The 57,671-nt window shown below is 42.1% G+C and carries 52 protein-coding genes and 1 pseudogene (2 of these 53 cut by a window edge); 27 read left to right on the forward strand and 26 right to left on the reverse strand.

Annotated features, from left to right (window positions below; genetic code table 11):
* The 9 genes from RH40_RS05975 to RH40_RS06015 all read left to right on the forward strand — a co-directional run.
* Window positions 1-278: the final stretch of a DUF4198 domain-containing protein gene (locus RH40_RS05975; RefSeq protein ID WP_009600516.1), read on the forward strand. 553 nt of this gene lie to the left of the window's left edge; only the last 278 of its 831 coding nucleotides appear in the window; its start codon lies beyond the left edge, outside the window; it ends in the stop codon at window positions 276-278.
* A gap of 69 nt (window positions 279-347) precedes the next feature.
* Entirely contained in the window at window positions 348-665 is a 318-nt protein-coding gene (locus RH40_RS05980; RefSeq protein WP_009600517.1) for a hypothetical protein, read from the forward strand.
* Entirely contained in the window at window positions 662-1,237 is a 576-nt protein-coding gene (locus RH40_RS05985; RefSeq protein ID WP_009600518.1) for a DUF6162 family protein, read from the forward strand. The genes RH40_RS05980 and RH40_RS05985 overlap by 4 nt, the downstream gene beginning before the upstream one ends.
* An 82-nt stretch (window positions 1,238-1,319) precedes the next feature.
* The gene (locus tag RH40_RS05990) at window positions 1,320-2,198 is read left to right on the forward strand and encodes a metal ABC transporter solute-binding protein, Zn/Mn family (RefSeq protein WP_139056864.1); all 879 of its coding nucleotides are present in this window, start codon (window positions 1,320-1,322) and stop codon (window positions 2,196-2,198) included.
* Window positions 2,195-2,929, forward strand: a complete 735-nt coding sequence (locus RH40_RS05995) for a metal ABC transporter ATP-binding protein (protein WP_009600520.1) — start codon at window positions 2,195-2,197, stop codon at window positions 2,927-2,929. Before RH40_RS05990 ends, RH40_RS05995 begins: the two co-directional genes overlap by 4 nt.
* Window positions 2,929-3,810, forward strand: coding sequence for a metal ABC transporter permease (locus RH40_RS06000; RefSeq protein ID WP_039954365.1), 882 nt, complete (start codon window positions 2,929-2,931; stop codon window positions 3,808-3,810). Before RH40_RS05995 ends, RH40_RS06000 begins: the two co-directional genes overlap by 1 nt.
* Complete coding sequence (locus RH40_RS06005; protein ID WP_009600522.1) at window positions 3,807-4,685, forward strand: metal ABC transporter solute-binding protein, Zn/Mn family; 879 nt, start codon at window positions 3,807-3,809, stop codon at window positions 4,683-4,685. The genes RH40_RS06000 and RH40_RS06005 overlap by 4 nt, the downstream gene beginning before the upstream one ends.
* A gap of 167 nt (window positions 4,686-4,852) precedes the next feature.
* Window positions 4,853-6,865, forward strand: a complete 2,013-nt coding sequence (locus RH40_RS06010; RefSeq protein ID WP_009600523.1) for a TonB-dependent receptor plug domain-containing protein — start codon at window positions 4,853-4,855, stop codon at window positions 6,863-6,865.
* A gap of 267 nt (window positions 6,866-7,132) precedes the next feature.
* Window positions 7,133-8,065: a YeiH family protein gene (locus tag RH40_RS06015; protein WP_009600524.1), complete on the forward strand. Its 933-nt coding sequence runs from the start codon at window positions 7,133-7,135 to the stop codon at window positions 8,063-8,065.
* Here the strand turns inward: RH40_RS06015 and RH40_RS06020 are convergent.
* The 3 genes from RH40_RS06020 to RH40_RS06030 form a co-directional block, all read right to left on the reverse strand.
* Window positions 8,034-8,225: a hypothetical protein gene (locus RH40_RS06020; protein ID WP_139056860.1), complete on the reverse strand. Its 192-nt coding sequence runs from the start codon at window positions 8,223-8,225 to the stop codon at window positions 8,034-8,036. The genes RH40_RS06015 and RH40_RS06020 overlap by 32 nt on opposite strands.
* Before the next feature lie 90 nt (window positions 8,226-8,315).
* A complete protein-coding gene (gene menC / locus RH40_RS06025; RefSeq protein ID WP_009600527.1) occupies window positions 8,316-9,305 on the reverse strand; it encodes an o-succinylbenzoate synthase in 990 nt (329 codons plus the stop codon).
* A gap of 590 nt (window positions 9,306-9,895) precedes the next feature.
* The gene (locus RH40_RS06030) at window positions 9,896-10,351 is read right to left on the reverse strand and encodes an Lrp/AsnC family transcriptional regulator (RefSeq protein WP_039954335.1); all 456 of its coding nucleotides are present in this window, start codon (window positions 10,349-10,351) and stop codon (window positions 9,896-9,898) included.
* Between the two features lie 134 nt (window positions 10,352-10,485).
* On the opposite strand from RH40_RS06030, the gene RH40_RS06035 reads away from it, so the two are divergent.
* The 3 genes from RH40_RS06035 (at window position 10,486) to yfbR (ending at window position 14,371) form a co-directional block, all read left to right on the forward strand.
* The gene (locus RH40_RS06035; RefSeq protein WP_009600530.1) at window positions 10,486-12,297 is read left to right on the forward strand and encodes a trans-sulfuration enzyme family protein; all 1,812 of its coding nucleotides are present in this window, start codon (window positions 10,486-10,488) and stop codon (window positions 12,295-12,297) included.
* Window positions 12,298-12,466: 169 nt separating this feature from the next.
* Window positions 12,467-13,681, forward strand: coding sequence for a pyridoxal phosphate-dependent aminotransferase (locus RH40_RS06040; protein ID WP_009600532.1), 1,215 nt, complete (start codon window positions 12,467-12,469; stop codon window positions 13,679-13,681).
* Between the two features lie 102 nt (window positions 13,682-13,783).
* Window positions 13,784-14,371 (forward strand): 5'-deoxynucleotidase, encoded by a 588-nt coding sequence (yfbR, locus tag RH40_RS06045; protein WP_009600534.1) that lies wholly within the window; start codon window positions 13,784-13,786, stop codon window positions 14,369-14,371.
* Between the two features lie 6 nt (window positions 14,372-14,377).
* On the opposite strand, the gene RH40_RS06050 is transcribed toward yfbR, so the two are convergent.
* A complete protein-coding gene (locus tag RH40_RS06050) occupies window positions 14,378-15,274 on the reverse strand; it encodes a LysR family transcriptional regulator (RefSeq protein ID WP_009600535.1) in 897 nt (298 codons plus the stop codon).
* Between the two features lie 181 nt (window positions 15,275-15,455).
* On the opposite strand from RH40_RS06050, the gene RH40_RS06055 reads away from it, so the two are divergent.
* The 3 genes from RH40_RS06055 to RH40_RS06065 all read left to right on the forward strand — a co-directional run bounded on the left by RH40_RS06055 (window position 15,456) and on the right by RH40_RS06065 (window position 19,428).
* Window positions 15,456-16,463 carry an HlyD family secretion protein gene (locus tag RH40_RS06055; RefSeq protein WP_422636340.1) on the forward strand — a complete coding sequence of 336 codons (1,008 nt, stop codon included), beginning with the start codon at window positions 15,456-15,458 and terminating at the stop codon, window positions 16,461-16,463.
* A gap of 2 nt (window positions 16,464-16,465) precedes the next feature.
* Window positions 16,466-18,016 (forward strand): MDR family MFS transporter, encoded by a 1,551-nt coding sequence (locus RH40_RS06060; protein ID WP_009600537.1) that lies wholly within the window; start codon window positions 16,466-16,468, stop codon window positions 18,014-18,016.
* Window positions 18,017-18,111: 95 nt separating this feature from the next.
* On the forward strand, window positions 18,112-19,428 hold the full coding sequence (locus tag RH40_RS06065; protein ID WP_009600538.1) for an anti-phage deoxyguanosine triphosphatase: 1,317 nt from the start codon (window positions 18,112-18,114) through the stop codon (window positions 19,426-19,428).
* Between the two features lie 6 nt (window positions 19,429-19,434).
* Here the strand turns inward: RH40_RS06065 and RH40_RS06070 are convergent, their stop codons facing one another.
* Complete coding sequence (locus RH40_RS06070) at window positions 19,435-20,040, reverse strand: tRNA-uridine aminocarboxypropyltransferase (RefSeq protein ID WP_039954337.1); 606 nt, start codon at window positions 20,038-20,040, stop codon at window positions 19,435-19,437.
* Between the two features lie 3 nt (window positions 20,041-20,043).
* Between RH40_RS06070 and rrtA the strand changes: the two genes are divergently transcribed.
* Both rrtA and RH40_RS06080 read left to right on the forward strand, forming a co-directional pair.
* Window positions 20,044-20,610 (forward strand): rhombosortase, encoded by a 567-nt coding sequence (gene rrtA / locus RH40_RS06075; protein WP_009600540.1) that lies wholly within the window; start codon window positions 20,044-20,046, stop codon window positions 20,608-20,610.
* Between the two features lie 96 nt (window positions 20,611-20,706).
* The gene (locus RH40_RS06080) at window positions 20,707-22,065 is read left to right on the forward strand and encodes a DEAD/DEAH box helicase (RefSeq protein ID WP_009600541.1); all 1,359 of its coding nucleotides are present in this window, start codon (window positions 20,707-20,709) and stop codon (window positions 22,063-22,065) included.
* 90 nt (window positions 22,066-22,155) lie between these two features.
* Here the strand turns inward: RH40_RS06080 and sohB are convergent, their stop codons facing one another.
* On the reverse strand, window positions 22,156-23,217 hold the full coding sequence (gene sohB, locus RH40_RS06085) for a protease SohB (RefSeq protein ID WP_009600542.1): 1,062 nt from the start codon (window positions 23,215-23,217) through the stop codon (window positions 22,156-22,158).
* A gap of 242 nt (window positions 23,218-23,459) precedes the next feature.
* Here sohB and RH40_RS06090 point away from each other — a divergent pair, with 242 nt between their 5' ends.
* From RH40_RS06090 to RH40_RS06105, 4 genes are all read left to right on the forward strand, one after another.
* Complete coding sequence (locus RH40_RS06090; protein ID WP_009600543.1) at window positions 23,460-24,200, forward strand: YciK family oxidoreductase; 741 nt, start codon at window positions 23,460-23,462, stop codon at window positions 24,198-24,200.
* A 130-nt stretch (window positions 24,201-24,330) separates the two neighbouring features.
* The gene (imuA, locus tag RH40_RS06095) at window positions 24,331-25,011 is read left to right on the forward strand and encodes a translesion DNA synthesis-associated protein ImuA (protein ID WP_009600544.1); all 681 of its coding nucleotides are present in this window, start codon (window positions 24,331-24,333) and stop codon (window positions 25,009-25,011) included.
* A gap of 2 nt (window positions 25,012-25,013) precedes the next feature.
* A complete protein-coding gene (locus RH40_RS06100; protein ID WP_009600545.1) occupies window positions 25,014-26,414 on the forward strand; it encodes a Y-family DNA polymerase in 1,401 nt (466 codons plus the stop codon).
* Between the two features lie 8 nt (window positions 26,415-26,422).
* Entirely contained in the window at window positions 26,423-29,494 is a 3,072-nt protein-coding gene (locus tag RH40_RS06105) for an error-prone DNA polymerase (RefSeq protein ID WP_009600546.1), read from the forward strand.
* A 36-nt stretch (window positions 29,495-29,530) separates the two neighbouring features.
* Here the strand turns inward: RH40_RS06105 and RH40_RS06110 are convergent, their stop codons facing one another.
* Entirely contained in the window at window positions 29,531-30,469 is a 939-nt protein-coding gene (locus tag RH40_RS06110) for a chemotaxis protein CheV (RefSeq protein ID WP_009600547.1), read from the reverse strand.
* A 119-nt stretch (window positions 30,470-30,588) separates the two neighbouring features.
* Window positions 30,589-31,806, reverse strand: coding sequence for a sugar metabolism global transcriptional regulator Mlc (gene mlc, locus RH40_RS06115; protein ID WP_009600548.1), 1,218 nt, complete (start codon window positions 31,804-31,806; stop codon window positions 30,589-30,591).
* Between the two features lie 333 nt (window positions 31,807-32,139).
* Here mlc and pyk point away from each other — a divergent pair, with 333 nt between their 5' ends.
* A complete protein-coding gene (pyk, locus tag RH40_RS06120) occupies window positions 32,140-33,582 on the forward strand; it encodes a pyruvate kinase (RefSeq protein ID WP_009600549.1) in 1,443 nt (480 codons plus the stop codon).
* 18 nt (window positions 33,583-33,600) lie between these two features.
* Here the strand turns inward: pyk and RH40_RS06125 are convergent, their stop codons facing one another.
* From RH40_RS06125 to yceD, 17 genes are all read right to left on the reverse strand, one after another.
* Window positions 33,601-34,752 carry a patatin-like phospholipase family protein gene (locus RH40_RS06125; protein ID WP_039954340.1) on the reverse strand — a complete coding sequence of 384 codons (1,152 nt, stop codon included), beginning with the start codon at window positions 34,750-34,752 and terminating at the stop codon, window positions 33,601-33,603.
* Window positions 34,753-34,760: 8 nt separating this feature from the next.
* Window positions 34,761-34,853, reverse strand: coding sequence for a cytochrome bd-I oxidase subunit CydH (gene cydH, locus RH40_RS20645; RefSeq protein WP_009600551.1), 93 nt, complete (start codon window positions 34,851-34,853; stop codon window positions 34,761-34,763).
* Between the two features lie 211 nt (window positions 34,854-35,064).
* Entirely contained in the window at window positions 35,065-35,490 is a 426-nt protein-coding gene (locus RH40_RS06130) for a hypothetical protein (RefSeq protein WP_009600552.1), read from the reverse strand.
* A gap of 3 nt (window positions 35,491-35,493) precedes the next feature.
* The gene (locus RH40_RS06135) at window positions 35,494-37,110 is read right to left on the reverse strand and encodes a PTS transporter subunit EIIC (RefSeq protein WP_009600553.1); all 1,617 of its coding nucleotides are present in this window, start codon (window positions 37,108-37,110) and stop codon (window positions 35,494-35,496) included.
* Window positions 37,111-37,553: 443 nt separating this feature from the next.
* Complete coding sequence (locus RH40_RS06140) at window positions 37,554-38,321, reverse strand: TatD family hydrolase (RefSeq protein WP_009600554.1); 768 nt, start codon at window positions 38,319-38,321, stop codon at window positions 37,554-37,556.
* Entirely contained in the window at window positions 38,312-39,274 is a 963-nt protein-coding gene (holB, locus tag RH40_RS06145; protein ID WP_009600555.1) for a DNA polymerase III subunit delta', read from the reverse strand. Before holB ends, RH40_RS06140 begins: the two co-directional genes overlap by 10 nt.
* On the reverse strand, window positions 39,271-39,906 hold the full coding sequence (gene tmk, locus RH40_RS06150; protein ID WP_009600556.1) for a dTMP kinase: 636 nt from the start codon (window positions 39,904-39,906) through the stop codon (window positions 39,271-39,273). Before tmk ends, holB begins: the two co-directional genes overlap by 4 nt.
* The gene (mltG, locus tag RH40_RS06155; RefSeq protein WP_009600557.1) at window positions 39,906-40,922 is read right to left on the reverse strand and encodes an endolytic transglycosylase MltG; all 1,017 of its coding nucleotides are present in this window, start codon (window positions 40,920-40,922) and stop codon (window positions 39,906-39,908) included. Before mltG ends, tmk begins: the two co-directional genes overlap by 1 nt.
* Window positions 40,919-41,722 carry an aminodeoxychorismate lyase gene (gene pabC / locus RH40_RS06160; RefSeq protein ID WP_009600558.1) on the reverse strand — a complete coding sequence of 268 codons (804 nt, stop codon included), beginning with the start codon at window positions 41,720-41,722 and terminating at the stop codon, window positions 40,919-40,921. The genes mltG and pabC overlap by 4 nt, the downstream gene beginning before the upstream one ends.
* Window positions 41,723-41,842: 120 nt before the next feature.
* A complete protein-coding gene (gene fabF / locus RH40_RS06165) occupies window positions 41,843-43,084 on the reverse strand; it encodes a beta-ketoacyl-ACP synthase II (RefSeq protein WP_009600559.1) in 1,242 nt (413 codons plus the stop codon).
* Window positions 43,085-43,171: 87 nt separating this feature from the next.
* Window positions 43,172-43,405, reverse strand: coding sequence for an acyl carrier protein (acpP, locus tag RH40_RS06170; protein ID WP_009600560.1), 234 nt, complete (start codon window positions 43,403-43,405; stop codon window positions 43,172-43,174).
* Between the two features lie 303 nt (window positions 43,406-43,708).
* Window positions 43,709-44,443, reverse strand: coding sequence for a 3-oxoacyl-ACP reductase FabG (gene fabG, locus RH40_RS06175; protein WP_039954369.1), 735 nt, complete (start codon window positions 44,441-44,443; stop codon window positions 43,709-43,711).
* Window positions 44,444-44,467: 24 nt separating this feature from the next.
* Entirely contained in the window at window positions 44,468-45,394 is a 927-nt protein-coding gene (gene fabD, locus RH40_RS06180; protein ID WP_009600562.1) for an ACP S-malonyltransferase, read from the reverse strand.
* A gap of 66 nt (window positions 45,395-45,460) precedes the next feature.
* Window positions 45,461-46,411, reverse strand: coding sequence for a beta-ketoacyl-ACP synthase III (locus RH40_RS06185; protein WP_009600563.1), 951 nt, complete (start codon window positions 46,409-46,411; stop codon window positions 45,461-45,463).
* 5 nt (window positions 46,412-46,416) lie between these two features.
* Window positions 46,417-47,442, reverse strand: coding sequence for a phosphate acyltransferase PlsX (gene plsX, locus RH40_RS06190; protein ID WP_086009798.1), 1,026 nt, complete (start codon window positions 47,440-47,442; stop codon window positions 46,417-46,419).
* A gap of 9 nt (window positions 47,443-47,451) precedes the next feature.
* Window positions 47,452-47,622 (reverse strand): 50S ribosomal protein L32, encoded by a 171-nt coding sequence (gene rpmF, locus RH40_RS06195; protein ID WP_004414666.1) that lies wholly within the window; start codon window positions 47,620-47,622, stop codon window positions 47,452-47,454.
* Window positions 47,623-47,653: 31 nt separating this feature from the next.
* Window positions 47,654-48,178 carry a 23S rRNA accumulation protein YceD gene (yceD, locus tag RH40_RS06200; RefSeq protein ID WP_009600565.1) on the reverse strand — a complete coding sequence of 175 codons (525 nt, stop codon included), beginning with the start codon at window positions 48,176-48,178 and terminating at the stop codon, window positions 47,654-47,656.
* A gap of 147 nt (window positions 48,179-48,325) precedes the next feature.
* On the opposite strand from yceD, the gene RH40_RS06205 reads away from it, so the two are divergent.
* The 5 genes and pseudogenes from RH40_RS06205 (at window position 48,326) to RH40_RS06225 (ending at window position 57,320) form a co-directional block, all read left to right on the forward strand.
* On the forward strand, window positions 48,326-48,907 hold the full coding sequence (locus RH40_RS06205; protein ID WP_009600566.1) for a Maf family protein: 582 nt from the start codon (window positions 48,326-48,328) through the stop codon (window positions 48,905-48,907).
* 447 nt (window positions 48,908-49,354) lie between these two features.
* On the forward strand, window positions 49,355-50,269 hold the full coding sequence (locus tag RH40_RS06210) for a GlxA family transcriptional regulator (protein WP_009600567.1): 915 nt from the start codon (window positions 49,355-49,357) through the stop codon (window positions 50,267-50,269).
* 242 nt (window positions 50,270-50,511) lie between these two features.
* Window positions 50,512-52,678, forward strand: a pseudogene (locus tag RH40_RS06215) (S9 family peptidase).
* An 887-nt stretch (window positions 52,679-53,565) separates the two neighbouring features.
* The gene (locus RH40_RS06220; RefSeq protein ID WP_039954370.1) at window positions 53,566-54,804 is read left to right on the forward strand and encodes an alpha-xenorhabdolysin family binary toxin subunit A; all 1,239 of its coding nucleotides are present in this window, start codon (window positions 53,566-53,568) and stop codon (window positions 54,802-54,804) included.
* Between the two features lie 116 nt (window positions 54,805-54,920).
* A complete protein-coding gene (locus RH40_RS06225) occupies window positions 54,921-57,320 on the forward strand; it encodes a hypothetical protein (RefSeq protein ID WP_009600569.1) in 2,400 nt (799 codons plus the stop codon).
* A gap of 200 nt (window positions 57,321-57,520) precedes the next feature.
* Here RH40_RS06225 and RH40_RS06230 read toward each other — a convergent pair whose 3' ends face one another.
* Window positions 57,521-57,671, reverse strand: the end of a protein-coding gene (locus tag RH40_RS06230; RefSeq protein ID WP_009600570.1) for an Integrin alpha beta-propellor repeat protein. It continues 1,559 nt past the right edge of the window; the window shows 151 of its 1,710 coding nt (coding positions 1,560-1,710); its start codon lies beyond the right edge, outside the window; its stop codon occupies window positions 57,521-57,523.

Raw genomic sequence — 57,671 nt, forward strand, 5'->3', positions numbered from 1 at the left:
ACATTGTTGAAGGTGAGCCTGTGATATTCCAATTCTTTTACAACGGTACACCACAAAAAGACGTAACTGCGGAGATCACACGAGAAGGCACCCTTTATCGTAATCATCAACAACAAATCGATGTCACAAGTGATAAAGATGGCAAAATAAGCTTTACGCCAGATGTTGCTGGACGCTACTTGATGAAGGCCAACTACAAAGGCGAACTCAACAATCATTTACTGGCAGATAAGGCCAGTGTCAATGTTCACCTGACTTTTGAAGCGCAACTCAATTAACGCCTTCATATTCACTTTACCGAATCACATTAGATAAGGTTCGAAAATTCGAACCTTAGGACTTTTATCATGCATAAACTATTTTTGCTCAAAAGTATTGCTATTCTTTTGGTCTTTTCTCCGCAGAGCTATGCCCACTTCCCACTGATGAATTGCTATTACGAGGAGGCGAACGTCACCTGTCAGGCCGGCTACTCTGATGGTAGTAGTGCCATTGATTATGTCGTTAAAATGTATGACTACGAAGACAATTTGATCGCGAAAGCGACCACAGATAAAGCGTCTAAAGCAACCTTCAGCCATCCTAATCAAGACTTTTACTTAATCTTTGATGCTGGCCATGAAAGCCCCGTTGAGGTTGATATTGTCGAGATCAAGAAACGATGAAGCAGCAGGTTAAGCCCAATACGGGAGCCAGAGAAAGCTTATGGATCTGCCTAACCGTAGTCGTGATCTTACTTTTTGCCACTCTAGCCCTGCCTCACCACCAAGTAATTGAGACTACTCAAGCGCTTGGAATACATCAACGCTCGGTGAAAGAGTTGCAACAGCAAGACCTATCTTTGGTCCATGATCTCAAGATCGCTCATGAGGAAATCCGAGCAATTTATTCCGAAATAGAGGCGTGGCCCGATATAGAAACGCTTAAACAAGAATGGATCTTTCCTTTTGTTGAAGATAAAAGTTGGCAATACCGCGGAGCGCACACTTGGACATTCATCGGTAATGCCCTTTATTTGGGTACATCAAGCGACCAAAACGGCGCAGCCTCTATGCTATTGGACACTCAATATGATCAGCCCGTGATCTGGCTTAGCCATCAAAAAGATAATCATCAAGTGTTGAATGAAGCTCTGGTCCGTTTTTCTGCACAACACGATAAGGTCATCGATGTTCTCAAACAATATGGCTGGCAAGAAGTCATTTTTAATCATCCAAGCTCTCATCATGGCCACTAGAGCAACCTTTGAAAAATCGGCTGGAAAATTCATGCTAAACACAACTTCAACTCGACGCTACTTACTCTATTTTGCCCTTGTCATGCTGACCCAAGCCAACCAAGCATTAGCGAAAAAGCTCACCGTCGGCATCACACTACAACCTTATTACAGCTATGTAAAAGTGGTTGTCGGTGACAAAGCCGACATCATTCCATTAGTTGACGCGGGATTTAATCCGCATAACTATCTGCCACAACCCAATGACATGAAACGGCTCAATCAAATGGACGTTATTGTCGTAAATGGCATCGGTCACGATGATTTTGCATTAAAAGTAATTCAAGCCTCTCAACGCAAGGATTTAGTGGTGATTGAGGCCAACAAAGATGTTCCACTCTTACCCGCTATGGGTCAGTCAGTGGGTCAAGGCGCTGTAAATCCTCATACCTTCATTGGACTTTCAACAACGATTCAAAAGGTTTACACCATTGCTAATGAACTCAGTAAAATCGACCCCAATAATAGCCAGTTCTACCGTAACAATGCACGAAAATATGCCAAACAATTTCGCTTGTTAAAACGCGATGCTATGCACTCGATTCATGCATTGGATACCGCTGGAATGAAAGTCGCCACGACACACAATGCTTACGGCTATTTATTGCAAGAGTTTGGAGTAGATGTTGCTGCTGTTATTGAGCCTGCTCATGGTGTTGAGCCAAGTGCGAGTCAGCTTCAAGAGACCATTAAGAAAATTCAACAATCTGATATTGATGTGTTGTTTTATGAACTTGATATGCCGAATCGATTTGTCGACACCATTGAAAAGGCGACCGGTGTCAGACTCTATCGTTTTTCTCATATGACTCATGGCGACTACCGAACTAATAAGGTGACGGTAGAAATGACAGAAAATGTTCAGACGCTCATCGAAGCGATGAAGTTTGTCGCCTCAGATCGTGGGAGAAAAACCTCATGATAGGTCCACAGGTTAACTTGACTGACGTCGGCTTACGATACGAAAACAATTCAATCCTTGAACAAATTAATGTCACACTTGGTGCAGGACAGTGTCACGTAATTATGGGGCCCAATGGTGGCGGAAAAACCTCTCTAATGCGTTCAATCCTTGGCCTGACACATTTTACAGGCCACATTGAGATTGATTGGCCAAATCAGTTAGATACCCTTGGTTACGTACCACAAAAAGCCACTTTTGAACCCAGCCTTCCTCTCACGGTGATGGATTTCGTGCTCCTCAATCAGACTCGCTTGCCCTTGTTTTGGCGACGTAAAACTAAACAAACTATGCGAGCACAAGAGCAACTCGATAAGGTTGGCATGGCAAACCGATGTGATCGGCGTATGGGGCAACTTTCAGGGGGTGAACAACAAAGAGTTTTGTTTGCCCAGGCCCTACTCGATAATCCATCACTGTTAGTTCTTGATGAGCCAACCACCGGAATGGACGAACAAGGTGTTCGCTACCTTGAGAGCCTAATTAAAGAGTGTGTCCAAGAAGGAAAAACCGTGTTGGTTGTTCACCATGATGTTGCTGCAGTTCGGCGCTTAGATGCTCAAGTACACCTTGTTAATCGTTACCTCATTGAGTCTGGGCATCATAGCCAAGTGTTACATGCCGATAAAATAGAAACTCTTTTTCAACACTTTACTGCCAAAACGCAAGAAAATAAGGAGACCATAAGATGATGGAATGGTTACGGCAACTTGCCTTGGACGCAGTAGAGGCTGGTATTTTAAGCGACAGTTTTAGCTACGCCTTTATGGTTAATGCTATTGTCTCCGCTCTTTTACTTGGTCCACTTTTGGGGGGATTAGGTACCTTAGTCATCGCAAAACGTTTGGCTTTTTTCTCTGAGGCGGTAGGACACGCTGCTCTAACAGGGATTGCCATTGGGGTGTTGCTTGGTGAGCCTCATGAGAACCCCATCATTGGCCTGTTCAGTTTTTGTATGATTTTTGCTCTACTACTGCACTATGTACGCAACCGAACCAGCGTCCCCTATGACACTCTAGTCGGTGTATTTTTAGCATTGGCTTTAGCGGTTGGCGCTGCGCTGTTGATGTACGTTGCAAGGAAGGTTAACATTCATTTACTCGAAAATATCCTTTTTGGCTCGATTCTAACCGTCACAGATCAAGACATTACCATTTTGGCCATTAGCTGTACGCTGATCTTATTGCTGCTAATTCCAACTTTTAACCGTATTCTGCTCACTTGTATTAGCCCTGATATCGCAAGAGTACGAGGCCACAACACACATTTCTACGACTACTTATTTATTATCATGATAACTGTGGTTACTATTGCAGCGGTTAAGATCATTGGTGCGGTTCTCGTCGGTGCATTACTTCTTATACCAGGAGCAACTGCGCGTTTACTGACAAAAAGAATGGGAAACTTCGTTCTCCTCTCGTCAGCACTCGCCACTGTGGCTTGTCTCATCGGCACAATTTTACCCATGGAGCTTGATCTCCCTGTACCCTCTGGAGCCTCGATTATCATTATCTCGGCATTATTTTTCTTAGCCGCAACAGGCTTTCAAATCATTAAAAAGGCATCCTCATGACCAAACACAGGATGAAAAAGCAATGGCTTGCTGTTATTGCTAGCATCATCTTCTTTTCTAACCTGACTCAGGCGAAAGACATTATCACCAGTTTACCCGTGACCTACATGTTGGCGACTCAGTTGACAAAAGGCTCGGAGATTCAAACCGATTACTTACCCCCGAATCGTTATGGTATTGAACGTATAGAAAACTGGTATGCAAGCAAAGGTACGCAGCATGCGAAAGCCGCAGCAAAGAATGCAACGGTTGCCATTACGTTAGGTGCCATTTGGCCACAAGACCCCACTTATATTTACGCCCGTCAAGGTAATATTCATGTCATCGAAGTCGATGCTTCTCAAGCGATATCACCTCATGCCCAAAGTGTTGCTGCACTGACACTCAATGATGGAAGCATATCGAAATATGTTTGGTTGAATCCAACCAATCTTATTCGCATGATTGGGATCACCAGTGAAGATTTACAACGTATCTTTCCGTCTGATGCCCATATTATTCGTAACAACCAGCAGCGCCTATTATTGAATATTCGCGATCTTATTGACCAACAACAAAATGAGATATTTAAGCGCAATATTGATTCCGTTGTTCTCTTTAGTCAGTCGCTTGAAGATTTTGCCTCAGGGATGCAATTATTTGTTTCCGGTCGTCAATTTAAACCTGAGTTTGAGTGGAGCAAAGAGGACAAAGCACGTTTAAAAACACTATTTTCTCAAGATAAAACCCTTTGGGTTATGACGACTCGAAAGCCAAGCAAACAATTACTTACTTTAATTCCTGAAGACAGAATTTTGGTCGTCGACCCTATTGACCGTTGGGGTAGTGAAGGAATAGATCACGACAACCCATTGAAAAGATGGACTTTTAAATAATATCTTGTTCTTTTTATGACTGACTTGATAAGCATAAGCCCGTATAAACCGGGCTTTTATTTACAGTTGTGAATGTAAATAATGTAAATGATATTAATTATCATTTAGATTGCAATTAAAGTATTCGCATCTTTAATAGCCCAGCGCTCAAAGCGTAGATTATCAAAATGAAAATTAAATCTCTTTCCGTCGCCATTTCGGTTGCACTGACTTCCTTTTCCGCCATTTCTGCTCAGGAAAAAACACAGGATACACTCGTAGTTACTGGCTCCGCGCTTGACCAGTTAGTTCAGACTGAGATCAACTCCGAATCACTCGAACAAAAACAAGCATCGGACATGAAAGATGTCCTTAACACTATTCCAAGTGTTACTGTTGATGGGAATGCGCGATATTCACGCAAAGTGTTTGTTCGTGGTTTGGAAGATAAGTTTTCTGTTGTAACGATTGATGGTTCACGACAAGAGGGCCAGCTTTTCCATCACAATGGTGACCAAACTATAGACCCTGCAATGCTTAAAGTCGCTGAAGTTGAGCTGGGTGGTAATTCTGTGCTCGCTGGTGCCGGTGCTATCAACGGAACATTTAGTTATGAAACAAAAGATCCTTCCGATCTACTTGCGTATGATGAAAGCATCGGTGCTCGCGTAAAAACAGGCTACCAGACGGCCTACGAGCGTTTCTCTACCGACGTTGCACTATACGCTAAAGTCAATGACCAACTGCAGTTTTTAGGTATTGCCAACTATTCAGACGATGGTGACCTGCATATACCTGATAAAGAAAACGTCACTTCAAAACAAGGTGAACTCAAATCAGGTTTAGCAAAAGTTGTCTTTATCCCTAACGATGAAAATGAGTTTAAACTGACGTTTAATCGCTACAGCGATGGAGGAAAGCGTCAGCTTTCTGGTGAAAAAGCGGGTGCACTCTATGCAGAGGATGAACACCATTACAGCTCAATGAACCGTGATACTGTCACTCTTCAACACAGCTACGACGCAGGCAGCGATCTCATCAGCCTAAAATCAAATCTTTACTATAACCACCAATACATGGATCGCGATGCATTGATAGACGACAATCTTTCTATACCGGATAGAAAATACAACGTCACAACTATCGGAGGTGATGTCCGCAACGTTTCTTGGATTGGTGAACACGAGCTGACCTACGGTCTAGAAGGTTATAAAGCAAAACAGTGGATTGATGCTGGAGATGGCGTTTATCTATCCGGACCAGAACAAGGTAACACTAAAAAATATGGCATGGATGGCGGCACTATCACAGCTTACGGCCTATACATCCAGGATAAATTTGAAATTAACGACTTCACGCTTACTCCAGGGGTACGTTACGACGTGCATAAACTAGGGGGAGTGTATTCGGGGGAATTTAAACAGGTCTCTCCGAAGTTCAAAGGACAATATCAAGCGAGCGACAACTTAAGTTTGCGTATTGGTTACGGGCGCTTATTTAAAGGGGCTGCGCTACCTGAAACCTTGACGATGAAACCTGCAAGCGATGTCACACAGTCTGATACTAAAGCCATGACAGGTAATAACTATGAAGCGGGCTTTGATTACGACCTCACTTCAGCTCTAAATGCGGACAGCGCGCTATTCGGGTTCACGGTATACACCTATGATCTTGACAACCAGATGCACCCAACTAAAAACAACAAGACATTATCTAACCAATACGATGTTCAAGTATGGGGTATAGAAACCGTCTTTACTTACGTTTTGAATGACCTCAGTATCTATGCAAACCACTCTTATTCAGACGGTGAGCAAACCTCCCTTACGGCAGGAAGGACTTCTCCCGCCGGGACGAAAAGTCATATGAACAAAACGGGTATTCATAATATCAAATTGGGCACAAAGTACGGTGTCACCAATGAAATTATTATGGGATGGGATGCTCGCTTCGTACCCGGAAACGAATACACCAGAGAAAATGGAGACAGAGTGAATCGCTCTGGCTTTGGTGTACATAATATCTGGGCAACATACACCCCTGATTTTGCCAAAGATCTCAGCGTCAACTTGGGTATAGACAACCTCTTCGACCAACGTTACGCCGAACATACAGGATTTGGTATCTATTGGGGCTCAGAGAAATACACTAGCTACGAAGCTGGCCGCAACTATAAAGCAACGGTTGCTTACAGTTTCTAAACATAAACTTGATAGGCCCAAGTAACCTCAAAATGCTAGGTTTAGTGAGAATGGTTTGCTTTACAGGCAAAGCAACCATCTGAAATCACATGGGGATAGTAATAGCCATCAGTAGACACTGTTGGCTATTACTTCTATAACGAGCTGAGGCGGTACTTAACTACTTTATGTTTAGATTAACTGAACATCTGTTAAGAACATTCAGCTCTACTTATCATAAAATATCTAATATTATGCCACTCATCACTATTGAATGAGTTTAGAGCTATGCCATCAACACATACGATTAAACAATATTTTCCTTTTGGAATCGTTTTAGTCATCTGCCTAACGCCGTTTATCTCCTCACCCATAGCATTAGTTTTGGGTTTTTTATTGGCGACATTAGGCCTAGTTCCAAGTGAACTCAACCTAGCAAAGCTGACTAAAAAACTGTTGGCTTATTCAATTGTAGGCTTAGGTTTTGGCATTCAATTTCAACAAGCATTGCAAGTAACGAGTGATGGTATTGGTCTCATTATTGCCACGATATTTGGTACTCTATTTTTTGGATGGTGGGCAGCGAAAGCTTTTAAACTGGATGTAAAAACTGGATACCTGATTTCTTCAGGAACAGCTATCTGCGGTGGAAGTGCCATTGCCGCTGTATCACCGGCAATCAAAGCCGATGACCAACAAATCGGTATCTCTTTAGCGACTATTTTTGTACTAAATTCTATCGCTCTATTCATCTTCCCAGTAATTGGGCATGCTCTTAATCTTGACCAACACACTTTTGGTACGTGGGCAGCTATCGCCATCCATGATACCTCTTCTGTTGTGGGTGCTGCTTCTGCCTACGGTGAGGAAGCACTTACTACAGCAACGACATTAAAACTCGCCAGAGCAATATGGATTATTCCTGTTGCTCTTTTTAGTGCCTTTTTGTTCCGTAGTGATTCAAAGAAAATAACGATTCCCTACTTTATTCTCTTCTATTGTATCGCTATTGCGGTCAGTGATCTGATACCTCAATATGACGCCATATACCAAAATATTTTTGGGATTGCCAAAAAAACATTGGTTATTTGCCTATTTTTAATCGGCTGTGGTATCTCGATTGAAAAACTCAAAGCATCAGGACCAAGGCCACTTATTTTCGGCGTGACATTATGGGTACTTATCTCAACTACCTCACTCGCTTGGTTAACTGTCTTTTGACGTTTAACAAAGGTGAAAAAATACTTGGCTTCTTAAGCAAAAGCACAAGGAACAGAACCGTGATAAACGCACCAAGCTCAGAGAGAGCTCGTACCAATCCATCGGTTTGAGAAGCAATAACGACTTGAGTAATCGTCATGATGATAAATAGTACTTTCATTCCTTGAACATCCATAAAGTTTTACACCAGTATGAATGTTCAAGTCGTGAAATCTAAATTCATATTTGGACTATGACATTGCTAAAATTACTAAGCAGATTGCCAAACCAAAGCATGCTCGCTTAGTGGCTTAATGGGTAAGGTGCAGCCAGGCCATCCTGTCTCAATTTGCTGAGTAAAAATCCCGATGGTATCGAGCGCAGGTACTTCACTTGGTAATTGCCAACGAGAAAAACGTGCCAATTGATTGAGGCCTACGCTTGACTCTAAGCTTGAACTTATTACAACTTTGATACCCAACTCTTTTGCTCTCTCAATCAGTTCTATACAGCGTTCAATGGATCCGGTGAGTGTGGGTTTTAAAATAATGGCCTTAGCACCATTGAGATCTTCAAGCTTGAATGCTTCGTGACACATAGCGTGCAAAAGAGTTTCATCCCATGCCACTGCAATGCCAGTATTGATTGCGAAAGAAAAGCTGTCACCGGGCGATTCACAGGGTTCTTCTATGAACTCAATTCGTCCACGCAATGATGGCGCAATTTTTTTTGCAAATTGGCTCGCTTTTTCAGCATTCCATGCCCTGTTCGCATCTAGCCTCAAACTCAGATCGGGTATCGCACTTAATAAAGAACTAACAATGATGCCATCGCGGTATGGATCGTTGTGGCCAACTTTGATTTTGGCAATCTTATTACCATGCATAAGCTCTAAGCGTGAAGCTAATTCGTCGGGTTCACCTGTAGTAACAGGTACAACATGATAACAGCCTTGGCTCGGTAGCGTTCCCGACAGGTCAAGCTCTGCGATCGAGAGACCAAAAGCGACGGAAGGATAAAGCGAATTAATATCGATTGGTTTGCGTTTTTGCCAAAGGATTAATTGCTCTACAAGCTGGGGATATACTTCATCAATCGTTTCGAAACTCTGATCTGCTAAAGGAGCAATTTCTCCTTTACCTACGTATTGGCCATCACGAAGCTCAACAATGAAGCCTTCTCTCTGACCAAGTTTTTTTTGCACTGATGTCGCGGATTCATCAAGCGGTAAAACATAGCGATAAAGCCTAGCTGATCTCATTAGCCATGCCCCTCTTCCTTAATCATATAAATGTAGCTGGTATGGGTTAATATACCTATATTCTTTATGGCTATTTACTCTTCATCTTTGAAGGTAAAAAACGCCTGATTTTCGAACTAAGTCATCATCGTTGAGTGACTCTCTATTGTTGCAGTCGTTGGTGGGGAAACCTAAAGTTCATTTCGGATTTTTGTTCGGTTGTTAGTTTCTATCAGGCCAGCGGGTAATTTTGTCTTGGTGACTTATCATTGTGCCTATCGAGTATGGTAGAAAACTCGAAATTTCACCTGAGAAATCAATACCAGTTTACGACAATGAGACCATAGACTCCTTTTTATGTACGCTGTCATCGATTGGAGTCTAAAAAACGAGCGAAGCAATCGTCAAGTAAGTTTCTGTAACAAACCGACGCTAGCTATGACAACTTATGTACATTCGAAGCAAAAGGGATGACCATACTCAAAGATGTACACTTATTCTAATAAAGAATAACGCCTATCACCGATAGGCACTCACGAAGCAGTGGCAAGCTCTAACGGAGCACTTCACACACATTTGAACACACAAGAACTCAAGTCACTTATATGTAATTAACGGATGGGCAGCTCGAACTTCTTCTTCACCTGGCCAAAGGCAAAGCTTGATTCTATCGACTCAATATGTGGTAAACACGTCAGCTCTTGACGAATAAAACGCTCATAAGTTTTGAGAGAATGACTCACGACTCTCAAGAGATAGTCATGGCTTCCGGTCATCAAAAAGCATTCGATCACCTCTTCCATATCTTGAACCATAGACTCAAATTGACGAATGTTTTCTTCTGTGGGCTTCTCCAGTTTAACCAGCACAAATACATTAATCGGTAGGCCACATTTTTCCTGATCAACATTGGCATGATAACCCTGAATAATCCGATTTTTTTCCAAGGCTCTAACACGACGTAAGCAAGGTGATGGTGACAAAGACACTCTGTCTGCCAATTCCTGATTAGTTAAACGCCCATCTCTTTGCAATTCATTGAGAATTTTCTTATCAATACTATCCATATATTGCTCTATATATTCAAAATTTGGAATAATCTGCCAATTACCAGTAAAGTTATAACACAAATGGCAATCATTCACTCCTTAACTCGACGTAGAATTAACAATGTGTTAACAACGTCACTTAGGGATATAAGATGAATACCAATAAACAGTTGAGTCCATTAAGAAATTCTACTCAGCATAGCGATGCAATGACGCTTGCAAATGAGCAGGCAATCCATTTTGGCATCGATCCAGAAACAGAATATGGTCGTTCTTTGGTCGATCTTGCAACTACCCTATATACAGCGAATACCAAAACCCACGATCTATGGGCCATTACCATGGAAGGGTTGGAAGGCTTAGATAAGAGCGACAGAATCGCTTGGTTCAACGCGAAGCGTTTCTTATCGTTTCAATTGGCTAAGATCCTCGATAATTTACAAAACCCAATGAGGGCAACCTACCAATCTATCGCGACCAATAACGGGCATTTTGCCGCAAAGGGCGCATATCCGATTTTCGATAATGTTGCTGCTATTTTCTCTGCAAGCCCAGTTATTACACGTACTGCCACATACCTATTTGCCTGTACTGAGTGGGTTGAAGATGCCTTTAACGGCAGAGAACCACTGCATGAAATATACTCACGCCTCCTCAACCCAACGTCCATCAGTTTGGCAAACCACATCGTTGATATAGAAGCGGGAGAATATGCTAACCAATATCTTGCATGGAACTTTAACTCAGGTATGGCTGCTATCGATGGCCTGTTGAGTCATACACTAGGCCGTGAAGATATTGTTATCGCTTCCCGCAACATTTACGGCGGTTCTTACCAACTTTTGCATGACTGGTATAGAAAATCGTCAAATCTTGACGTCGCCATTGAATGGGTAGATGGCTACGAAGCTGATATCTTTGCTCGCGCTATTGACGATGCAATGGTGAAATACAAAGATCGTATCGATTCTGGCAAACAAATTTACGTCTATTTAGAGAGTCCTTGTAACCCTCACGGCTATGTGCTCGATGTTGCTGGAATATCAAGAGCAGCTCATGAGAAAAATTGTATGGTGATGGTCGATACCACGGTTGGTACGCCTTTCCTTCACCCTGTTCTGAAACGCGAGAACGCCATCGAAAGACCCGACTTTGTCATTCACTCCTACACCAAGGACCTGGCAGGCACAGGTACGACAACTGCCGGCGTGGTTATAGGTCGTAACGAAGAGATGTTTATTCCCAAAGGTGACTCTACAAGCTACACATTACCTAATGGTAAAGAGCGCACACGCAATTGGGACGAAACCTTGTTCTGGAATGTGTATTACGTCAAAGGGGCATTTTTGGATGCCGATAAAGCGTTTGAAGTACTCAACGGCATGAAAACCTTTGAGCTGCGCGTCCTCAACAAAACCATTAATACACTGACTTTAGCACGTGTATTCGATGCTCACCCAGACATCAATGTTTCGTGCCCTGGCCTAGAAACGAGTCCAAATTACCACGTTCTAAAAGAGAACATGCACCTCTCTTTGCCCGCATCATTGTTTACCATAGATATGGAAGGAACGGCGGAGCGTGCTCCTATTACACCAAGCGTCTACAAACAGTTTTTTGATATGCTAGAACCTGCTATTGGAATGCAAGTCAGCTTGGGACAAACCAACACAGTCGCTTTGTGCCCAGCAATGACAACTCACTCTGAAATGTCATCGGAAGCACAACTCGAAGCAGGGATTAAACCAACAACAATGAGAATTGCAGTAGGACTTGAAGATCCAAGGATGTTCTTAGCCCATATTCTCAATGCTTCAAAACTCACGATAGACGTCAAACACCCTGAATTTTCATCTCTTTTCCCTTCGGCAGAGAAAATTGATGAAATCTATCGTAGCACCTACCTTGAAGTACATCATAAGTTCTTAACCAGTACGCCATCTTTCGAACAATTGACGAAATAGTACCCCTTCACCCTATCGATCCCCTGTGGATTGATAGGGTTATCCTACATGACCTCATTTTACATCATAAAGTCAGTAAATTTTTTCCAGCTCTGTAGACTTTTATTCTAAAGAACTTTATTTTAGTGTCCTTTAATAAAGTAAATTCACAATTTTTAGGTTTCGCTCAATGCAAAATATCGGGATGTCATCAAAACTCGATAATGTCTGCTATGACATTAGGGGTCCTGTACTGAAACATGCTAAGCGCATGGAAGAAGAAGGGCATAAAATACTAAAACTAAATATTGGCAACCCTGCGCCATTTGGCTTTGATGCACCTGATGAGATCCTAGTGGATGTCATCCGAAACCTGCCGACTTCACAGGGCTACTGTGACTCCAAAGGAATCTACTCAGCAAGAAAAGCCGTTGTGCAGTACTATCAACGACAAGGTATATACTCTCTTGATGTCGAAGACGTTTACATAGGCAATGGAGTTTCAGAGCTGATTGTTATGGCCATGCAAGCACTCCTCAATAACGAGGATGAATTACTTGTACCAGCGCCAGATTATCCGCTTTGGACCGCTTCTGTAGCACTCTCAGGCGGTAATGCGGTGCACTATATCTGTGATGAGTCCTCCGATTGGTATCCAGACTTAGATGACATTAGAAATAAGATCACTCCTAAAACCCGTGGTATTGTTCTAATCAATCCAAATAATCCAACTGGCGCAGTCTACAGTCGAGACTTTCTCCTCGAAGTCATCGAAATTGCACGTCAGCACAATCTAATCATTTTTGCCGATGAGATTTACGATAAGGTCTTATACGACGGCGCAACACATACTTCAGTGGCATCGTTAACTGAAGACGTTCTCGTGGTCACCTTTAATGGCTTATCTAAAGCCTATCGCGTCTGCGGATTTCGTGGTGGTTGGATGTTCTTAACAGGGCCAAAACATTTAGCTAAAGGCTATATCAATGGCTTAGAGATGCTGTCATCGATGCGTTTATGTGCCAATGTACCAATGCAACATGCGATTCAGACAGCGCTCGGAGGGTACCAAAGTATCAATGAGTTAATCTTACCTGGCGGGCGGTTGCTCGAACAACGAGATAAGGCTTTTGAACTCATTAACCAGATTCCGGGCATCTCTTGTGTCAAACCCAAAGGGGCGATGTACCTTTTCCCTAAAATTGATACCAAGATGTACAACATCCATGATGATCAAAAAATGGTATTAGATTTCCTCATTCAAGAGAAAGTACTTCTTGTTCAAGGCAGCGGCTTTAACTGGCACAAACCCGACCATTTCCGTATCGTAACACTACCTCATGTTGAAGATCTTGAAATGGCGATTGGTCGCTTTGAACGCTTTTTATCAACCTACCGCCAGTAGTAATTAGTGGTTAAATTTCATATTCTAAAAGGGTACTATCATAGTGCCCTTTTTATTTTTTAAGGGTGTTAATGATCAGATCTTATTGCAAGAGGTAGTCGTATGCCCGAACATAGCCATTTTTTTGCCCACCTTGCTCGTATGAAGCTGATACAACGCTGGCCACTGATGCGCTCTATCTCGACAGAGAATGTTTCAGAGCATAGCCTGCAAGTAGCGTTCGTTGCTCATGCGCTCGCTTTGATCAAAAACCGCAAGTTTGATGGGCAGCTCAACCCTGAACGTATTGCTCTTTTGGGAATGTATCATGACACTAGCGAGGTCTTAACGGGTGATATGCCAACCCCCATCAAATACTACAATCCTGAAATTGCTAAAGAATATAAAAAGATAGAAGCGGCAGCGGAAAAGAAGCTGTTGTCCATGCTGCCAGAAGAATTTCATCAAGATTTTGCTCCCTATCTTATTTCTCATTCGGGTTACCCAGAAGATTTGGCCATCGTAAAACAAGCCGATACCATTTGCGCGTATCTGAAATGCCTTGAAGAATTGAGCGCGGGCAATCACGAATATGAGTTGGCTAAAAAGCGTTTGGATGTCACGCTCAAAGAACGTCAAACGCCAGAAATGGAATATTTTTTAGAAGTCTTTGCACCCAGTTTTGAGCTGTCTTTAGATGAAATTAGCTAGGTAAGATTATTGCTCTTTATGATAATTTTCGAGCAAGAACTCAATCAGTAACTTTTTGCGCTTGGGCATCAACTGCCTATCCGCATACACGAGGCTCACATCAACTTCTGGCATTGCGTACTCAGGCAGTAAATGAATCAATCGGCCTGTTTTGAAGTGTTCACGACACACAAACTCAGGCAATACCGCCACTCCCAAACTGTCTAGGCACGATTTTAAGCAAGCAGTGATCGTGTTGACTTTCAGTTGGCAAGGGAGATCGAGTGTAAAAGACTCACCAGACTCAGGCTGAAAATCCCATTTAGGTAGACGCGCAGCATTATTCTCAATGTCAATCATCTGATGAGGCGGCGATAAATCTTTCCTGCTGCGTATTTGTCCAAACTTTTTCAGGTACTCAGGACTCGCGACCAAGACTCGTTTGGATGACGTTAAGTGCCTCGATACTAAGCTAGAGTCCACCAATTCGCCAATTTGAACATAGAGATCAATACCCTCACCAATAATGTCAACTTCCCTATTCGTTAATTCCAAATTCATCGTGACCTCAGGGTACTGCTTCAAAAATTGATGGATATATTCCCCTAAAACTTGGTGACCAACCTCTACAGGAAGCACCACTTTTAATGGCCCCTTCACTAAAGCTTGGTTCTCTGACACTGTCGCTTCAGCCTGATTAAGTAGCTCTAATATTTGCTGACAGGAATGATAAAATGCCTCTCCTTCAGGGGTCAAAACCAAGCTTCGAGTAGAACGCGTAATCAGTCTGACACCCAGCGCCTGTTCTAAATCAGCGAGTTTGCGACTAACGGTTGATTTCGTCATATCAAGCACAATTGCGGCTTGAGTAAAACTGCGACTCTCCACCACTTTAACCAATATATGAATTGCATTGAGATCCATATCTACTCCCCCACTCTATTGGTAATATTCTTGCAACAGTGTTTTCATTTTATCCCATCTTATCAACCAATAGAATTCATTTACAATTTCAAATATCCAGAAAGATTCAAAGATAGAAAATACTATGGTCGATCAAGTAACAGATTCTTCAACAGTGAAAGTAAACAGCAAACGAAAAGTGATGATAGCTGCAACGATTGTGATGCTTTTTATCGGACTAGCGGGCTCTGGTTATTGGTTTGGCTATGGGCAATACGTTCAATCAACCGACAACGCCTATTTACAAGGCGATATTACTTCTATCAGCCCTAAAGTGTCGGGCTATATCGTAAAGTCTTATATCACCGATAATCAAAGAGTGCACAAAGGTGATCTCTTAGTACAAATTGATGAGCGAGATTACCAAACTGCACTCACACAGGCCAACGCACACCTTGCTGTTACCCAAGCCAGTAAGAGTAACCTCACCGCCGAGCAAGCTTTGCAACACAGCCATATCCATCAAGCACAAAGTGGCGTTGACTCTGCACAAGCTGAGTACGACAGAGCTTCTCAACAAGTTACACGCTCTCGCAGTCTCCTTAAAAAGCATTATGCGTCTCAAGATGAGCTTGATAGTATGCTCGCGCAGCAAAAAGTCACCCTTGCTCAATTACATGAAGCTCAAGCAAACTTTGAAGCTGCCAGAGATCAACTGGATGTAATCAATAGTCAAATCGTGCAAGCACAAGCGTCTGTCAAAGAGGCTGAGGCCGGTGTTACCCAAGCCCAACTTAATCTTCAATATACAAAAATTTATGCACCCGCCGATGGGTTTATCGGCAAACGCAGTGTTCGTGAAGGTCTGTTAACTCAAGCGGGGACACCTCTGATGAGCCTAGTGCCTGATAACGCAGTATGGGTAGAGGCAAACTTCAAAGAAACTCAGCTAAATAATATTCATAAAGGGCAAAAGGTCACCGTTGATATCGATGCTTTTCCGGGTCAAGAATTGACAGGAATTGTGGATAGCTTTTCACCAGCAACAGGAGCTAAATTTGCCTTGCTTCCCCCGGAGAATGCCACAGGAAACTTTACTAAAATAGTTCAGCGAGTGCCTGTAAAAATCCTCATCACTGACGCGAAAAACTTAAAAGGTCGACTTCTTCCGGGTTTATCTGTCGTCGCAAAAATTGATACAAGGGGTTAATCATGTCGTCAAATATGATGACCGATAATCTGACGTCAGAACATGAGGTGCCTACCCGTCACTGGATCGCATTATTTGGCGGTTTAATCGGGGCCTTTATGGCGATACTCGATATCCAAATTACCAACTCATCACTGAAAGATATTCAAGGTGCCCTATCTGCAACTTTGGATGAGAGCTCATGGATATCGACCTCTTATTTGGTCGCGGAAATGATCGCCATTCCCTTGAGTGGTTGGTTAACAAAAGTACTGGGTAAACGCCGCTACCTCACTTGGACAACCGCATTATTTACGCTGTCATCCCTACTCTGTTCCTTTTCATGGAACATGACCTCAATGATCGTGTTCAGAGCCATGCAAGGATTTAGTGGCGGTGCTCTGATCCCTCTGGCATTTTCACTTGTAGTACAATTGCTCCCGATACACAAAAGAGCACTTGGAATGGCATTATTCGGTATTGCCGCAACGTTTGCGCCTTCCATTGGCCCAACATTTGGTGGATGGTTAACAGAGAATTTCTCTTGGCATTATATTTTTTATATCAATGTCCCTCCGGCATTTTTGGTGATTGCCATGGTTCGATATGGACTCAATGATGAACCGGTTAGCCTACCAGCTTTCAGAGCCGCTGATTGGTTTGGTATTGTGACAATGGCTTTGGGATTAGGATGCTTAGAAGTAGTCCTTGAAGAGGGGAACCGTGAAGAGTGGTTCAGTTCCTCATTTATCATCAGTCTGAGCATCCTTTCTGCGGTCAGCTTAGTCTACTTTGTCATTAATGAGCTCTATCGTGACAAGCCGCTGGTTAATTTACGTTTGCTACGCGATAAACAATTCGCAATGTCCAACGTTGCTTATTTTATATTAGGAATGGCCTTGCTCGGCTCTGTCTACGTTCTACCAATGTATCTGACGCAAATTCATCATTACAATGCGATGGAGATTGGTGAAGTGTTAATGTGGATGGGGTTCCCGCAACTGATTATCTTTCCACTCGCTCCAAAGCTTACCCAATTAATAAAACCAAAATATTTGGTCACTTTTGGTTTTATTATGTTTGCGTTGAGCTGCGGGGTGAATACACATATGACGGCTGATTTTGGTGGGCAGCAAATGATATTGTCTATGGTATTACGCGCTATTGGTTTGCCGTTTATCATGGTGCCATTATCTTTGGTTGCGTTGAAGAATATCCGTCAAAAAGAAACACCGGATGCTTCTACACTTACCAATGTTATGCGCAACCTCGGTGGCGCCTTCAGCATCGCATTTATTGCTACCATGCTCGATAATAAAACTCGTGAACACCTGGCGCATATTAAAGAGTCTCTGCCCAATGTCAGTCAACTAGGCTGGGAAACGCTTTATCAGCAACAGATGATGTTTATCCATACGGGCAGCAGTGTAAGCACTGCAATGCAACAAGCACAGTCCAGTCTACTCTCAACCATGCAACAACAGGCCGCGATCATGGCCTATAATGATGTGTTTTTCATGATGACAGCCGCATTAGCGATCGCCGCGGGATTGATGTTAATTATGAAAAATTAGAGTCTATTGATGAGTCATTTTGAGAGCGACTATACGGTTTGAACTTGCAGTGATACTGATACCTGTGTAGCTTAGTAAGAAAAAGGAGGGCGTTTATGACATTTGAAATCAGTGAGTTATGGCAGAAAAGACACGATGATGAACATAAAATTCGTCGCGATGATCACCGCAGTCCCTTTCAAAGAGATAGAGCTCGAATCCTTCATTCGGCTGCGTTTAGGCGCCTACAAGCGAAAACACAAGTTCACGGGACTAGTTTCGATGACTTTCATCGAACGCGCCTGACCCACTCACTTGAAGCCGCTCAACTGGGCACCGGTATTGTTGCTCAAATTAAGAAGAAACAACCTAAGTTTCGCGATCTACTCCCTAGCGACAGTCTTATCGATTCCATTTGTTTAGCGCATGATATAGGCCACCCTCCCTACGGGCATGGTGGAGAAATCGCATTAAACTATATGATGCGAGATCACGGTGGGTTTGAAGGCAATGCTCAAACCTTTCGTATTGTCACCAAACTCGAACCTTATACTGAATCTTTTGGTATGAACCTCGCCAGACGTACTCTACTTGGTCTTATTAAATACCCCGCGATGATCAGCCAAACTCGTGCTAAACACCTACCAGAAAGCGTTTCGCATCAACGTCAACTTAAAGCGCGCGATTGGATGCCTGCAAAAGGGCTATACGATTGTGATAATCATGTGTTTGATTGGGTTCTAGAACCCCTAAGCCAAAATGATAAGGAAAATTTTAGCGCGATAAGTGATAGCAAGGGTGATGATTGGCAACATAAAAAGACACGTTATAAATCACTGGATTGCTCTATTATGGAACTCGCTGACGACGTTGCCTATGGCGTGCACGATCTTGAGGATGCGATTGTATTGGGTATGGTAAACCGCAACCAGTGGAAAGAGAGCGCACAAAGTAAACTCCTCGAATGCGGCGACCCTTGGTTTAGAGAGCACATTGACTCAATCACGGATATGCTGTTTGCAGAGACGCATTACCAGCGTAAAGATGCCATTGGTGGCATGGTCAATGCCCTGTTAACCAGTATATCAGTCAAAGTCACAGACACACCATTTGAGTGTGAATTATTGGCTTATCAAGCCGTGCTTGAACCCTCGATGGCCAAGGCTTTAGAAATCCTTAAAGGGTTCGTCCATCAGCATGTCATTCAAGTTCCACACGTACAAGTGGTCGAATACAAAGGCCAGCAAGTTATCATGGACATTTTTGAAGCTTTGAGCGCAGATCCCGAAAGGCTGCTCCCTGTCAATGTGCGTACCCCATGGGTTCAAAAAAACGATGACAGTACTGGTTATCGCATTATTGCCGATTATATTTCATCAATGACAGATGGCCACGCACAGCGACTGCATCAGCAATTATTTTCGTCCTATTGAAGGGGATTAACGATAGTTTCTTGCAAATACCTCTTGAGGTATTTGCCTTATCTGAAAGTCGATCATCTGCTCAAAAGCAGTAAGAAGAGGTGAAAAATCCATCTCTGGTTCAATCAATGACAAAATGTGATAGCCTGCCTCAACTGTGGATAGGCTATTTTTATTTGGTGCCTTACGAATACGATAGTTTCCCTCCAAGTCAGGCGGCAGATGAACTTGAGGTAACTCATTGATATTGCTTGATAGCTGCCATATTTTATACGCTTTTTTCCAAGTCCCATCTAAAAGAATTACGCGTACTTTGTTTTTTTTAGTTAGCGTATTTTTTACGACTTGATAGTTCACCGACGTTTCACCAGGGTACAACACAAAGTGCTGATAGTCGCTATCTCCGATTAATTGATTCAGTTCAGTATGATGCGTAAAATCTTCCCCAACAAAACAATAACTGTTGGTCAAACTTAGCGACAATATCCTTGCCGTTCCCAGCGGTCTGTTTGTTTCACTAGAATGTTGTAATATGATCAACTCTACACTTGGCGTGAGAGTTTGTATCCACTCACAGATACAAGCTTTTATAGATTTTCCACATTGAGAACAGTATCGGGACATAATGTGCGCTTATTTATTCTGTTAGTTGCTATTAGCTTAGTTTGCTTAAGCTTTCAGTTCGAGCCACTATCATCGGTGACAAACTGGCAACGAGATTTGATTCAAGACGGTCAATGGTGGCGGATCCTAACAGGAAACTTTACTCACACCAACTTTACTCACCTGTTTATGAATGTAGTGGGCCTTTGGATCATCACTTCTATTTTCAGACCCTCCCCCCTTCTACTGCTCCTAAACGTGATAGTGATTAGTATCGCTGTCGGATTACTCAACTTCTTGAGTAGCATGTACAGTTATGTTGGCTTGTCTGGTGTACTACATGGACTGTTTGCCTCGTTTGCACTTAATGAAGCCCTCAATGGCCGTAAAAGTAGCTGGTTGTTAGTCGTGGCCGTGCTAATAAAAGTAGCGTGGGAATCAATAATGGGGGGCTCTGACACGACTAGTGAGTGGATACAAGCTCGTATTGCTGTCGAATCACATTTGTACGGCGCCCTATCCGGATTGATATTAGCGGGGATCGCTCACTTTACCCTTCTAAAAACGCGGTTTTTTTCTTCTATAAAATAATTTAGTTGATGTTATCGGCTAAAGGATTCAGAATGACCCACTTTTTCATGTGGCATGCCACATAAATGCGCACTAATTACTAATAGAGAAAACAGCATGGGTTTTACCTCCTTAGGCCTTTCAGCCCCGATCCTCAAAGCCATTGAAGAATTGGGCTACGATACTCCCTCACCAATACAAAAGCAGGCAATACCTGCCGTTCTTTCGGGTAAAGATGTAATGGCTGCAGCTCAAACTGGTACAGGTAAAACCGCTGGATTCACGCTTCCAATTCTGGAGCGCCTTGATAATAACCAGAGAGTAAAAGGCAATCATGTTCGAGCTTTAATCTTAACACCAACTCGTGAGCTCGCAGCACAGATACAAGAAAATGTTTTTAAGTACAGCCGTCACCAGCGCCTAACCTCACAGGTCGTATTTGGTGGTGTCAAAATTAACCCTCAAATGATGAAGCTTCGTAAGGGCTGCGATGTTTTGGTGGCAACACCAGGTAGGCTAATGGATCTTTATCAGCAAAAAGCGATTAAATTTGATCAGCTTGAAGTGCTCGTCCTCGATGAAGCCGATCGCATGCTTGATATGGGTTTCATTCATGATATTCGTAAAATTCTCAATCTATTACCTAAAAAAAGACAAAACCTTCTGTTTTCAGCAACATTTTCAGCTGAAATCCGCCAGCTTGCAAAAGGGCTGGTCAATGACCCGGTAGAGATATCAGTAACACCACAAAATTCTACTGCTGTTACCGTTGAGCAGAGTGTCTACCCTGCTGATAAACGTCAAAAAGCGCCGATGCTGGTTGAGTTAATTACCCAGGGGAAATGGCAACAAGTTCTGGTTTTTTGTCGTACAAAACATGGGGCCAACCGACTTGCTCAATTTTTAAACAAAGCAGAAATCACAGCTGCTGCGATTCATGGGAACAAAAGTCAGGGAGCAAGAACTCGAGCTTTATCGGAATTTAAGACGGGCGAAATACGCGTACTAGTTGCAACAGATATTGCCGCTCGTGGAATCGATATTCCACAATTGCCTCAAGTCGTTAACTTTGACTTACCTAACGTGGCTGAAGACTATGTCCACCGTATTGGAAGAACCGGCAGAGCAGGTGAAGCGGGTAAAGCCTTTTCCTTAGTTGAAGCAGATGAAGCAAGCGACCTTTTTGGTATTGAGCGACTTATTCAAAAAGTACTACCTCGCTTTACTCTAGAAGGTTTTCAACCGACAAAAGCATTGCCTGAGTCCAAATTAGACACTAGGCCAATCAAGCCGAAAAAGCCTAAGAAACCGAAAAAGCCTAAAAGCTCAAACGCAGAGCAACAGAATAAACCCCATGAAACTACTGGCAAGGCTACACAGACAAAAAATAAGCGTCACTTCGGTGCAAAAAATTCAGCACGCCGGCCTAATCAAAAGCGTAGATTCAACAAAGAAAACGCCGAAACAACACAGTAAAGTCGAGATTATGCGTTCATAAGTGAAAAATTATGATAGTAAAAAGCCCCTTAACGGGGCTTTTTTATGATACCGAACGATAAATATACGCTACATTATCGGACGCTGACCACGATCGATTAACTTCATCAATACATTGTCTGCTGCTTCACCAGCAATACCTGCCAGTTTAGAGGTTAACTTTTTCTTCTCAACATAGTGAACAGCAAGTACGGTTTTATCTTTGCACGCTTCGACAACGAGATCATCTGAGGTTTTGATTTCATCAACCAAACCAAGTTCGTGAGCTTGAGTACCAAACCAATGCTCACCCGTTGCCACTTTCTCCAGCTCCAAGTCTGGCCTACGCTGGCGAATAAAGTCTTTAAATAAGCCGTGTGTCTCTTCTAGTTCTTGTTTGAACTTATCACGCGCCTTATCTGTATTTTCACCAAACATTGTCAAAGTACGTTTGTATTCACCAGCGGTGAGCTGCTCATATTCAATATCATGCTTTTTCAGTACCTTATTAAAATTAGGCATCTGAGCAATAACACCGATTGATCCTACGATAGCAAAGGGGGCAGAAACGATCTTGTCTGCAATACATGCCATCATGTATCCGCCACTCGCTGCTACTTTATCAACAGAAATGGTCAGAGGAATATTCGCAGCTTTAATTCGATCTAACTGTGATGACGCCAAGCCATAGCCGTGAACCATTCCACCGCCCGACTCAAGCCTCAATAAGACTTCATCACTATCTTTAGCCACAGCGAGAATGGCCGTTATCTCTTCTCGAAGCGATGAAACCTCTTTGGCGTCGATACTGCCTTTAAAATCTAAAACAAATAAGTGGGGGGCGCGATCTTCTGCAAGTTTACCCTCTTTCGAAGCCTTCTTGATTTCTTTGCCACGCTCTTTATTTTTATCTTTTTCTTCTTTTTTCTCAGCTTTATCACGGGCCTTGAGAAACGCTTCATCGTGAAGATGGCTTTCGAATTGTTCGATGGTTTGTTTATGCTTATCAGTAAGATTAGTGATCTCAAGCGTCCCTTTAGCACTCGGATCCTTACCACCAACAGCTTTAATCATTATCAAAATAGCAATTATCGCGACTACCACCGTCACAATCTTGGCTAAAAATAGCCCATAGTCCAAAAAAAATTCCAATCTAATGTCCCCTAATATATGAATTAGTGTATTGTAACCATCAAGTTATGCATTCATAAAGCAGAACCTTAATACTAACTGGTTTTCGTACTAATTTACCCTTCAAATTGTATTTTCTTTGTACACTAAGACGCCAGCACTGTTTATTCATCGACTTCACAAAGCTGTAAGTATCCTTCGAATAGCGAAGTCATAGTATGAACAGGGTGTCCACATTATCAACTTCAGAAAGGATAAAGATCGTGAATTATAGTGTTTCTTCTAATGCCCTAAAAGACAAAGTGATCCTAGTAACCGGCGCAGGAGATGGAATAGGAAAACAAGCGGCCCTATCCTACGCACAGTATGGGGCCACAGTTATTTTACTTGGCCGAACGGTTAAAAAGCTTGAACAAACCTATGACGAAATAGAGTCCTTTGGCGGCCCCCAACCTGCAATTATTCCCCTTGATATGAAAGGGGCCAGTAAAAAGAACTATCAAGACATGGCGGAGACGATTGAAGGACAATATGGTCGTCTCGATGGTGTGTTACACAACGCAAGCTTATTGGGTGTCATTAGTCCTTTTGATCAAATCAGTGAAGATACCTTTGATGATGTTATGCAAGTAAATGTCAAAGCACAATTTCTCATGACGCAGGCACTCTTGCCTGTCATACATAAATCGAAAGACGGTAGAATTATCTTTACCTCGTCCACCGTTGGTCATAGTGGTCGTGCTCTTTGGGGTAGCTACGCTATATCTAAGTTTGCTACTGAGGGTATGATGCAGATCCTTGCTGATGAATTAAGTAATACCAATATTAGAGTTAATGCGATTAATCCAGGAGGCACTCGCACTGGGATGAGAGCAAAGGCTTACCCAGCTGAAGATAGCCAACAATTAAAAACACCACTCGATATCATGCCACTCTATCTTTATCTAATGGCTCCAGAAGGTAGAGAAGTAAACGGCCAATGTATTGACGCGCAACCTAAATAATTTTATCTATAACTCAACGCCTTGTATTTTTAACAGCCAATACAAGGCGTTTTTTTGTCCACTTAATTCTCTTAGAGCTTGCAGAACATAAACAATAAAATATACTGTATGTATATACAGGTATTTTGTTATGTATGAATTAATCGAAAATCTCAAAGAAAAGCAATGGCTTCGGTCTGGATCACTCAATTCACAAGAGTTGGGGATACATCCTACAGGTCATAAAAAACTTGATAGCACCCTCAATGGAGGTTTTCCGAAGCATGGTGTCATTGAAGTAAAAAGCCCTTCTGGTATTGGTGAGCTTAGGTTGCTCTTGCCACATATAAAAAACACCAGTCAAGATAGGCTATGTGTTTTCATTCAACCTCCTGGATACCTATGTACAGAACAACTGGTAAGTCTAGGTATTAACGCCAATAATATCCTTTTAATCTATCCAGAAAATGAGCAACACGCACTTTGGGCAGCAGAGCAATGTTTGCGCAGTGGTGCCTGTAGTAATGTATTGCTGTGGCACGCTGGATTAGAAATTCATCAGGCAAAGCGACTACAAGTAGCCAGCGAACGGGGGCAATGCTTACATTTTTATTTAAAGACTGGTTCACCTGAATCATTCTCTTTACCAATCACACTTAATATGACTCTCTCTCCACATGATTTAGGTTTGGAGGTCTCTATTACCCGACGTAAAGGTGGGTGGCTAAACGAACGATGTATTGTCGATATGACATCAACATGGCCAGAGCTCACCGTTGAACCTGCTAACGATGCACTGATCCTCCCTTTTCCCATGCACCAAAGAGGTTAGTCATGCAAAGTTGGCTCTACTTACATTTTCCTTCACTTCAACTGGATGCAAGCTTTTCAGAACAAATAGAGAAGCCCCTCGCCATTGTTGACTCAACACGATTTAAGATCGTGCAATGTAACACTGCGGCGAAATCTCAAGGTATTGAGGTTGGAATGGGGCTCGGGAGTGCCAGTACACTCTGTAGCCAACTCCAAGTTCATCCATACAATATCGATATTGAACGTAAAGCACTACTCAATACCGCACAATGGCTATATATGGTGACTTCCGATATTAGTCTTTTTCCACCACAAGGCCTGCTGCTGAAAGTAACCGACATGTTGTCGTTATACGAAGGGCTCGATAATTATTGGCAAAACGTCACCCAACACATGCAATCACTCAGTTTAACTTATTCCTATTCAACCGGATTTTCTCCTTCTTCAGCGATACTGTTATCTCAGTCATCAACAAAACTCATAACACTCGATAAAGCTATAATGGTCGATGCACTGCACAAACTTCCCATATCAATGGCTCAGATCGCGCAAAAAGACATTGAGAAGCTACAACGAATTGGTGTTACCTCTTTCAAAGACTTACTCACAATGCCCATACAAGAACTTGCTAGGCGCTTTCATATCGAGCTTGTTAACTATGTTGGAAAATTGACTGGACAGTTCAAACACCCCATTGAATTTTATCATCCTCCGAAGCAGTTTGAATGTTATCAAGAGTTACTCTTTGAAATAGAAACATTACAAAGGCTCGATAAGCCCTTAGGTAAAGTACTAATAAAACTAGAAAATTACTTACGTCTACGTAACCAAGTCGGTTATGAACTGGAATTACTTTTACACCATCGAGATAAGAAGGATACAAGCATATCGTTTTACTCTGCTGAAGGTGATTACCTAGCAAATCGTTGGCTCAGCCTAAGTTATCTAACCCTAGAATCTGTTAAGCTTGATGCACCAATACAAGCTCTGACTTTACGCCTTGTTCGATACAATGATTTGGAGTCGACCAGCAAAGATTTATTCTGTGGCTTACAGGGACAACAGACTCCCCTAGAGCTGATCGGTTTTCTCCAAGCAAAGCTAGGCCGTGATAAGGTAAGCAAAATAGCCCATCTGCACGATCCTAGGCCAGAGAACGCCATCGTCCTGTGTGATCCAACTAAGCCTGTCTCTTTCGTCTCATCAGGTAACAAATTACGGCCTAGTTTTATCCTTACTCAACCGGAGCCCTTACAAGATGAAGTAACACTCCTTCAAGGCCCAGAAAGACTCATGACAGGTTGGTGGGATGGTAACGATATTATACGTGACTACTTTATCGCTCGCAGTCAACAGGGTCGCTGGTTATGGGTTTTTCGTAACCAAAACAAGCAGTGGTTTCTTCATGGTCTCTTTAGCTAGGTCCCAACATGTCTTATGCTGAACTATTTTGCCAAACCAACTTTTCTTTTCTTACCGGAGCATCACATGCTGAAGAGTTGATCCTGCGTGCCGATTTTCTTCGCTATCATTCCCTAGCAATCACCGATGAATGCTCTGTTGCTGGTGTAGTGAAAGCTTACAGAACAATCAAAAATCATCAGCTTAGTGTGGACTTAATTATTGGCAGTATGTTTTGGCTTAACCCACACTGCCAAGTGATCTTATTATGCCCAGATAAAAGTGCCTATGCAGAGCTTTGTCGTATCATCAGTAATGCAAGGAGACGTTCAGAAAAAGGAAGCTATCAGCTCTCAGAATGGGATTTAATGAGCGTCAGACATTGCTTAATTATCTGGCTACCTCAACACAATAAAGAAGACCACCATTGGGGAACGTGGCTCAATCGGCATCACAAGACAAGGTTATGGTTAGGTATTCAACGACATTTAGGCCCTGATGATAAAAGATACCTAGAGCACAGCCAGAAGCTTGCTCACGAAATCGCACTGCCTATTACCGCTTGTGGTGGTGTTCTCATGCATACCGCAGATAGGCTACCTCTACAACACACTCTTAGTGCAATTAAACATAACTGTAAAATAGAAGAGTTAGGTGAACGCATGCTCACCAACAGTGAAAGAAGCTTACGCAGTCAAGAAAAACTCAGCAAGCTTTTTAAGGCCGAATGGATGTTAGAAAGTACACACATCGCTAAGCTTTGTAAGTTCAATCTTGACGAGATCCAATACGAATACCCGAGTGAGTTGGTACCTAAAGACCACACTCCAATAAGTTACCTAAAGTACTTGGTCGAACAAGGTAAAAAGATTCGTTTCCCTGAAGGCATATCTGCCGACATCCAACACACGATTGATAAAGAATTGGCTCTCATCGAGGAACTTAACTATCCGTTTTATTTTCTTACGATTCACGATATCGTCATGTTCGCCAAACGTAGCCAAATCCTTTATCAAGGGAGAGGTTCTGCGGCAAACTCTGTGGTCTGTTATTGTCTAGAAATTACATCGGTTGATCCCAGACAGATATCCGTTCTTTTCGAGCGATTCATTAGTAAAGAACGTGATGAGCCGCCGGATATTGATGTCGACTTTGAACATGAGCGTCGTGAAGAGGTAATTCAATATATCTATAAGAAATACGGACGTGAACGAGCCGCATTAGCCGCAACAGTGATTACATATCGCTTTAAAAGTGCAATTCGTGATGTCGGACGAGCTCTAGGAATAGAAGCAAGTCAACTGGACTTTTTTATCAGAAATGTCGATAGACGAGATCGCAAACAGAACTGGCAAGCACAAATTGTGGCATTAGGTCTTGAGCCCTCATCACTAAAAGGACAACAATTTATTGAACTGGTCAGTCGTATTATTGGTTTTCCCCGCCATTTATCACAACATGTCGGTGGTTTTGTTATCACCTCTGGACCACTTTATGACTTGGTTCCGATTGAAAATGCAGCTATGCCTGATAGGACGGTCATTCAATGGGATAAAGATGACCTAGAATCACTAAAGTTACTTAAAGTCGATATACTGGCTTTAGGTATGCTTACAGCGATAAGAAAGTGTTTTAGTCTCATTAAAGACCTGAATAAACACACTTTGAGTATCGCGGACATTACTCGTCGCCAAGATGATGATGACGTTTATCAGATGATTCAAAATGCTGACACTGTTGGCGTATTTCAAATTGAGTCACGTGCACAAATGAACATGCTGCCTCGCCTGAGACCCAAAACCTATTACGATCTCGTGATTCAGATTGCTATAGTCAGACCTGGCCCTATCCAAGGCGATATGGTGCATCCCTTCCTAAAGCGTCGAAATGGAATAGAGCAAGTTGTTTATCCTTCCAGGGAGGTAAAAGACGTATTGGAAAGAACATTAGGCGTACCCATTTTTCAAGAACAAGTTATAAAAATTGCCATGGTTGCTGCTGGTTTTAGTGGTGGCGAAGCTGATCAATTACGCCGTGCAATGGCAGCCTGGAAGAAAAACGGTGAACTAATTAAGTTCAAAACAAAACTCGTCGATGGCATGACAAAACGCGGCTATAGCATGGAATTTGCTCATCAGCTATTTGAGCAAATTCTTGGTTTTGGTGAATATGGTTTTCCTGAAAGCCACTCAGCCTCATTCGCTGTTCTAGCCTATTGCTCTGCATGGCTGAAATATCACTACCCCGAGGCTTTTTACGCATCTTTACTTAATAGCCTCCCCATGGGATTTTATAGTGCATCTCAACTCGTGCAAGATGCCAAAAGGCATAATGTTATCGTGCTACCCGTTTGTATCAACACTTCCACTTACGATTATCAAGTTGTAAAACACCTTAATAAGCTTGCGATTCGATTAGGATTCAGGCAAATAAAAGGCTTTAGCCGGGCCAGTGCAAATTCCATTGTTCAGCTTCGCCCATCTCAAGGTTTCACACACATCAATCAAGTGAAGCAATGCCATCTAAATAAAAAAGATATCGAGTTATTATCATCAGCTGATGCCCTATATTGCCTTAACCAACATCGCTACCAAACACGTTGGGACATCATGGACTCAACCTCAGATTTACCTTTATTTCATCATTTAGAAGAAGAGCGAACTTTATCCCTTGCTGCTCCCTCTGACTATCAAACACTATTGGAAGATTACGCAACTACTGGCCTTTCTCTTCGGCATCATCCTATTACACTACTTGATCAGGCCAAGTTAATTGGACGCTTTACTCGTATGCAAGAACTGCCCTATAAAAATGATCAATCTTTAGTCACTGTGGTGGGAGTGGTGACTGGAAAACAATCCCCCGGCACTGCTTCAGGAGTCACTTTCATTACACTTGAAGATGATACTGGCAACATAAATGTTATTGTGTGGAAAGCCACAGCAAGAGCACAGAAAAGTCCTTATTTGAATGCTAAAATACTTAAAGTAAAAGGAATTCTTGAGAAGGAAGGAGAAACACTTCATGTAATTGCTGGTAAGCTCATAGACTTAACCAGCAGTATGGCGGGGCTGACGGCTCATTCGCGCGACTTTCGCTAAGTATTACCGCGTGATGAACGAGTGACGCGATAAAAGCTACGCTGATTTATCCAAAACTTGTTTAAGACGCGTTTGAGCAACTTCCACTAGAACATCTGGTTGGAATTTTGAGATGAATCGGTCACACCCGACTTTCTTCGCCATTGCATCATTAAAGCTGCCACTGAGAGAGGTATTAAGGGTGATATATAAATCCTTCATTCTGGGATCGTTACGCACCTCATATGTTAACTTATAACCATCCATTTCTGGCATTTCTGCATCTGTGATCATTAATAATAGATCCTCGGCAACATTGATACCATCATCTGCCCACGACTTTAGTAAATTAATAGCTTCCAGACCATCTAAGCATTCTACTATTTCTAATCCGAGCTGGGATAGCACGCCTTTGACTTGCATTCGAGCAGTAGACGAGTCATCAACGATAAGTACTTTGCGCCCAACCATTTCTGTCGACAGGTCGTTGTCTAATACCCCCTCAGAAATAGACGTATCGTAGTCAATAATTTCGGCCAATACTTTCTCAACATCAATGATTTCAACAATGTCTTCTTTTATCTGAGTGATTGCCGTTAGATAGTTAGCTCGGCCCGCAGATTTAGGTGGTGGCTGGATTTCAGTCCAAGTAGTATTGACGATATTACGTACGTGACCAACCAAAAAGCCCTGTACTGTGCGATTATACTCGGTGATGATCAGGTTTTCTTCAACTTCTCCTCGTGGCGGAGGAAACCCAATTGCGCCTCGTAAGTCTATCACTGGAACTGGGACTCCTCGTAAAGAGGCAACTCCAACGATATGATGATGAGCGCCGGGTAACTTTGTCAGCAACGGAACTTGAATCACTTCACGTATTTTGAATACATTGATGGCAAAAACCTGCCTACTATTCAGACTAAATAGTAATAATTCAAGACGATTTTCACCCACCAAGTTGGTGCGCTGATCAACGGTATTTAAAACTCCAGACATTCGGATTCTCGACCACTCTATACATTACAAAAATAGTTCATTACAGGACGAAGTTAAACCTGCCCATCATCCAAGATTATATGCGATTCTCCGAAAGATAAAGAATACAGGGGAGACTTTTAACCTTCAATAACCTTCATTAACAGCAGCCCATCGTAAAGTGCTTGTTTAATCAAAGCCGCTCCAGGCATAGTTGCTTGCTTATAAAACCTTGACTCTACTATCTCTAGATCCCGATGATAAACCGGTAAACTTTGCTGTTCAATACAGGTTTGAATGGCTGGATAGAGTACCTCCTTGGCTTGATTAATAACACCACCGATAAGTATTTTTTCTGGATTGAACAGATTAATAACAATAGCAATGGCAGCACCAAGACTGTTGCCTAAGCTTTCTATTACATTTACAGCTAAAGGATCGCCCTCTGCAGCCGCTTCACAAATATCTTCAATGGAGACTTCATCAAGATCAGACAAAGAAGAAGATTCGCCTTCATTCAATCGTTTGGTGACTTCTTCTCGGATCGCCTGAGAGCTTGCCACGGTTTCCAAACAGCCGCGATTCCCACAGTGACAAAGCTTACCATCGGGATCAATCTGGATATGACCCAGTTCCCCGATATTACCGTGCCGCCCTTGCAGTACACGCCCATCAAGCACAATACCAGCACCAAGGCCATGATGGATCGAAATAAGAACCGAGTTTTCTTTGTCTCTTGAATGACCAAATAAACGCTCAGCTAAAGCCCAAGCTCTGGTATCATTGGCGATAAAAACAGGTAACCCTGTGACTTTATAAATTTCTGGGCCGAGCGGCAAATTCTCAACATTGTAGTGAGGCATTTGCAAGACAATACCTTCTTCAGCATTGACCAAGCCGGGAAGTGTTACTGCGATACTCGTTACTCGGCCAAGTTGCTCTGTATAGGTCTGAAAGAATTCATCGATCTCATGAAGCAAGCGAGCTAACAAGTCATCCTGATCTATTTCATGAATATCAATTTTCGTATCAATAAGAACATCACCACCCAGTTCATGCAATGCAATGGTGAGATAACCTCTTCCCAGCCGCATTGCCAAAAATTGCCAGTCCTGATTGTCAACTTGCAAACCAACTGCTGGACGACCACGACTGGTTGACTCCTGAACCGTAGTTTCGTGGACTAAGTGAGCTTCAATGAGCTCGCGCGTAATTTTCGTTATGCTTGCAGGTGCAAGCTCGCTTTGCTTAGAAAGCTCTATGCGCGAAATAGGACCGTGTTGATCTATCAACTTATATACGCGACCAGCATTGATCTGTTTTATATGATCAATGTGGCCAGGTTGAGCCATATACATTGAATGCTCCAAATATCAGTAACGCGATGATTTTTTTACTTTGCGAACTAATTGTGAAGACCTTTACTAAATTGCCGTGACTGGAGTCACGTATCAGCATGTATATTTGTGTACTTAATCAAGAAGGAGCAACTAATTTACACAAAAGCAAAAATTTTTTCGCTCCAATAAATATGTTTTCTTACTTCTAAACACTAAAGCACCAAAAATCTTTTGATCATTTGAAGCACAGAGACTGCGTGTGTATATACTTATATTGATATTTTTAATAATGAGCAACCATTCTGACTCATTGATTTAGTCAAATAAGCCCTTTCATTTAAGGAGATTCGAATGACTACTACACAAAGAAGAACAAAAATAGTCTCAACGCTAGGTCCCTCAACAGATAAGCCAGGAGTACTGGAATCTATTATCGAGGCGGGCGTTAATGTAGTGCGGCTGAATTTTTCTCACGGTAGTCCGGAAGGCCACAAAGAGCGAGCAATGAAAGTTCGGGAAATTGCCGCAAAGCTAGGCACTAACGTGGCGATTTTAGGTGACCTTCAGGGACCGAAAATTCGTGTCTCAACCTTTAAAGAAGGAAAAGTGCTTCTGAACATCGGAGACTTATTTACCCTCGACAGCGCACTGGGGGCTGGAGAAGGCGATCAACGTGCAGTTGGTCTGGATTATAAAGAGCTACCTAACGATGTCTCTTGCGGTGATGTTCTCCTTTTAGACGATGGTCGGGTACAACTTGAAGTTTTATCAGTAAGCGCCACGGAAGTTCATACCAAGGTAATCATTGGTGGTCCTCTATCCAATAACAAAGGCATCAACAAAAAAGGAGGAGGACTTTCCGCCGCAGCACTGACCGATAAGGATAAAAATGACATAAAACTCGCGGCGGAATTAAAAGTCGACTACCTTGCCGTTTCATTTCCCAGAAATGGAGAAGACATGAAGTATGCACGCCAGCTGGCTCTCGATGCTGGATTACAAACGCGGTTAGTTGCCAAAGTGGAACGTGCCGAAACCGTAGAGAATGATGAAAACATTGATGATATTATTCTTGCTTCCGATACGGTCATGGTTGCTCGTGGTGACCTTGGGGTTGAAATTGGCGATCCAGAGCTGGTCGGTGTCCAGAAACAACTGATACGAAGAGCGAGAGCACTGAATCGTACTGTCATTACCGCAACTCAAATGATGGAATCCATGATAGAAAATCCCATGCCAACTCGTGCAGAAGTTATGGATGTTGCTAATGCTGTACTTGATGGCACCGATGCCGTTATGTTGTCGGGAGAAACCGCGGCAGGTAACTACCCTTTAGAGACCGTTCGTTCAATGGCGAGTGTCTGTATCGGTGCAGAAAAAATGTCAAAAATTAATAGACAAAATTACCACACAGACTCCATTTTCGAAACAGCAGAAGAGACTATCGTTATGTCGACTATGTTTGCTGCAAACCATGTCCGAGGTATTAAAGGCATCATCGCCTTAACAGAGTCTGGAAGAACTGCATTGATGATGTCGCGCTTTAGCTCTGGTCTCCCAATATTCGCATTATCAGGTAATGAAAGTGCATTGAATGTTACTGCGCTTTACCGTGGGGTTTTTCCTGTTTATTTTGATTTTCGTTCTACTAGTGGACTGCAAAACGCTCAAAAAGCGGTTGAGTTGCTGAAAAAACGCGGCCAACTTGATGAAGGTGACCTTGTTATCATTACTCAAGGTGATATTACGGACAAAGTCGGTGGTACAAATAGTTTGCGTATCCTTTCCGCATAACAAGTATCCCCAAACGGCTTACTTATTTTCCTCGATGGCTCTTTCAAAAAGGCACTTTGAGAAAGAGTCAACGAAGCGTTGCCCGGCTTCTAAACCGAGCTCATAGTCACTTAAGAGCTCGTCCTTGTTGCTTAGTAATGAGCTCGAACGCAGCAGTCGACTTGGCTTTATCTGTATGATAAAGCAGTCATCTGGAGGGGATTGTAGGAAACTCTGGGTTAATGAGTAGGTTTGATAATGTACCGCCAACATATCAGCCAGACCTGAATCAAATTTATCACCTAAAAGATGGCTAAGACGATAGACATCATCTGCTCCGAAAAGCCATCGCCCGCCGCTGAGGGCATCACGTTGATCTTTGACTTCACTCTCTTGACTCACCCTAACTAATTGCTCAGAGAAAAATTGCGCCCAATCATTTTTCAATCGCTCTAGTTTGTCCTGCCAACGTTCATGGAGTGTGTTAAGCACCGTAGTTTGCCAATTGGAAAAGTTAGCCTGTTCTATCTCGTTATCATTCCCCGAGATATCTTCCCCTTCGGTGCGAATAACAATAATACACCGAGCTTCTTTGCGCCAAGCCTCTTGCACTGGAATTGTCGCAGAAACTCCACCGTCAACATATTCTCCATGAGGAAATCGGATCGGCTGATGGTAGAGACGTGGTATCGCACAAGTCGCAACCAAAACTTGACGCCAATCATGATCAAACATAGGTAAATAATGATCCATAAGACGATGGGTATCTGTCACTGCTGCGTAAGCGTTACGGTTACCTAGTACATGTCTACCCGTTTCAATGTCGAGTAAGTACGGTGGGCGAGAAATTTTATCAAGAGCCCAGTCCAGATCAAGAAACTGCTTACGGCGTATAAAGCGAAATAAGTGAAAAAACTTCGGGTCAGTGGTCAAATCAAGGATAAAAGAACGACCTATACCTCTCTGGCGGCAAAGAAAAGCACAAAGATTAAGGGCTCCAGCGGACGTACCATAGAAAGACGTGAAAGGATCGAAGTTGTTGAGAAGAAAAGCATCAAGTACACCAGAGGTGAATATTCCTCTTTGCCCACCCCCTTGGGCAACCAGTGCTGTTCTGCCACCGATATATTTTTTTAGAACCGACATGTCCATTAAAACATCAGTGTCGGTCACTGTACCTTTGTTGCCCATAATATGGACTAAGCAGAAGTAATAGCGGTTATACCAAAGCCAAGAATAATGGCAAAAACTACCGCCGTAATAAGCAATGCAAACTTCAAATTAAATTCCATAGCAACCCCTCAAAAGCCGATAACAAATGAATAACACCTAAAAAACACACATTCAACATTTGTGCCTTGTTACTATTATATTATGGTGCCAACATCACGTTTGAAGAAAGGATTTAACGTCATTTGTACGTTAAGTTTGCGTAAGATTTATCGTTAAATGACGCAAAGAAAAAGCCAGCAAGTTCGCTGGCTTTTGTCTTATGGTTCAAGATCACTGCAGATGGTAGGGAGGCCTATCATATATATAGAGCTGTAGTCCCGCATAAAGGGGATACAAACCCAAAGACGCAACAGTCAAAAAGATCTTACGAAACTCCTTAGAGCCGTAGGCTTTGACAGAATAATGCTCCGGCTCTGGCACACTCAATAAGTATTTACCCAGTGAGCGGCCTATGAGACGAAAACACAACATGCTATACGTCATATAGATTATGATAAAAGTCATCATGATAGACATAACCAAAGCTAGTAATACTGGCAAAGCAGCATCATCATTTAATGATAACTTAGCTCCAGAGCTATTGATAAAGTCATACGTGAGAAATATCAAACCGGACAACAGCGCCTGAGTAAACATTTTAGCAATTAAGATATCAATTACAAAGGCACCAGTTCGCCTGAATTTCTCACTAAACAACGTTTACTTACCCAATAAAGAATTAATTTGTGCTTTGAAGCCGGCTGCCTCAGCACCATAGATTGCTTGAATCCCGGTATCACCGACTTTAACCAAGCCACGAGCACCAAGTTCTTGGGTCCAGTGATCATTATCCTTGACCTGACCATTGTCTTTAACCGTGATCCTAAGACGAGTAATACAGGCATCAACATCAACAATATTCTCTTTACCACCCAGCGCCTCAATCATTTGTTGCGCCTTTTGGTCGTCAGCCTGGTTTCCTTTTGAAGCTTGGTAATCTTTCTTAGAGACAACCGCTACCGCGCTACCCTTACGTCCTGGAGTTTTAACGTCAAATTTAATGATATACCAACGGAAGATTAGGAAGTAAATAACAGCATAGGCAATACCCACGAGAGGAATATAGAACCAGTTATTTTCAACGCCAGTCAAGCCCGGCAGCATACCGAATAAGGTGAAATCAATAAAACCGCCACTAAAGGTCATACCAACTTTGACATTCAAGAAGTCCATCAACAAGAAGGATAAACCAGCCAATGGAACATGTATCGCATAGTAAAGTGCTGGAGACAAGAAGAGGAATGTGAACTCAATGGGCTCGGTAATACCAGTCAGGAAAGCGGTAAGAGCGACAGAAAATAGTAACCCTCCTGCTGCTTTTTTGTTTTCACTGTCGGCTAGCGTATACATAGCATAAGCAGCCGCTGGCAAACCAAACATCATGAATGGGAATTTACCCGTCATAAAGTTCGTTGCTGTAAACTGAGAAAAGTCACCACTTGCTAAAGAGCTGAAGAACATATTTTGAGTGCCTTTGATCACTTCACCTGCAATCTCAGCTGTGCCGCCTATCTCAGTCTGCCATAGTGGTAGATAGAATACATGGTGAAGACCAACAGGAATCAGTGAACGCTCGATAACACCAAAAATGAACGAGGCAATATAACCGTGGCCACTTGCTGTCATCTCGCCAAGTGCCGTACCGATAGCGCCAAATGCCGCTCCGAAGAAAGGCCAAATAAAAGTGAGTGCAATCCCGTAAAAGAGCGCTGCGAAAGCACTAATGATCGGAACAAAGCGAGCTCCGCCAAAGAAGCCTAGGTAATCAGCAAGTTTTACATCATGATATTTGTTGTGTAGAACAACAGTGATAGCACCTGCAATAAGACCACCGAAAACTCCCATACTAAGCGTGTTTGATATTCCTAAAATATCAGACAAAACGCCTGGATACTCAGAGCCCATCAAAACAACAGTATTAGAAGCTGTGTTGATCATATTGGCGACAACGAGCGTTTTAGCAATCGCAACATTCATCACCAAATATGAGATTAGTGCGGCTAATGCTGCAGCACCTTTTTCTGCTCGAGCAAACCCTACAGCAATAGCAAGTGCAAACATAACAGGTAGGTTAGCAAAAACGATACCACCGGCAGCCGTCATAACCTGTAAAAAACTGTTTAGTACACTACCATCTTGAAGAACTGCGATGTTATACGCTTCAATCATGGTAGGGTTTGTAAAGCTGCCACCGATACCTAGCATAATACCTGCTGCAGGTAACAATGCGATAGGCAGCATAATGGCTTGTGAAAGTTTACTAAAGAAACCTTTCATCATTCATGCTCCTGATTAATTGATAGAATAATCGGGTTCTAACGGCACACCCCCGTAGCCTTAAATGTTAGCACCCTAGGAAACGAACACCTTTATCAGATATTATTTTCCGGCTCTAAATATATATTGATGACAATTAGACTTTCTACCAACTTGCTGAATTAAGTTTCAAACTCATAGATAGATCACAGTAAAAAACATGCGATAACGCACAAATTATCAATTTAAATTATTGATTTAAATAAAAAAACAAACAATTTTTATTAATTTCGATGGGTAAATAAATTCGCCATGAATGTTATTTTTTGTAACAAAAAAATACTTTGAGACTTTTGCCGACATTTTTTTCACATTAGGTGTGATAAGGCTTTAATTTCATCAGAAAAAGCAAGAAAAGGGAGTTGCCCCCCTTTTAGTATCATAAAATAACAAAAACTCTTTTTTTATTGCAAAAAAAGTTTTTTGAAATTTTGCGTCGTTTTTTCAGCAACCTCACTAAGTGAGCAACCTTTTAACTGAGCAATGTAAGAAGCAACTTCTACTACATAAGCTGGTTGGTTCTCTTTTCCTCTGTGTGGAACCGGCGCTAAATAAGGAGAGTCAGTCTCAATGAGTAGGCGTTCGAGGGGAAGTTCTTTAACAACCTCTTTCAACTCCGTTGCTTGTTTAAAAGTCACAATCCCCGAGATCGAAATATAAAATCCAAGCTCTATTGCCGCTTCAGCAAACGGTAAATCCTCGGTAAAACAATGAATCACCCCGCCACATTGATCTGCGTGTCCATTACGAAGGATTGACAAAGTATCTTCACGAGCATTGCGTGTATGAATAATTAATGGCTTATTTAACTTCACAGCAAGATCGACCTGTTGCTCAAACCGAAGTTTTTGTAACTGAGATGTCTCTGGTTGATAGTGATAATCAAGGCCGGTCTCGCCAATTGCAACTACCCTCGGGTGAGAAGCGTATTCATGCAGTAGGTCAAGAGCAAAAGGGCTCTCCACATCCAATGGATGGACTCCACATGAAGCATAGATATTTGAATGAGGTTCTATCATACCTAACATCTTAGGAAAGGAATCGAGCGTGACGCCCACTGAGAGCATTTCTGTCACTTTGACTTCACGCGCTTTTTGTAAAACGTCATCCAAGCCGTTGTGTACGTCTTGTAAGTCTAATTTATCAAGGTGACAATGAGAGTCTATAAACATGTTTCCTCATTAAAGTTGAAAAGCCAATCCATAATCAAAAGCTCAGCGTTAAGACCTGAGTGTTCGCCTAGTCTATTCAATAGAGTTAATAACTCTCTCGACCGGTCATACAAAAAAGAATAGCTCTTCGCTTTAGATAATGTTTCAGAGCCTGGCGTATAGAAAGGCTTGTGTACGCCGTATTGGAGTTTTTGAGCATCAGTCAGAATATGCCAAATCCATGATAGTCGTTCTATAGGCTCAACTGAGATCATTTTGCTCAACGACATGATATCGCCATCACCACGAGCAAGTTTAATCAACTCAGACTCAATGCTTGTGTACTGTTGAGATTTATTTTGCTCAATAAACGCTAAAGCAGATAAAGGTGCACCGTCGACTAAATGGGGAATATAGCTGTCGACTGGCTGATCCAATCGTTGTTCCAGCCATTGAATAACTTCCTGGTAATCAGGCTGCGGCACTCGCCATTTCTGACAACGGCTAATAATCGTGGGCATCAACGTACTGACTCTGTCGGTGACCAAAAGGAAAATACATCTTTCTGGAGGTTCTTCAAGTGTTTTCAGCAAAGCATTGGCTGCTGGTTCATTCATAAACTCAGCAGGCTCAATGACAAAAAGCCTTAAACCACCAAGCTGTGAAGACTCATACGCTACACGAGTGCATTGGCGTATTTGCTCGACTGTAATCGTTTTGCCTTCTTTTTCTGGTTGCACACAATGAAAGTCAGGGTGACTGTTCGACTCCATTAATTGACAACTGTGGCAAAAACCACACCCTTCAGATAGATTATTTTGACATAAAACAGCTCGGCTTAAAGCGCTAACTAAAGCCTCACTGCCAAAGCCAGCAGCTGTCTCTAATAAAACGGCATTTGGAAAACGGCTCGACTCTAGACTCACTTGCCATTTTTCCCATACAGCAGCAAGCCATGGATATGGGGATATCATTGTGTTTTCTGTACCCAGTCAGTAACCAGCTTATCTATTGACTCAGCTACTTGCGCAATACTCTGACTCGCATCGACAATAAATACAGAATCATCCTCTTTGGCAAGTTCCAAATAACGCTGACGTGTTCGTTCAAAGAAGCCTAAATCCATTTTTTCAATACGATCTAGCTCCCCCCTACCTCGAGCTCGCTCCAAACCAAGTTTTGGCTCAATATCAAGATAGATCGTTAAATTTGGTCTAAAGCAACCGAGCGCTGTCTGCTTAAGTAGGCTCATCGTCTCATTAGCTATTTGACGCCCACCTCCCTGATAAGCCTGAGAAGACATATCATGGCGATCACCTATAACCCATACATCATTTTCTAATGCAGGCTTAATAATATTCTCAACCAACTGAACTCTCGCCGCATACATCAACAAAAGCTCTGTCATGTCTTGTAATACTTCTCCTGGGTGTTCTTCCTTGACAAGAGAGCGTAATTTTTCTGCCAGTTCAGTACCGCCCGGCTCGCGTGTTTTTTGGATTTGGCTGATTCCAAGATTGCCAAGGGACTGTTCTACTGCTCTGATTGCAGTACTTTTTCCAGCACCTTCCAATCCTTCAATGACGATAAATTTCGCTGATTTCATTATTGACTTCTTAGTTGTTTCAAATACGCACGCACAGCACGGTTGTGTTCAGTTAATGTTTTCGAAAATACATGTCCTCCCTTACCACTGGCAACGAAATAAAGGTAAGGGCTCTTTTCAGGGTTCAACGCAGCAACAATAGATGCTTCACCAATCATCGCAATTGGAGTCGGTGGTAAACCTAGTATGGTATAAGTGTTGTAAGGCGTAGGATTTCTAAGATCTCGCTTACGAATATTTCCGTCGTATTTATCACCCATTCCATAGATCACCGTGGGGTCAGTTTGTAAACGCATACGCTTATTCAAGCGATTAATAAATACACTTGCAACACGGTTACGCTCCGAGTCTATTGCTGTTTCCTTCTCAATAATCGAAGCGAGAATGAGAGCGTCGTAAGGCGACTCTAAAGGCAAGTCTTCTTGCCTTTCCGTCCAATATCTGTCGAGCATCTTTTTTAGTCTCAGTGACGCTCTTTGTAAAATATCTAAATCTGAAGTCCCATAGGTATAGTGATAAGTTTCTGCTAAAAATAAGCCTTCTAATTTATCGTGAGATAAGCCCAATTTATCTGCAATTTGCTTTTCATTTAAATGCTCGATTTGATGCTTTAAGTAGGGAGTATTTTTAAACACCTCAAGCCAATCTTGGAATGTTGAGCCCTCAACGAAAGTAATGGAAAATTGGTGTTCTTTACCTTCCTGAAATAATTGAATAGCTTGTTTAAGTGTCATATCAGCTTCTAACTGATAAGTCCCTGCTTTTAGGTGCGTCAACTCTGGGTGCAAAAAACGCAGTACTTTTTCGATTTTACTCGTATTAATTAGCTCAGCTTGAGCTAAATCATGCAACACACGTTGAAAGCTTCTCCCATTGTGCAATGTAAAAATCTCAGTACTTGTTTTAAGTTGTAACGGCTGATTAACGTATTGCTCCGCCTGCCGCTCGACGAAAAAAAATCCCCCTGCGAGTATGGTTGCAACAACAATAGCAAAAAGAGCGATCCTTTTAATCACGATTGAAACATCTCCTGAATATGACGAGTAAACTTGCCTATTTTATACGAATTCGACTCAATAGTGTGCACTGGCGCAACACCTAAAATAGAATTACAGATAAAAACCTCCTCTGCACCTAAGAGAGCGTCTAACCTAAATCGGTCAGTATAAACGATGATATTTTCTTTTAATGCCCAATCGAGTATTTTACGCCTGATAACACCATTGACTCCGGCTCGATCAAGCAAGGGTGTATACAAAGTGTTATCTGTAAGCCAAAATATATTCGCCCTCGTTGTCTCGATAACATAACCATCAATATCGAAAGCAACACCGTCGACTTTTGCTTGACGTTCCATCTCTGATTTAAGTAATACTTGTTCTAATCTATTATTATGCTTGTGGCCAGCAAGTAATGGATTATGACCTAGCGGAGTTTGGCACACTCCTAATTCTATTCCGACTTGAGCCCAATTTTGATAATGGAGAGGAAACTCAAACCTACTAATGACGATATTAGGCTTGCCAACTTGCGATGGACTGTAACCACGACCTCCCTCACCTCTTGTGATAAGTAGCTTTAACCCGCCCTTATCTTCTCCGGTATTAACTTGCTCAAGCCATTCTTCAACCTGCTTCCAGTCGGGTCTTGGAATGTTTAAAACATCAAGGCAGCTATTCATCCGCTCCATATGTTCTATCCAGTGCACAATCCGATCATTTTGTGTCAGCATCGTAGTAAAACAGCCATCACCATACTGAAAAGACCGATCTGCGATAGAAATTACAGAAGACCACTCACCATTAACTAAAAACATCGTGCTCCTTTCATTCGAACTTAATAGCTATACTGGAAATCCATCGATGGGGTATTTAATAACAAAAACGGCTCAATGCCAAAGCATTAAGCCGTTAATTCTCGGTGACAGTCCAGTATTTTAAATTTTCTTAAATACTAGAGACCCGTTTGTACCGCCGAAACCAAAGGAATTACAAATTGCGTATTCCATTGATACTTCTTTAGCAGTGTGAGGAACGAGATCAATATCAAGATCATCTTCTGGATTGTCTAAGTTGATGGTTGGCGGAACAATTTGGTCTACCAAGGACATCACTGTGATTATCGCTTCTACCGAGCCTGCAGCACCGAGCAAATGGCCCGTCATAGATTTAGTCGAAGAAACTTTAACTTGTTGCGAACCTTCTTTGCCTAAAGCCCGCTTCACACCTTTTATCTCGGCCACATCACCAGCTGGTGTAGACGTGCCGTGAGCATTAACGTAACCGACCTGAGTACCAATGATCCCTGCATCACGCATGGCGGCTTCCATCGCAAGAGCTCCACCGGAGCCATCTTCGCTTGGAGAAGTCATATGATAAGCATCACCTGACATACCGAAGCCCACTAACTCAGCGTAAATTTTAGCACCGCGAGCCTTAGCGTGCTCATATTCCTCGAGTACCATCATTCCAGCACCGTCACCTAGAACGAAACCATCACGATCTTTATCCCAAGGACGAGAAGCTTTTTCAGGTTCATCATTACGCGTAGACAGTGCCTTTGCTGCTCCAAAGCCAGCCATACCTAGAGGAGTAGATGCTTTTTCTGCACCTCCGGCAACCATAGCCTCCGCATCGCCATATGCAATCATTCGTGCTGCATGGCCGATATTATGAAGGCCTGTTGTACACGCTGTTGAGATGGCAATATTTGGGCCACGCAATCCACGCATAATAGATAAGTTACCTGCAACCATGTTAACGATGGTTGAAGGAACGAAAAATGGGCTTACCTTACGAGGTCCCTTGTCTACAAGTGCAGTGTGACCCGCCTCTATAAGATCGAGACCACCAATTCCTGAGCCAATAGCAACACCTATACGTGCTGCGTTATCTTCATTAACTTGTAAACCAGAATCATCAAGAGCTTGGATACCTGCTGCAATGCCGTATTGAATGAATAAATCCATTTTACGAGCATCTTTTTTCGACATGTAATCGGTGCAATCAAAGTCTTTGACTAGGCCTGCGAAACGAGTGGAAAAATTTTCAGTGTCGAAATGTTCAATACTAACAATACCACTCTTACCAGCGACTAGGTTTTTCCAAGAAGATTCTACTGTGTTGCCTACCGGTGACAACATACCCATGCCAGTGACAACAACACGACGCTTGGACACGATTTTACTCTCCGGAGTTAAAATTTTTTGAAAATATGAATAGTTCAGATAGAACTCAGGCGGCCAGAAGGCCGCCTGGGTGAGATATTACTGAGCGCTGTTTACGTAATCGATCGCAGCTTGAACAGTAGTGATTTTCTCAGCTTCGTCGTCTGGAATCTCAGTGTCAAATTCTTCTTCTAGAGCCATTACTAGTTCAACAGTGTCTAGAGAATCCGCACCTAGGTCGTCTACAAACGAAGCTTCGTTTTTAACTTCAGCGTCGTCTACACCTAGCTGTTCAACAATGATTTTCTTTACGCGTTCTTCGATGTTGCTCATTTTTCTTTTCCTTTACAGATTTCGCTTAATGCGATGATTCAGTAGTTTATTCGAACTAATGAAAGTTGCAAGAGGGGTCTTGCTGGTCAAACCACAATTTTAGCGATTTTAACCGAAATTCAACACATTTTTGATATAAATCATGCACAAATGTTGTGCACCTTTACATCTCTAACCGCAAACTATAGGCGATTTTTATGACAATAAATAGCTAAATTAAAGATATTCAGTAAAATTTATTCTATTCGTAGAAATTTGAATGAAATTTTATGTAATCCGCATTCAAAATTACAAATGAATCAATTAAACCATGTACATCCCGCCATTTACATGCAAAGTTTCACCAGTAATGTACGCTGCTTCTGGCGATGCTAAGAAGACAACAGCTGATGCAATTTCACGTGGGTCTCCGAGACGACCTGCAGGCACATTCGCCAATGTCGTAGCTCTTTGATCATCATTCAATGCTTTAGTCATGTCCGTTTCAATAAAGCCGGGCGACACTGTGTTCACTGTGACGCCGCGTGACGCAACCTCACGAGCCATAGATTTGGTAAAACCAATCACACCAGCTTTCGCTGCAGCGTAGTTAGCTTGACCCGCGTTGCCCATAGTACCAACAACTGAGCCAACATTAATAATACGACCAGCACGTTTTTTCATCATGCCACGTAAAACTGCTTTTGACATACGGTATATAGGTGTCAGATTAGTATCGATAATGTCATTCCATTCATCATCTTTCATTCGCATCAATAAGTTATCACGGGTAATACCCGCGTTGTTAACTAGCACATCAATAGCGCCAAACTCATCATTGATGGTCTTTAACGTCGCTTCAATAGACTCAACATCAGTCACATTGAGCGCTAATCCGCGTCCCTTATCACCCAAGTAATCACTGATAGCTGCAGCACCAGTTTCTGAGGTCGCTGTGCCTATAACCGTGGCACCACGTTCAACCAAAAGCTCTGCAATGGCACGACCGATACCGCGGCTTGCACCTGTTACAAGTGCAATTTTACCCTCTAAATTCATCATTTCTATAATCCTCAAAACTGACTAAGACCTGGCGGCTTCTAATGATGTAACATCATTGACAGCTGCACCGCTGAGTGTTTTTACAATTCGTTTAGTAAGCCCTGTTAATACTTTGCCTGGACCAAGTTCAAGCAACTTTTCGACATCTTGTTGTGCCATAAGTTCTACACTCTCAGTCCAACGAACAGGGCTGTATAATTGGCGAACCAAAGCATCTTTAATTTTTTCTGGGTCTGTCTCAGCAATCACATCAACATTATTAATAACTGGTAGATTCGGCAGTTTAAATTCAATTGTTTCAAGAGCCATCGCTAACTTATCGGCCGCAGGTTTCATCAGGGCACAATGTGATGGTACTGATACAGGAAGTGGCAGTGCACGTTTTGCTCCTGCTTCTTTACAAAGTATCGCTGCCCTTTCTACTGCATCTTTACTACCTGCAATAACGACTTGGCCCGGTGAATTGTAGTTGACCGGTGAGACAACGTCGTCTTGTGCTGCTTCCGAGCAAGCCTTGGCAATAAGATCATCGCTGAGACCAATGATGGCGTACATAGCGCCCGTGCCAGACGGAACAGCTTCTTGCATCAAGCGGCCACGCAATTCTACAAGCTTAACGGCTTCTCTAAAGTCAACAACTCCAGCACAAACAAGTGCAGAATACTCACCTAAACTATGCCCAGCGAGATTTGCAGGCTGCTCAAAACCCAACTCTTGCCAAACACGCCAAATCGCAACGGAGGCAGTTAAGAGAGCTGGTTGGGTTCGAAAAGTCTGATTTAAGTCTTCAACGGGGCCATTCTGAACCAAAGCCCACAAATCATAGCCAAGTACATCAGAGGCTTCATCGAAGGTTTGTTTTACCACATTATATTGTTCGCCAAGCTCTGCAAGCATCCCTACAGATTGGGAGCCTTGACCTGGAAATACAATAGCAAACTTGCTCATTAACTTTTCCTTTAATCAAAGTAATAGAGGTGTCTCGCGACACCTCGTAGATGAATTCTCATTAGGCTAAAACTTAACTAGGGCAGAGCCCCAAGTGAAGCCTCCACCAAATGCCTCAAGTAATAGCGTCTGACCACGTTTAATGCGGCCGTCTCGAACCGCTTCGTCCATCGCTGTCGGTATCGTTGCAGCAGAAGTATTGCCGTGTTTATCTAACGTAATAACGACTTGGTCCAAAGACATTGACAGTTTTTTGGCCGTAGCCGAAATAATGCGGTAGTTAGCTTGATGTGGAACTAACCAGTCAAGCTCAGATTTATGCATATCGTTGGCCTCTAAAGTATCTTTTACCAGCTTAGATAGCTGAGTCACGGCAACTTTAAATACCTCATTACCGGCCATATGCAGCCATTTATCTGTGTCTTCACCCCGTTTTGGTGCTTCAGCACTTAATAATTCACCAAAACGGCCATCTGAGTAAATGTGGGTAGAAAGTATCCCTGGCTCATCGCTTTGACCGACAACCATTGCTCCTGCACCATCACCGAACAGAATGATAGTAGAACGGTCTGTCGGATCACACAGTTGAGATAAAACATCAGCACCGATAACCAAAACATTTTTACACATGCCCGTTTTGACATGCTGATCTGCAACTGAGAGAGCATAAACGAAACCAGAGCACGCAGCAGCCAAATCAAAAGCAGGACAACCCTTGATACCGAGCTTCGCTTGAACTTGGCAAGCGGATGAAGGAAAGTTGTGACTACCACTGGTGGTTGCGACAATAACTAAATCAATGTCATTTCTATCGATCCCAGCCATTTCAATCGCTTTTTCAGCCGCAAGATAGCCCATCTCAGCAACCGTTTCATTTTTATCAGCGATGCGGCGTTCTCTAATACCCGTTCGAGCAACAATCCATTCATCACTTGTATCTACCATTTTCTCAAGATCTGCATTTGTGCGAATCTGAGATGGCAGGTAGCTGCCAGTACCTAAAATTTTGCTATACATGAAGACTAATAATGCCTCTCGAGTAAAATCGCTTCCAAACGATCGCTAATACGGCTTGGTACCTGAAGTTTAACCTGTTGAATAGCCTCACCAATTGCATTAGTGACAGCTTCAACATTGGCACTTCCGTGGCTTTTAATTACAATGCCACGCAATCCTAACAAACTTGCGCCATTATACTGGTCGGGGTTCAGCGTTTTTAGTGCATTAAATGCACTGGAAAATAGTTTTTGGGCAATCCAGCCTTTCCAAGACTTCGACGTGATACTGGTTCTTAACTTTTCTATAAAAAGTTGAGCAGTCCCTTCACATGCTTTTAAACAAACGTTACCCACAAAACCATCACACACGATGACATCTACTTTATCAGACAGTAACTGGTTGCCTTCTATATAACCCGTAAAATTAATCGATTGAGTTTCCGAAAGCATTTCGGCACAGCGCTTAACTAAATCGTTGCCTTTTATTTCCTCAGCACCAATATTCAACAGTGCAACTCGAGGACGCCGATGAATATATTGCTCTACCAAACAATTCCCCATAACAGCAAACTGGAAAAGCGCTTCAGCATCACTCGATACATTCGCTCCGAGGTCGAGCATCCAACTCCGGCCGCCAGAAGAAGTTGGAAGTGCGGAGATGAGGGCTGGCCTTTCAACTCCGGGTAAAAGCTTCAGTTTAAATCGAGAAAGCGCCATCAATGCACCGGTATTTCCACTGCTTACGCAGGCATCCGCTTGGTGAGTAGCGACTAAATCTATTGCTCTACCCATAGAGCTACCATGATGATGACGAAGAGCCAGTGATGGTTTTTCACTGTCGGAGATGACTTTTTCTGTATGCTGAATGCTCAAACGCTCACTTGGTTGAGTACCCAATGCGGAAAGTTGAGAGGAAATCGTAGAGTGATCGCCTATGAGAATCACTTTAAGCTCCGGAAAATGTGACAATGCCTGCACGGCGGCAGGCACTGTTACGCTGGGCCCTAAGTCCCCGCCCATTGCATCAAGTGCAACGGTAATCATATTCAAAGGTCAACCTTACTTGTTGATAACCTTTTTGCCACGGTAGTAACCTTCTGCAGTTACGTTGTGACGTAGGTGAGTTTCACCTGAAGTTGCGTCTACAGATAGTGCAGCTGTAGTTAGGGCATCGTGTGAACGACGCATACCACGCATTGAACGAGATTTCTTACTCTTTTGTACGGCCATTGACCCTACTCCTGTGTTGATGCTTAAAAAATTACTTTTTTAAGCTCTTTAAAACGTCAAATGGATTTGGTTTCTCTTCCACAATTTCTTCTGGAATTTCGCCAAACACCATGTTATCTGAATCAACGCTACAGTCCGCTTCATCATGCATTGCTATCTGAGGCAAATTTAGAATAAACTCGTCTTCAACTAACTGTATTAGGTCGACTTCACCGTACTCGTTAAGATCTACCAAATCGTACTCTTCCGGTGCTTCCTCTTCAGTTTTTTCACCGCGGTACGGTGTATAAGTGAAGTGGACTTCGCTTTCATGTGCGAAAACCTCATTACAGCGTTGACACTCTAAACCGACTTCGATGTTAGCTTTACCAGAGATAACAACGAGTCGCTGCTCATCTAAATCAAATGACAATGACACTTGAGCGTCGCGTTTCACGCCTTCGACCGACTCCGTTAAGCGCTTAAAAAGACTGACTTGGATGATACCATCAAAATCAAGGCGTTTCTGGGCAGCTCGTGTTGGGTCAACCGTTCGCGGTATTTTTACCTTTTGCATAGGGCGCGAATTTTATCTTCCAAATCGTTTTGAGTCAAAGAAAAAGGCGAAAAAAGTGCAGTTTTTTTCCTTTTAACGAATAGAGCTGGTTTCAAGTACTCAATTTGCATTAAGCTTGACTGACTTTATAGGCCAGCTTTAAGAACTATGTCAATCTATTCCATTGTTTTAGCATCGACTTCTCCCTTTCGCCAGCAACTCCTCAAAAAGCTCGCGATTCCATTTGATACTGCCTCTCCTAATTTTGATGAGACACCACTGCCAAACGAAGATCCTTTAGAGTTGGTAAAGCGACTCGCGATAGGCAAGGCGCAATCATGTACAACGGAAAAACCAAGCCTAATTATCGGTAGTGATCAAGTTTGCGTTATCGATGGTGACATTATCGGCAAACCACTAAATCGTGCCAAAGCCATCGAACAACTATCACGGCAAAGCGGAAGAAAAATTCAATTCTATACAGGATTGGCGGTGTATAACACAGTGACAAACAAAACCAATGTCAAAGTCGATACTTTTACCGTTTACTTCCGTTCTCTATCCCAGAAAAAAATTGAGCACTACATTGATAAAGAACAACCCTTTTACTGTGCTGGTAGCTTTATGTGTGAGGGGCTAGGCATCGCACTATTTGAAAGACTTGAGGGCAAAGACCCCAATACATTGATTGGTCTACCTTTAATCGACCTCGTGGATATGCTCGAAGAACAAGGCATTGAAATTCTCTAAGCGAATTAAAAGTGATATATACCCAAGTGACTTCAAAATGCAGGATTCAGAGCGATACCACAGTGTTGAGTTCAAGGAAAATAACGCAGCGGAATAGTGAGCTCTTACCAAGTTATTTGACGATGAAATCGGCGCTGTTGCACGCTCCCGAATGGCGAGTTGTCTTGCTTTACATACGTCGTTACCGATTTTCAATTTAGATGACTAGATTTTCAAATCGTTGCCTTGCCCGTAAAGCAAATCATTCTCGCTGAACCTAGCATCTTGAGGTTACTTGGGTATAACCAAGTGACTTCAAGAGATAGGATTCAGTTCGTTGTCAGTGAGGAAGATTGTCTTAACTTGAAAAGTACCACGTTGTTTTAACAAATAAATCAATGAGACGGAATGAAGAACTTTTGATAAGCTGAAGAAACCCTAAAATTAACTTATCGAGAGCATTAAGCCATGCTCAGTGTTGTCATCATCGATTACCCTAATGCACTGCAGAGTGCTGTCCACGGGTTAAAGGAACTGTTTTTATTAGCCAACGATTGTCTGGAGCAAAACGATTCTCCTCAACTCTTTGCCATCAACATACTTAAACCCTCTGACACATCGGCTCAAGACACCAGTGGTCATATTGTGATTGTTCCACCTAGTCTGGGAGGCGACTATTATCTCACACCTGAGCCGATATTAACTACCTACCTTACCCGGGTACATGAAGCTGGTTCTCTATTATGTTCGGCATGTGCAGGCAGTTTTATTCTTGCCAATAGTGGGTTGCTCAAAAACCGTCAAGCAACGACCCATTGGCACTTTGAAAAAACGTTTCGCCAAGCCTACCCCGACGTAAACTTAGACACAGAGCGACTACTTATCAACGATGGAGATATTATTACTGCTGGCGGGCTGATGTCATGGGTAGACTTAGGGCTAGAGATTGTTGCAAGATTCACCAAACCACATATCATGCGCCAAGTGGGTAAATTCCTCATTGTCGATACTGCAAAGCGAGAACAGCGCTATTATCAGAGCTTTAACCCGCCATTCGACCATGGGAATCACTCGATAATAAAAGTGCAGCACCATATCCAAATAAGTTATCAGTCGTCCCTAAATATTAGAGAGTTAGCTCAGATGGCCTTCATGAGTGAACGTACGTTTCTTAGGCAATTTCTTCAAATTACGGGATATAAACCGACTCAATATATCCAGCGAGTACGGATTCAAAAAGCGTGTGAGCTACTCGAAAGTAGCTCACACAGCGTGGAAACCATTACGCAAATGGTTGGTTACGAAAATGCCAATAGCTTTCGCAAAGTCTTTCAAAAAATTATGGGGTTGAGTCCATCAGCTTTTCGAGCAAGATTTGCCTAGACACTTGCGCTTTAGGCTATGGAAAGAAGTTTATGTAATCTTATAATTAGGTAACTCATTGATGCAGATTTACAGTATTTCATCTGGGTTCCAATCTTAAATCGTTGAATTTGATCAAACGCATCGAACCTGCTAACTTAATATACTAAACTGTTGATTTTATTGTAAATGATTTATATTCCAAAACGTTTGGATAGTCACAGCACTGGTAGAAATTTAGTTGTCATTTTAAGGAAGAATAGATGCGTGTCAGTTTCACTACACTTACCGTTTCGGTAGCGCTCCTAACAGGGTGCACCAATCAAGGAGTTTATACCGTGGTTAATCCCTCTAAATCTGAGATTATTGCTCAAAAAATTCAGGCCCCTGTTGCGAAAAAAGAACCTTACCAAATTACGACGCACGGTGACACAAGGGTCGATAACTATTATTGGATGCGCGATGATTCTCGCACTGATCCAGAGATCCTTGCTCACCTTGAGCAAGAAAATCAGTATGTAGCCTCTGTTCTTCAGCACACGGAAGATATGCAAGAAGCTTTATTCCAAGAACTTAAAGGTCGCGTCGCGAAAGATGATAGCTCCGTACCCGTTCGTAAGGGCCAGTTTTACTATTCAAGCGAAGTCAAAGGTGATCAAGAATATCGCATTTATATGCGTGCTTCGGACTTTGCAGGCTCAGATAAGCAAATCATCCTCGACGTAAATAAGCTTGCTAAAGGTCACGAATTTTTCTCAATGGGTGATTGGGCAATAAGCCCAAATGATAAACTGATTGCCTACAGTGAAGATACTCTTAGTCGACGCGTTTACACGATCAAAGTCAAAGACCTGACAACAGGACAATACCTCAAAGATACCATTGAAGGTGCATCCAACGATATTGTTTGGCAAAATGATAATAAAGCTTTTTATTACATCAAAAAAAATCCACAAACCCTACTGGGATACCAAGTCTACCGCCACGTTTTAGGCACAGCTCAGCAAACTGACCAGTTGATCTACGAAGAAACAGATACCTCCTTCTATACAGGGCTCGGTAAAAGTAAAGATGAGTCTATCATTTATATTTACCACTCAAGCACGGAAACCAGCGGTTTATCTATACTTGATGCAAACAACCCAAATGCTATGGCTCACCCCTTCTACCCACTAGAAAAAGGAGTTGAGTACAGTATCGCTAAACTTAATGACTGGTACTATATCTATACTAACTATCAGGCGGTTAATTTCCGTCTTATGAAAGTGCACAGTGAAAATGTTCTAGAACGAGGCCAATGGCAAGATGTTGTTGCTCCGAACAAAGGCACCCAACTGGTAGACTTTGATCTATTTAACAATCACCTAGTGTACGAACAACGTAGAGATGGCCTAAGTACAATTACTATTCGCGAGTTATCTTCTGGTAAAGAAACACCTCTTAAATTCAATGATACCTCATTCGCTGCTTACCTTAGTGGAAATGAGGAATTGGATAATCCCAACGTCAGAATCTACTACAGCAGTTTAACCACACCAGGTACTTTCTATGACTTTGATTTAAGCAATGGTCAAAGCACGCTGCTCAAACAAACACCGGTACTTGGCAACTTTAATGCTGATAATTATCAATCAGAGCGAATTATGGTCCAAGCTCGTGATGGAAAGCAGGTACCCGTTTCTCTCGTCTACCGCAAAGATATGTTTAAAAAAGATGGAACCAATCCAATTTATCAATATGGCTACGGTTCTTACGGACATACGATAAAACCAACCTTCAGCTCTGATCGCCTTACTCTTTTGGACCGTGGTTTTGTCTTTGCAATAGCCCATATCAGAGGCTCAGAGATGTTAGGAAGACCTTGGTATGAAGATGGCAAGAAGCTGACTAAACAAAACACATTTAATGACTTTATTGATGTTACACGCGCACTAACCGAGCAAGGTTATGGCTCCAAAGATAAAGTCTTCGCTGTTGGCGGTTCAGCGGGAGGTCTACTAATGGGCGCAGTTATCAACCAAGCTCCTGAACTCTATCGTGGTGTTGCCGCACATGTACCTTTCGTTGATGCAGTGACTACCATGCTTGACGAATCAATTCCGCTAACAACCAACGAATTTGATGAGTGGGGCAATCCCGCAGAGAAAGTTTTTTTACGACTATATGAAGAGCTATTCTCCTTACGATAATATTGAGCAAAAGGAATACCCCAACCTATTAGTCACTACAGGGCTTCATGATTCACAAGTACAATACTTCGAACCAATGAAATGGGTGGCTAAGTTACGAGAATTAAAAACGGACAAACACGCACTGCTATTCAAAACCGATATGGAGGCTGGCCATGGCGGTGCATCCGGTCGTTTTAAACATCTAAGAGAAGAAGCATTAGAATACAGTTTCTTTTTAGATTTATTAGAAAGCGACTGATTACTGCTGCGCATACTCTTATCAGGCCCGTTTCTAACGGGCTTTTTTATTTCAAAAGGCAAGCACGAGCTCAAATGAAAAACTCGTAACAGGTTCACCTCTCTCGTTTGGTCGCATATCATCGTATCTTTTAAAAGAGAATCTAGTAGCAACCCACCGAAAATAACCTCAAGGTAACGTTTTAGCAGGAGCTGTTACTGTGCCGCTTTGATAGCTAAACAACTTGCTAAAAGCCAGCCATTTTATCGCACTATGTTTCTTATGTGCAGCACTGTAATAGTGCTCTATACCCCGTCTTTAAGCCACTTGGATATAAACCAAGCCTACCTCAAAGATAATATTAAAAATATCAATATTTAATCTGTAATCATTACTTTTAAATATTTATTAGATATTGCCTATTACACAAATAGGTAATATCTATTAAATTGTAACTTCAAAAATCTCATATTTAATAATCCATAAAAATAAAACAAATAGAAATATTTTAATGTGACACCGGTTCACGAAATAATTTAATTTTAAAAATCAAACCATGATTAAAAAATAGAAATTAAAGATATAAAAATTAATAAAAAAAACATTAAAAACAACCACGAAAAAAATATATAAATCCCATTTTTTTCATATATTTAAAGAGATAATGTTAATGACAGATATATTAACAAAAAGTAAATCGGATCAAATGTTAACCAAAAAGATCGCATTTACGTGACATTCACCTCAAATTAAAACATTCATTTAATATAGGTTTATCAAAAAACAGAGGGGGATAAACATAGAAAACAAACACAACATTAATTAAAAACAAAAATACCGCATTCCATAAAAAATAAAAAAATGCCACTAAAGTGGTGGGGATGCTTATTATCAAAAAAGGACAGACAATGAAAAAAACATTCTTATTATCTAGTATATGCTTAAGTTTAATATCCACAGGTGTAAATGCGACATTATTTAGCAATGGCCCTTCGAAACAAATAAATACAACAATCGAAAAAATAAGTGTAAAAGCAATAACCGCTGATGATGGTGTATTTATTGATACAGACTCTGACGAATTTTTGCTAGAAAGAAAGGAATGGCAGCAAATCAAAGCTTATGTAGAGAGTGCTTTAAAGCTCCCGACAACAGAAGCTGCGATGCGCTCACTTTTTAAAATTCATTCCGATGAGGTTGAGTTCTCACGTTTCGAAGCAGTCTTGGACCAATACAAAGACATCAAATCTAGTGCAAGGCATTGGGACACAGCACTCTACCCAGACATTGTATCACTGGCACTTAGCTTGGGTAACTACAATAATATTCGAGAGCGTTTTACCCAACCACTTACTGACAATTTAAATATCATCATAAACAAAGCATTTTCAACTGATGACGAATCTCAAAAGGAGCTTGAGAAAGCGAGACAGCTGGCAATAGTGTATTTAAGTACACTGAAAAGTTTTTCAGAACAGTATCAAAATCAAGCAGCTAAAGCGCACAGTGACTTACTCGAATACGCGACGCAAATGGAAGAGCAACGCCAACAGCTCCAAGTTCTTTTGGATACTCATGGTCAAGAGCTTGAAAATGATGGAAGCGCACTTAAAGAAAAACTCACAACATTAAATGATGAAATCACTAAATTAAATGCAGAATATGACCATTATGTCGCTGTCTCAGCGTCAGCCGTCGTTTACGTTTGGGCTCCTATGTTCTCTCTGCCTGTAATGGGGGCTTTTGGTAAATATGCTGAAGACGTTCGCTACAAACGCAATCGCATTTTAGAGGAAGTCGAAGTATTAAGTCAGAAACTATCAACACGCGAAAAAATCTACGCATCATATGATGCCTCTGCGAAAAGTATCGACCAAATTCATGCCAAGCTGAACGAGGCTCTCCCCCACGTCAATAACCTTAAGCTTCATTGGCAAAAGATCAATACCGAATTTGACTCTCTAATTCTGGCTTTGAAAAACGCATCAGGAGAAGGAAGTATTTTACAATCCGATTCCTTCCTAGGTGCAGCTCATACCCTTGCCAATACTGCCACAATTGAGAGCAATTGGTCTGAAATCAGTCGAAAAGCAAAACGTTTTGCTGAAAACGCCTATCAACAAGTTCAAGAAGGTGAAGCGCTATAAATTAGCGACCTAACCGAATCGTTTAATCCCCACCAGTTCTTTCCTCACCCTCTATAAATAAGAGGGTGCGGGAAAGGCTACCTAAAATTTTGCTGGGTCAAAAAGGAAAAGAAAAAATGAAAAAACTCATTGCCTTAGCCGTTGTGATGTCTGCCTCTCACACCTCTTTTGCCTCTGAATGGCTTGAGAGTAATCATTTACCTCATTACCTATCGTATCCTGAACGTCTTGATACCGTAGACTCCAAACAGGATCAGGTAACCCGTACAGTCTCTGCACTGCATGTAAATTTAAATAATTGGATTGAAGAACAAGATCTCTACCGAACAAAACCAAACACGGTACATATATTTGCCGACACGATTGAAATCTCTCAAAACTTTAACCTGCTGGTTAATAATCAAAATATCATCATTTTTGCTCGAAAAATTATTGGGCGAGGCAGTCCCAATATTGTATTGGGAAAGGAAGGTGCAGTATCTTCAATCACTATCATTGCCCAAGATATAGAAACGCCATTTAGCGTCTCGGCTCATCAGGCTGATGGCAACATAAAATATGAACGTGTAGACCTAAAGAATACTTCAGGTACCAGTATTCTCCTTGCAGGAAAAAACTACCGAAAAGTAGACCTAACCAAAAACTACGCCTCAAGCTTGCAGCTAGGTAAAGACTCTTTTTCAGGTGTTATCAACCGCTCTTTTGATATGGCGGCAAGCATCTATGATCAAGAACCGGAAACTAGTCTTAAAATGTTAAACTGGCTTGAGGAAAGCATGCGAAAATCAGGGAATACCGTAGCAAACGACCCTGTTCTTGAGGATTTATACCTACAGACCCTAGCATTCCAAAGTTTCGCACAACAAAGTAGTCGTAAAAACAATTTTGTCCCCTATTTAGACCGTTCACTTTATCAAAACAAATTCGCCGCTTACCTCGATACCATGATGGCGTTTGAGGAGAAACGTGAACGTGTAATGCAGACACACAATAGCATTCAGGACAAAATTCAAAATGCACGCCTCGCCGGAGATAATATTAAAGATGTGTTAAAAACACAAAACATCATAATCGAACAATCTGAACAAAATATCACCAAACTGCTTGCCGGTATTAGAGATATTAAGGCTCAATACAACGCTCAGGAGTTAATTGCGTTGAGTGCAGGTACCAAATATCGCACTGGTGTCGACAAGTGGCAAAGGGACCAAAAAGTCAAAGCAGGGCTTGCTGTTTTTAAGGCCCTAATTGAACTTGGTGGCGCGATCAGCGGTGTCTTTACTGGCAACTTGTCTGCTGCAAATGACTTACAAGAACAGCTCACCAAAGAAGTACCAGAAGCTCTTGATCGTGCGAAAAACTTAGTGACCAATATCAAGAACATCACAGATGTGATAGAGAAAGTATCGAAGACGGTTGATGGTATAAATAATTTAGGTGGTGAGATTAAAACCGCATCAAAGCTTAATAAACTCTTTAAGAAAGTCGAAGAATTTAAGTTCAACACCCCATCATTAAGCGAGAGTAACTTAGCATGGGATAAAATGCTAATAGAGGTAAAAAGTAACCTTCGCTACGCCCACGAGAAAGAAATCAAAGGCGCTCGCGAGTATCTGATCGAGCTTGAGAAGCAAATTTTACTCGGTAAAGCAATTAATGCTGCTCAATTAAACTTGATTCAAAAACAAGCAGAGTTGGTTGACCTAATTTTAACCAGAAAGGTGACGATTAGACAAAGCGAGAGACTAAACGGCTACATTGATGAAGCTGGTAAAGATGAAAACGCACAGCAACTTATGGAACAAGAACTATATCGAATGTCTGTTCACTTTAAACGTCCGATGTTTGTAGCATTGTCAAACTATGTTGCCGCCTACAACTATTGGTCTTTAAGTTCCAACAGCCGCGTTAAACCAAGCTTGAATAAACCTTATTACGAATATCGAGAAGACTTAGCCACCATTGCAAGTGATTATAATGATGCGCTAAATAAGTTTCGCCCCGGGCCCCAGCCCTTCAAGGTGGCTGATATCATCATAGATGACAGGGAGCAAATCAACACCTTGGCGACTAAGGGAGAGTTTAATTTTCACATTCCATTAGAACAAGCGCAATTTTGCTCATTTGATCGGGTGAGGCTCGATTCAATCCGAATCTATCTTGAAGGTAAACAACTGCCTCAAGGAAAAAGATTTAATCTGCAAATCGCAAACAGCGGCAGTTATCAAGATAGACATGGTCGAAATAAGTTCAACTTCAGTGCAGAACCGATGCAGCGCTCTTTTATCTATTCTCTTGATGACCCAACATATAATACAACTAGCGTGGTACTTGATGGTAAATTAGCTGAGCAATACGGGCTAAAGTATTTTGAGCCAACGCCCTTCTCTGATTGGAGCGTCAAAGTCAAAAACTTCAAGACCTCAAATAATGACTATCTAAAATATGTAGAGCGCCTTAGGGTTGAATTTGAGGGCAATGCGATACCCAACAGTGCAGCATGTGCCAACCGATAAGTGCGAAACGAGATATCCCGATGTAACCTCAAAATATTAGGTTCAGAAGTAACGAATACTGGCGCCCCAACTTGGGTGCCTTTTTTAATTTATTGGAACACTTGGGGGAATACTAGATGGCAATATCTAAGTGACAAAACACAATAAGTCGTTTGGGGACCTACTCGCAATAGCTGTGAATAGATTAAAAATGACGATTTTTAATATAAAAATACTGCACCAACTTCACTTGAGTTGCTAGAAGTTTGTGAGTTCTTGCGTTCATCAAGACTCAACTGATTGAAGCCAACGGCACCAATCGATTCACCGGGCGCCCCTACCGCAATGAATTCACCGTTTGCATCCATAGTG

The organism is Vibrio caribbeanicus ATCC BAA-2122, from assembly GCF_000165125.1.
In the GTDB taxonomy this organism is placed as follows: domain Bacteria; phylum Pseudomonadota; class Gammaproteobacteria; order Enterobacterales; family Vibrionaceae; genus Vibrio; species Vibrio caribbeanicus.

Bases quoted from the DNA above. Each gene is read 5' to 3' on its own strand.
- RH40_RS05980 (WP_009600517.1), top strand. From the start codon at position 348: ATGCATAAACTATTTTTGCTCAAAAGTATTGCTATTCTTTTGGTCTTT.
- RH40_RS05985 (WP_009600518.1), top strand. From the start codon at position 662: ATGAAGCAGCAGGTTAAGCCCAATACGGGAGCCAGAGAAAGCTTATGG.
- RH40_RS05990 (WP_139056864.1), top strand. From the start codon at position 1,320: ATGCTGACCCAAGCCAACCAAGCATTAGCGAAAAAGCTCACCGTCGGC.
- RH40_RS05995 (WP_009600520.1), top strand. From the start codon at position 2,195: ATGATAGGTCCACAGGTTAACTTGACTGACGTCGGCTTACGATACGAA.
- RH40_RS06000 (WP_039954365.1), top strand. From the start codon at position 2,929: ATGGAATGGTTACGGCAACTTGCCTTGGACGCAGTAGAGGCTGGTATT.
- RH40_RS06005 (WP_009600522.1), top strand. From the start codon at position 3,807: ATGACCAAACACAGGATGAAAAAGCAATGGCTTGCTGTTATTGCTAGC.
- RH40_RS06010 (WP_009600523.1), top strand. From the start codon at position 4,853: ATGAAAATTAAATCTCTTTCCGTCGCCATTTCGGTTGCACTGACTTCC.
- RH40_RS06015 (WP_009600524.1), top strand. From the start codon at position 7,133: ATGCCATCAACACATACGATTAAACAATATTTTCCTTTTGGAATCGTT.
- RH40_RS06020 (WP_139056860.1), bottom strand. From the start codon at position 8,225: ATGAAAGTACTATTTATCATCATGACGATTACTCAAGTCGTTATTGCT.
- menC (WP_009600527.1), bottom strand. From the start codon at position 9,305: ATGAGATCAGCTAGGCTTTATCGCTATGTTTTACCGCTTGATGAATCC.
- RH40_RS06030 (WP_039954335.1), bottom strand. From the start codon at position 10,351: ATGGATAGTATTGATAAGAAAATTCTCAATGAATTGCAAAGAGATGGG.
- RH40_RS06035 (WP_009600530.1), top strand. From the start codon at position 10,486: ATGAATACCAATAAACAGTTGAGTCCATTAAGAAATTCTACTCAGCAT.
- RH40_RS06040 (WP_009600532.1), top strand. From the start codon at position 12,467: ATGCAAAATATCGGGATGTCATCAAAACTCGATAATGTCTGCTATGAC.
- yfbR (WP_009600534.1), top strand. From the start codon at position 13,784: ATGCCCGAACATAGCCATTTTTTTGCCCACCTTGCTCGTATGAAGCTG.
- RH40_RS06050 (WP_009600535.1), bottom strand. From the start codon at position 15,274: ATGGATCTCAATGCAATTCATATATTGGTTAAAGTGGTGGAGAGTCGC.
- RH40_RS06055 (WP_422636340.1), top strand. From the start codon at position 15,456: ATGATAGCTGCAACGATTGTGATGCTTTTTATCGGACTAGCGGGCTCT.
- RH40_RS06060 (WP_009600537.1), top strand. From the start codon at position 16,466: ATGTCGTCAAATATGATGACCGATAATCTGACGTCAGAACATGAGGTG.
- RH40_RS06065 (WP_009600538.1), top strand. From the start codon at position 18,112: ATGACATTTGAAATCAGTGAGTTATGGCAGAAAAGACACGATGATGAA.
- RH40_RS06070 (WP_039954337.1), bottom strand. From the start codon at position 20,040: ATGTCCCGATACTGTTCTCAATGTGGAAAATCTATAAAAGCTTGTATC.
- RH40_RS06080 (WP_009600541.1), top strand. From the start codon at position 20,707: ATGGGTTTTACCTCCTTAGGCCTTTCAGCCCCGATCCTCAAAGCCATT.
- imuA (WP_009600544.1), top strand. From the start codon at position 24,331: ATGTATGAATTAATCGAAAATCTCAAAGAAAAGCAATGGCTTCGGTCT.
- RH40_RS06100 (WP_009600545.1), top strand. From the start codon at position 25,014: ATGCAAAGTTGGCTCTACTTACATTTTCCTTCACTTCAACTGGATGCA.
- RH40_RS06105 (WP_009600546.1), top strand. From the start codon at position 26,423: ATGTCTTATGCTGAACTATTTTGCCAAACCAACTTTTCTTTTCTTACC.
- RH40_RS06110 (WP_009600547.1), bottom strand. From the start codon at position 30,469: ATGTCTGGAGTTTTAAATACCGTTGATCAGCGCACCAACTTGGTGGGT.
- mlc (WP_009600548.1), bottom strand. From the start codon at position 31,806: ATGTATATGGCTCAACCTGGCCACATTGATCATATAAAACAGATCAAT.
- pyk (WP_009600549.1), top strand. From the start codon at position 32,140: ATGACTACTACACAAAGAAGAACAAAAATAGTCTCAACGCTAGGTCCC.
- RH40_RS06125 (WP_039954340.1), bottom strand. From the start codon at position 34,752: ATGGGCAACAAAGGTACAGTGACCGACACTGATGTTTTAATGGACATG.
- cydH (WP_009600551.1), bottom strand. From the start codon at position 34,853: ATGGAATTTAATTTGAAGTTTGCATTGCTTATTACGGCGGTAGTTTTT.
- RH40_RS06135 (WP_009600553.1), bottom strand. From the start codon at position 37,110: ATGAAAGGTTTCTTTAGTAAACTTTCACAAGCCATTATGCTGCCTATC.
- RH40_RS06140 (WP_009600554.1), bottom strand. From the start codon at position 38,321: ATGTTTATAGACTCTCATTGTCACCTTGATAAATTAGACTTACAAGAC.
- holB (WP_009600555.1), bottom strand. From the start codon at position 39,274: ATGATATCCCCATATCCATGGCTTGCTGCTGTATGGGAAAAATGGCAA.
- tmk (WP_009600556.1), bottom strand. From the start codon at position 39,906: ATGAAATCAGCGAAATTTATCGTCATTGAAGGATTGGAAGGTGCTGGA.
- pabC (WP_009600558.1), bottom strand. From the start codon at position 41,722: ATGTTTTTAGTTAATGGTGAGTGGTCTTCTGTAATTTCTATCGCAGAT.
- acpP (WP_009600560.1), bottom strand. From the start codon at position 43,405: ATGAGCAACATCGAAGAACGCGTAAAGAAAATCATTGTTGAACAGCTA.
- fabG (WP_039954369.1), bottom strand. From the start codon at position 44,443: ATGAATTTAGAGGGTAAAATTGCACTTGTAACAGGTGCAAGCCGCGGT.
- fabD (WP_009600562.1), bottom strand. From the start codon at position 45,394: ATGAGCAAGTTTGCTATTGTATTTCCAGGTCAAGGCTCCCAATCTGTA.
- RH40_RS06185 (WP_009600563.1), bottom strand. From the start codon at position 46,411: ATGTATAGCAAAATTTTAGGTACTGGCAGCTACCTGCCATCTCAGATT.
- rpmF (WP_004414666.1), bottom strand. From the start codon at position 47,622: ATGGCCGTACAAAAGAGTAAGAAATCTCGTTCAATGCGTGGTATGCGT.
- yceD (WP_009600565.1), bottom strand. From the start codon at position 48,178: ATGCAAAAGGTAAAAATACCGCGAACGGTTGACCCAACACGAGCTGCC.
- RH40_RS06205 (WP_009600566.1), top strand. From the start codon at position 48,326: ATGTCAATCTATTCCATTGTTTTAGCATCGACTTCTCCCTTTCGCCAG.
- RH40_RS06210 (WP_009600567.1), top strand. From the start codon at position 49,355: ATGCTCAGTGTTGTCATCATCGATTACCCTAATGCACTGCAGAGTGCT.
- RH40_RS06220 (WP_039954370.1), top strand. From the start codon at position 53,566: ATGAAAAAAACATTCTTATTATCTAGTATATGCTTAAGTTTAATATCC.
- RH40_RS06225 (WP_009600569.1), top strand. From the start codon at position 54,921: ATGAAAAAACTCATTGCCTTAGCCGTTGTGATGTCTGCCTCTCACACC.